This window comes from Hamadaea sp. NPDC051192, assembly GCF_040682475.1.
Taxonomy (GTDB): Bacteria; Actinomycetota; Actinomycetes; order Mycobacteriales; family Micromonosporaceae; genus Hamadaea; species Hamadaea flava.
Map to the genome: position 1 here is coordinate 1 of NZ_JBFBAZ010000055.1, position 50,998 is coordinate 50,998.

44 protein-coding genes and 1 tRNA gene are annotated in these 50,998 nt (G+C 69.3%); 23 read left to right on the plus strand and 22 right to left on the minus strand.

Annotation, left to right across the window (positions count from 1 at the left end; all coding sequences use genetic code 11):
* Positions 1 to 51: 51 nt before the first annotated feature.
* From hutH to AB0M47_RS22925, 6 genes are all read right to left on the minus strand, one after another.
* Complete coding sequence (gene hutH, locus AB0M47_RS22900; RefSeq protein WP_363417144.1) at positions 52 to 1,587, minus strand: histidine ammonia-lyase; 1,536 nt, start codon at positions 1,585 to 1,587, stop codon at positions 52 to 54.
* On the minus strand, positions 1,584 to 2,726 hold the full coding sequence (gene hutI / locus AB0M47_RS22905) for an imidazolonepropionase (protein WP_363417147.1): 1,143 nt from the start codon (positions 2,724 to 2,726) through the stop codon (positions 1,584 to 1,586). The genes hutH and hutI overlap by 4 nt, the downstream gene beginning before the upstream one ends.
* A complete protein-coding gene (locus AB0M47_RS22910; RefSeq protein WP_363417267.1) occupies positions 2,711 to 4,012 on the minus strand; it encodes a formimidoylglutamate deiminase in 1,302 nt (433 codons plus the stop codon). Before AB0M47_RS22910 ends, hutI begins: the two co-directional genes overlap by 16 nt.
* Complete coding sequence (locus AB0M47_RS22915; RefSeq protein WP_363417150.1) at positions 4,009 to 5,190, minus strand: allantoate amidohydrolase; 1,182 nt, start codon at positions 5,188 to 5,190, stop codon at positions 4,009 to 4,011. Before AB0M47_RS22915 ends, AB0M47_RS22910 begins: the two co-directional genes overlap by 4 nt.
* Positions 5,190 to 6,884: a urocanate hydratase gene (hutU, locus tag AB0M47_RS22920; RefSeq protein ID WP_363417153.1), complete on the minus strand. Its 1,695-nt coding sequence runs from the start codon at positions 6,882 to 6,884 to the stop codon at positions 5,190 to 5,192. Before hutU ends, AB0M47_RS22915 begins: the two co-directional genes overlap by 1 nt.
* Before the next feature lie 113 nt (positions 6,885 to 6,997).
* Positions 6,998 to 7,819, minus strand: a complete 822-nt coding sequence (locus AB0M47_RS22925) for a MurR/RpiR family transcriptional regulator (RefSeq protein WP_363417156.1) — start codon at positions 7,817 to 7,819, stop codon at positions 6,998 to 7,000.
* 98 nt (positions 7,820 to 7,917) lie between these two features.
* On the opposite strand from AB0M47_RS22925, the gene AB0M47_RS22930 reads away from it, so the two are divergent.
* Positions 7,918 to 8,172, plus strand: a complete 255-nt coding sequence (locus AB0M47_RS22930) for a DUF1508 domain-containing protein (protein ID WP_363417159.1) — start codon at positions 7,918 to 7,920, stop codon at positions 8,170 to 8,172.
* A 25-nt stretch (positions 8,173 to 8,197) separates the two neighbouring features.
* Complete coding sequence (locus AB0M47_RS22935) at positions 8,198 to 8,572, plus strand: hotdog fold thioesterase (protein WP_363417270.1); 375 nt, start codon at positions 8,198 to 8,200, stop codon at positions 8,570 to 8,572.
* A gap of 27 nt (positions 8,573 to 8,599) precedes the next feature.
* On the opposite strand, the gene AB0M47_RS22940 is transcribed toward AB0M47_RS22935, so the two are convergent.
* Positions 8,600 to 9,355 (minus strand): hypothetical protein, encoded by a 756-nt coding sequence (locus AB0M47_RS22940; RefSeq protein ID WP_363417162.1) that lies wholly within the window; start codon positions 9,353 to 9,355, stop codon positions 8,600 to 8,602.
* 80 nt (positions 9,356 to 9,435) lie between these two features.
* Between AB0M47_RS22940 and AB0M47_RS22945 the strand changes: the two genes are divergently transcribed.
* Positions 9,436 to 9,996, plus strand: coding sequence for a GNAT family N-acetyltransferase (locus AB0M47_RS22945; protein ID WP_363417165.1), 561 nt, complete (start codon positions 9,436 to 9,438; stop codon positions 9,994 to 9,996).
* Here AB0M47_RS22945 and AB0M47_RS22950 read toward each other — a convergent pair.
* On the minus strand, positions 9,993 to 10,424 hold the full coding sequence (locus AB0M47_RS22950) for a MarR family transcriptional regulator (protein ID WP_363417168.1): 432 nt from the start codon (positions 10,422 to 10,424) through the stop codon (positions 9,993 to 9,995). The genes AB0M47_RS22945 and AB0M47_RS22950 overlap by 4 nt on opposite strands.
* 113 nt (positions 10,425 to 10,537) lie before the next feature.
* On the opposite strand from AB0M47_RS22950, the gene AB0M47_RS22955 reads away from it, so the two are divergent.
* A complete protein-coding gene (locus tag AB0M47_RS22955; protein ID WP_363417171.1) occupies positions 10,538 to 11,611 on the plus strand; it encodes an FAD-dependent oxidoreductase in 1,074 nt (357 codons plus the stop codon).
* A gap of 85 nt (positions 11,612 to 11,696) precedes the next feature.
* Here AB0M47_RS22955 and AB0M47_RS22960 read toward each other — a convergent pair whose 3' ends face one another.
* The gene (locus tag AB0M47_RS22960; protein WP_363417174.1) at positions 11,697 to 12,437 is read right to left on the minus strand and encodes a class I SAM-dependent methyltransferase; all 741 of its coding nucleotides are present in this window, start codon (positions 12,435 to 12,437) and stop codon (positions 11,697 to 11,699) included.
* Between the two features lie 22 nt (positions 12,438 to 12,459).
* Positions 12,460 to 13,422 (minus strand): YafY family protein, encoded by a 963-nt coding sequence (locus AB0M47_RS22965; protein ID WP_363417177.1) that lies wholly within the window; start codon positions 13,420 to 13,422, stop codon positions 12,460 to 12,462.
* 62 nt (positions 13,423 to 13,484) lie between these two features.
* On the opposite strand from AB0M47_RS22965, the gene AB0M47_RS22970 reads away from it, so the two are divergent.
* The 5 genes from AB0M47_RS22970 (at position 13,485) to AB0M47_RS22990 (ending at position 18,143) form a co-directional block, all read left to right on the plus strand.
* Positions 13,485 to 14,018, plus strand: coding sequence for a DinB family protein (locus AB0M47_RS22970; RefSeq protein ID WP_363417180.1), 534 nt, complete (start codon positions 13,485 to 13,487; stop codon positions 14,016 to 14,018).
* Positions 14,019 to 14,022: 4 nt separating this feature from the next.
* Positions 14,023 to 14,454 carry a VOC family protein gene (locus AB0M47_RS22975; RefSeq protein ID WP_363417183.1) on the plus strand — a complete coding sequence of 144 codons (432 nt, stop codon included), beginning with the start codon at positions 14,023 to 14,025 and terminating at the stop codon, positions 14,452 to 14,454.
* A 75-nt stretch (positions 14,455 to 14,529) separates the two neighbouring features.
* Complete coding sequence (locus tag AB0M47_RS22980; protein ID WP_363417186.1) at positions 14,530 to 15,720, plus strand: FAD-dependent oxidoreductase; 1,191 nt, start codon at positions 14,530 to 14,532, stop codon at positions 15,718 to 15,720.
* Positions 15,717 to 16,616: an RNA polymerase sigma factor SigJ gene (sigJ, locus tag AB0M47_RS22985; protein ID WP_363417189.1), complete on the plus strand. Its 900-nt coding sequence runs from the start codon at positions 15,717 to 15,719 to the stop codon at positions 16,614 to 16,616. The genes AB0M47_RS22980 and sigJ overlap by 4 nt, the downstream gene beginning before the upstream one ends.
* A 36-nt stretch (positions 16,617 to 16,652) precedes the next feature.
* Positions 16,653 to 18,143 (plus strand): FAD-dependent monooxygenase, encoded by a 1,491-nt coding sequence (locus AB0M47_RS22990; RefSeq protein ID WP_363417191.1) that lies wholly within the window; start codon positions 16,653 to 16,655, stop codon positions 18,141 to 18,143.
* A 207-nt stretch (positions 18,144 to 18,350) separates the two neighbouring features.
* Here AB0M47_RS22990 and AB0M47_RS22995 read toward each other — a convergent pair whose 3' ends face one another.
* Positions 18,351 to 18,845 (minus strand): cupin domain-containing protein, encoded by a 495-nt coding sequence (locus tag AB0M47_RS22995; RefSeq protein WP_363417194.1) that lies wholly within the window; start codon positions 18,843 to 18,845, stop codon positions 18,351 to 18,353.
* A gap of 121 nt (positions 18,846 to 18,966) precedes the next feature.
* Between AB0M47_RS22995 and AB0M47_RS23000 the strand changes: the two genes are divergently transcribed.
* On the plus strand, positions 18,967 to 20,121 hold the full coding sequence (locus AB0M47_RS23000) for a helix-turn-helix transcriptional regulator (RefSeq protein ID WP_363417197.1): 1,155 nt from the start codon (positions 18,967 to 18,969) through the stop codon (positions 20,119 to 20,121).
* 8 nt (positions 20,122 to 20,129) lie between these two features.
* On the opposite strand, the gene AB0M47_RS23005 is transcribed toward AB0M47_RS23000, so the two are convergent.
* Positions 20,130 to 23,285: an InlB B-repeat-containing protein gene (locus AB0M47_RS23005; protein ID WP_363417200.1), complete on the minus strand. Its 3,156-nt coding sequence runs from the start codon at positions 23,283 to 23,285 to the stop codon at positions 20,130 to 20,132.
* A 553-nt stretch (positions 23,286 to 23,838) separates the two neighbouring features.
* Between AB0M47_RS23005 and AB0M47_RS23010 the strand changes: the two genes are divergently transcribed.
* The gene (locus tag AB0M47_RS23010; RefSeq protein ID WP_363417203.1) at positions 23,839 to 25,149 is read left to right on the plus strand and encodes a hypothetical protein; all 1,311 of its coding nucleotides are present in this window, start codon (positions 23,839 to 23,841) and stop codon (positions 25,147 to 25,149) included.
* Here the strand turns inward: AB0M47_RS23010 and AB0M47_RS23015 are convergent.
* Positions 25,100 to 26,131 (minus strand): hypothetical protein, encoded by a 1,032-nt coding sequence (locus AB0M47_RS23015; RefSeq protein WP_363417205.1) that lies wholly within the window; start codon positions 26,129 to 26,131, stop codon positions 25,100 to 25,102. The two genes, AB0M47_RS23010 and AB0M47_RS23015, sit on opposite strands and share 50 nt — an antisense overlap.
* Before the next feature lie 59 nt (positions 26,132 to 26,190).
* On the opposite strand from AB0M47_RS23015, the gene AB0M47_RS23020 reads away from it, so the two are divergent.
* Both AB0M47_RS23020 and AB0M47_RS23025 read left to right on the plus strand, forming a co-directional pair.
* Positions 26,191 to 27,480: a hypothetical protein gene (locus tag AB0M47_RS23020; RefSeq protein WP_363417208.1), complete on the plus strand. Its 1,290-nt coding sequence runs from the start codon at positions 26,191 to 26,193 to the stop codon at positions 27,478 to 27,480.
* 1 nt (position 27,481) lies between these two features.
* Positions 27,482 to 28,576: a UDP-galactopyranose mutase gene (locus AB0M47_RS23025; RefSeq protein ID WP_363417211.1), complete on the plus strand. Its 1,095-nt coding sequence runs from the start codon at positions 27,482 to 27,484 to the stop codon at positions 28,574 to 28,576.
* On the opposite strand, the gene AB0M47_RS23030 is transcribed toward AB0M47_RS23025, so the two are convergent.
* Positions 28,539 to 29,216, minus strand: a complete 678-nt coding sequence (locus AB0M47_RS23030; RefSeq protein WP_363417214.1) for a hypothetical protein — start codon at positions 29,214 to 29,216, stop codon at positions 28,539 to 28,541. The genes AB0M47_RS23025 and AB0M47_RS23030 overlap by 38 nt on opposite strands.
* Complete coding sequence (locus AB0M47_RS23035) at positions 29,216 to 30,997, minus strand: carbamoyltransferase C-terminal domain-containing protein (protein WP_363417217.1); 1,782 nt, start codon at positions 30,995 to 30,997, stop codon at positions 29,216 to 29,218. The genes AB0M47_RS23030 and AB0M47_RS23035 overlap by 1 nt, the downstream gene beginning before the upstream one ends.
* A 239-nt stretch (positions 30,998 to 31,236) precedes the next feature.
* Between AB0M47_RS23035 and AB0M47_RS23040 the strand changes: the two genes are divergently transcribed.
* Genes AB0M47_RS23040 through AB0M47_RS23050 form a run of 3 tightly spaced genes read left to right on the plus strand, consistent with a single transcriptional unit; the run spans position 31,237 to position 34,690 of the window.
* Positions 31,237 to 32,223, plus strand: a complete 987-nt coding sequence (locus tag AB0M47_RS23040) for a glycosyltransferase family 2 protein (RefSeq protein WP_363417220.1) — start codon at positions 31,237 to 31,239, stop codon at positions 32,221 to 32,223.
* Entirely contained in the window at positions 32,220 to 33,413 is a 1,194-nt protein-coding gene (locus tag AB0M47_RS23045) for an ATP-grasp domain-containing protein (RefSeq protein WP_363417223.1), read from the plus strand. The genes AB0M47_RS23040 and AB0M47_RS23045 overlap by 4 nt, the downstream gene beginning before the upstream one ends.
* Positions 33,410 to 34,690: a hypothetical protein gene (locus AB0M47_RS23050; protein WP_363417226.1), complete on the plus strand. Its 1,281-nt coding sequence runs from the start codon at positions 33,410 to 33,412 to the stop codon at positions 34,688 to 34,690. Before AB0M47_RS23045 ends, AB0M47_RS23050 begins: the two co-directional genes overlap by 4 nt.
* Before the next feature lie 14 nt (positions 34,691 to 34,704).
* Here AB0M47_RS23050 and AB0M47_RS23055 read toward each other — a convergent pair whose 3' ends face one another.
* Positions 34,705 to 37,935, minus strand: coding sequence for an ATP-binding protein (locus AB0M47_RS23055; RefSeq protein WP_363417229.1), 3,231 nt, complete (start codon positions 37,933 to 37,935; stop codon positions 34,705 to 34,707).
* On the minus strand, positions 37,932 to 38,624 hold the full coding sequence (locus AB0M47_RS23060) for a hypothetical protein (RefSeq protein ID WP_363417232.1): 693 nt from the start codon (positions 38,622 to 38,624) through the stop codon (positions 37,932 to 37,934). Before AB0M47_RS23060 ends, AB0M47_RS23055 begins: the two co-directional genes overlap by 4 nt.
* Positions 38,625 to 39,127: 503 nt before the next feature.
* Between AB0M47_RS23060 and AB0M47_RS23065 the strand changes: the two genes are divergently transcribed.
* From AB0M47_RS23065 to AB0M47_RS23075, 3 genes are read left to right on the plus strand one after another with little or no spacing between them, the layout of a single operon-like run.
* Entirely contained in the window at positions 39,128 to 39,793 is a 666-nt protein-coding gene (locus AB0M47_RS23065; protein ID WP_363417235.1) for an Abi family protein, read from the plus strand.
* Between the two features lie 13 nt (positions 39,794 to 39,806).
* Positions 39,807 to 41,081 (plus strand): DUF3696 domain-containing protein, encoded by a 1,275-nt coding sequence (locus AB0M47_RS23070; RefSeq protein ID WP_363417238.1) that lies wholly within the window; start codon positions 39,807 to 39,809, stop codon positions 41,079 to 41,081.
* Positions 41,071 to 41,997, plus strand: coding sequence for a hypothetical protein (locus AB0M47_RS23075; RefSeq protein WP_363417241.1), 927 nt, complete (start codon positions 41,071 to 41,073; stop codon positions 41,995 to 41,997). The genes AB0M47_RS23070 and AB0M47_RS23075 overlap by 11 nt, the downstream gene beginning before the upstream one ends.
* A gap of 19 nt (positions 41,998 to 42,016) precedes the next feature.
* On the opposite strand, the gene AB0M47_RS23080 is transcribed toward AB0M47_RS23075, so the two are convergent.
* Complete coding sequence (locus AB0M47_RS23080) at positions 42,017 to 42,568, minus strand: histidine phosphatase family protein (RefSeq protein ID WP_363417244.1); 552 nt, start codon at positions 42,566 to 42,568, stop codon at positions 42,017 to 42,019.
* 61 nt (positions 42,569 to 42,629) lie between these two features.
* Between AB0M47_RS23080 and AB0M47_RS23085 the strand changes: the two genes are divergently transcribed.
* Positions 42,630 to 43,031 carry a cupin domain-containing protein gene (locus AB0M47_RS23085; RefSeq protein ID WP_363417247.1) on the plus strand — a complete coding sequence of 134 codons (402 nt, stop codon included), beginning with the start codon at positions 42,630 to 42,632 and terminating at the stop codon, positions 43,029 to 43,031.
* Positions 43,032 to 43,036: 5 nt separating this feature from the next.
* Here AB0M47_RS23085 and AB0M47_RS23090 read toward each other — a convergent pair whose 3' ends face one another.
* A complete protein-coding gene (locus tag AB0M47_RS23090) occupies positions 43,037 to 45,049 on the minus strand; it encodes an EAL domain-containing protein (RefSeq protein ID WP_363417250.1) in 2,013 nt (670 codons plus the stop codon).
* A gap of 161 nt (positions 45,050 to 45,210) precedes the next feature.
* Here AB0M47_RS23090 and AB0M47_RS23095 point away from each other — a divergent pair, with 161 nt between their 5' ends.
* Positions 45,211 to 46,383, plus strand: a complete 1,173-nt coding sequence (locus tag AB0M47_RS23095) for a branched-chain amino acid ABC transporter substrate-binding protein (RefSeq protein ID WP_363417253.1) — start codon at positions 45,211 to 45,213, stop codon at positions 46,381 to 46,383.
* Positions 46,384 to 46,407: 24 nt separating this feature from the next.
* On the opposite strand, the gene AB0M47_RS23100 is transcribed toward AB0M47_RS23095, so the two are convergent.
* The 3 genes from AB0M47_RS23100 to AB0M47_RS23110 form a co-directional block, all read right to left on the minus strand.
* Positions 46,408 to 47,943, minus strand: a complete 1,536-nt coding sequence (locus tag AB0M47_RS23100) for an AMP-binding protein (protein WP_363417255.1) — start codon at positions 47,941 to 47,943, stop codon at positions 46,408 to 46,410.
* An 81-nt stretch (positions 47,944 to 48,024) separates the two neighbouring features.
* Positions 48,025 to 48,109: transfer RNA gene (locus AB0M47_RS23105), tRNA-Leu, on the minus strand.
* 163 nt (positions 48,110 to 48,272) lie between these two features.
* Positions 48,273 to 48,767 carry a MarR family transcriptional regulator gene (locus AB0M47_RS23110; protein ID WP_363417258.1) on the minus strand — a complete coding sequence of 165 codons (495 nt, stop codon included), beginning with the start codon at positions 48,765 to 48,767 and terminating at the stop codon, positions 48,273 to 48,275.
* 73 nt (positions 48,768 to 48,840) lie between these two features.
* On the opposite strand from AB0M47_RS23110, the gene AB0M47_RS23115 reads away from it, so the two are divergent.
* On the plus strand, positions 48,841 to 50,106 hold the full coding sequence (locus tag AB0M47_RS23115) for an MFS transporter (RefSeq protein WP_363417261.1): 1,266 nt from the start codon (positions 48,841 to 48,843) through the stop codon (positions 50,104 to 50,106).
* Positions 50,103 to 50,998: EamA family transporter (locus tag AB0M47_RS23120; protein ID WP_363417264.1), on the plus strand; the 896-nt coding region annotated here is incomplete at its 3' end. The genes AB0M47_RS23115 and AB0M47_RS23120, both read left to right, overlap by 4 nt.

A 50,998-nucleotide genomic window follows, 5' to 3' on the forward strand; every position in this document is an offset into this window, starting at 1 on the left:
GTTGGGGGGGGGGGGGGGGGAGGGGAGGGGAGGCGGGGAGGCGGGGAGGGGTTAGGCGAGGGGGCCTAGGTCGGCTTCGATGGTTTCGAGCAGGACGCGGCCCGAGATCGTCGCGCGGGCGGCGTCGAGTACCGGGGCGAGGAACACGTCCGGCCCGGGAGTGCCGGCGAAGGCGGTGACGGCGGCCAGTGCGGCCCGGCCGGCGGGCGACGGGGTCAACGGCGTACGCAATTGCAATCCCCGGCAGGCGGCCAGCAGTTCGACGGCCAGCAGCGACGTGAGGTTGTCGAGCACGGTACGCAGCTTCTTCGCGGCGGCCCAGCCCATCGAGACGTGGTCTTCCTGCATTCCGCTGGTGGGGATGGAGTCGACCGAGGCCGGGGCGGCGAGGCGACGGTTGTCGGCGACGATGCCGGCCGCGGTGTACTGCGCGATCATCAGGCCCGAGTTGACGCCCGGGTCCGGGGTGAGGAACGCGGGCAGTTCGCGGGACCGCGTCACGTCGAGCAGCCGGTCGACCCGGCGCTCGGAGATCGAGCCGACCTCGGCGGCCGCGATGGCGAGGAAGTCGGCGGCGAAGCCGAGCGGTGCGCCGTGGAAGTTGCCGGTGGACTCGACCCGGCCGTCCGGCAGGACGACGGGGTTGTCGGCCACGCTGATCAGCTCCCGGGCGGCCACCGTACGCGCGAACTCCAAGGTGTCGCGGGCGGCTCCGGCGACCTGCGGCGCACAGCGCATCGAGTACGCGTCCTGCACCGCGTGGACCAGGTCGTCGCGGTGCGAGTCCATGATCTCGGAGCCCTGGAGGAGCCGGTGGATGTTGGCGGCGCTGATCCCCTGGCCGGGATGCGGCCGGATCTCGTGGATCGAGGGGTGGAAGGGCCGGTCGGTGCCGAGCATCGCCTCGATGGACAGGGCGGCCGTCACGTCGGCCATGGTGAGCAGGTGCCCGAGGTCGTCGCAGGCCATCAGCAGCATGCCCAGCATGCCGTCGGTGCCGTTGATGAGGGCCAGGCCCTCCTTCGAGGACAGTTCGATCGGGGCGAGCCCGGCGGCGTGGAGCGCGTCGGCTCCGGTGATCCGCGTACCGTCCTTGCCGAGCACCCAGCCCTCGCCGAGCAGCACGAGCGCGCAGTGCGCCAGCGGGGCAAGGTCGCCGGAGGCGCCCAGCGACCCGTGTTCGGGCACCCACGGGGTGATGTCGTGGTTCAGGAGGTTCACCAGCGCGTCGGCCACCAGTGGGCGTACGCCGGACCGGCCGAGCGCCAGCGACCGCACCCGCAGCAGCATCATCGCGCGGACGACCTCTCGCGGCATGGGCGCACCGATGCCGGCCGCGTGCGAGCGGATGAGGGCGTGCTGAAGTTCAGCCCGGCGTTCGGGGGCGATGAAGGTGTTGGCGAGCGCGCCGAAGCCCGTCGAGACGCCGTAGACCGGGCGGCCGTCGCGCTCGATGTCGTCCACGATGGACCGGCTGGCCGCCATCGCCTCCACGGCGGCCGGGCTGACCACGACCTGGGCGGTGCCCCGGGCGACGGCCAGAACGCCGGCGGCGCTGACGCCGTCCGGTTCGACAGTGACGATCATCGAACCCACACTCCTTTGTGCAGTACTTCTTTTACGAGGGGCACACCCGGCCGGTAGGCCAGGTGCACGGAACTCGGCGCGTCGAGCACCATGAGGTCGGCGTACGCGCCGATGCCGAGGTGGCCGACGTCCGATCGGCGCAGCGCACGGGCTCCGCCCGCGGTCGCCGCCCAGATCGCCTCGGCCGGGGTCATCCGCATGTCGCGGACGGCCAGGGCGATGCAGAACGGCATGGACGAGGTGTAGGAGGAACCCGGGTTGCAGTCGGTCGCCAGGGCCACCGTGGCCCCGGCGTCCAGCAGTCGCCGCGCGTCCGGGTAGGGCGATCGGGTGCTGAACTCTGCGCCCGGCAGCAGCGTGGCGACCGTCTGGGAGTCGGCCAGGGCCGCCACGTCACCCGCCGAGAGATGGGTGCAGTGGTCGGCGCTGGCCGCGCCCAGTTCGACCGCCAGGCGTACGCCGTCGCCCTCGGTGAGCTGGTTGGCATGGATGCGCGGCAGCAGTCCCTCGGCCATGCCGGCGGCGAGCACCGTCCGGGCCTCGTCGACGTCGAACGCGCCCCGTTCGCAGAAGACGTCCACCCACTTCGCGTGGGGCGCGCAGGCGCGCAGCATCGGGCCGGTGACCAGTTCCACGTAGGAGTCGCGCGGCACGTCCGGCGGGACGACGTGCGCGCCCAGGAACGTCGTCTCGGTGGTGAACTCCGAGGCCAGCCGCAGCGACCGGGCTTCGTCGGGCACGTTGAGCCCGTACCCGCTCTTGATCTCGACCGTGGTGGTGCCCTGCCGCCGCATCTCGTCGACCAGGCGCGCGACGTTGGATCGCAGGTCCGCGTCGGACGCGGCTCGGGTGGCGGCCATCGTCGTGCGGATGCCGCCGCCGGTGTAGGGCTCGCCCGCCATCCGCGCGGCGAACTCGGCCGCCCGGTCGCCGGCGAAGACCAGGTGCGCATGGCTGTCCACGAAGCCCGGCAGCACGGCCGCGCCCTGCGCGTCGAAGATCTCGTCGGCGGCGTGCGGGCTGGTGGCCGGGCCGATCCACTCGACGCGGTCGGTCACGATCATCGCGGCGTCGGTCCGGGTGCCCTCGTCGGAGTGCGTGGTCAGCTCGCCGATGTTGGTGATCAGAAGAGAGCGCACACGGCCTCCTGAAGTTCCCGGGCCACGTCGATCGAGACGTGCCGGCCGTCGGCCACGATCACGCGACCGTCGGCGACGACGTGGGTGATGTCGGCCGCGCCGGCCGCCATGAGCACCCCGGCCGGATCGATCCCGGCCGTACGCACGGTGGCGAGGCTGATCGTGACCAGGTCGGCTCGTGCGCCGACGGCCAGCCGCCCGGCGGACGGCCAGCCCAGCGAGGCGTGCCCGGTCGTGGTCGCCGCGCTGAGCAGCTCCTCCTGGGTGAAGTGGCCGCGTGCCTGGGCGGAGAGGCGTTCGTGCAACTCGACGGCGCGGGTCTCTTCCAGCAGGTCGATGACGGCGTGCGAGTCGCTGCCCAGGGTCAGGCGCACGCCGGAGTCGGCCAGGGCTCGGGCGGGGCCGATGCCGTCGCCCAGATCCCGTTCGGTCGTCGGGCAGAAGCAGGCGAACGTGTCGGCCATCAGGTCGATGTCGCCCCTGGTCAGGTGGGTCGCGTGCACGGAGGTGAAGGTCTCCTCCAGCACGCCGTGGCGGTCGAGCAGCTCGGTCGGCGTACAGCCGTAGGCGGCCCGGCAGGCGGCCCCCTCGTCCACCTGCTCGGCGACGTGCGCGTGCACCGGCAGGCCGCTGGTCAGCTCGGTGAACTCGGACATCACCGTGGCGGGCACCGCGCGTACCGAGTGCAGGGCCGCGCCGACCATCGAGTGCGGCTGGGCGGCCAGCGCGTCGAACCGGTCCCACCAGGCGTCGAGCGAGCCGTCGCCGAAGCGCAGCTGCGGCCCGGCGAGCGGCTTGCCGTCTACAGAGGACTGGAGGTACAACGTGTCCAGCAAGGTGATCCGGACGCCCGCGTCGGCGGCTGCGGCGACAAGCGCCTCACCCATGGCGTTCGGGTCCGCGTAAGGCGTCCCGCCCGGCTGGTGGTGCAGGTAGTGGAACTCGCCCACGCAGGTCACGCCCGCGAGCGCCATCTCCGCGTACACGGCGCGCGCCAGCCGGTGGTAGCTGTCCGGGTCCAGCCGGTCCGCGACCTGATACATCTGCTCGCGCCACGTCCAGAAACTGCCTTTGCCCATGTGGGTACGCCCACGCAGCGCCCGATGAAACGCATGTGAATGGGCATTGGCGAACCCGGGTATCGTCAGGCCCGCCAATTTGGGGACATGGTCCTCCGTCCACCCGGTCGGCTCGGCGCGGACGATCTTGCCGTTCTCGATCGCGATCAGGACGTCGGCCTGAATCCCGTCGGGCAGCCAGGCGTACTCGCAGAGGTAGTGACTCATCGGCATGACAGCTCCTCCAGCACATCCGCGAGCGCGCGTACGCCCGCCGCGCAGTCGGCGTCGGCGGCGAATTCGGCGGGGGAGTGGGAGACGCCGGTGGGATTGCGGACGAACAGCATCGCCGTCGGCAGGTACGCGCTGAGCACCCCGGCGTCGTGCCCGGCGCCCGTCGGCAACACCGGCGCGTCCTGCAGGAGAGCCCCGATCCGGTCGCGCAACGCGACGTCGAACTGCGTTTCGCCGCTGACCGATTCGGCGGTCAGGCTCACTCGCGTACCATCGCGGGCTGCTCGTTCGGACGCTCGGGACGAGACCGCCGCGACGAGATCGTCCACGGCGGACGTCGTGGCCGCCCGCGCGTCGAGCCAGGCGCTGACGCGGGCCGGGATCGCGTTGGTGGCGTTGGGTTCGACGGCGACCCGGCCGATCGTGGCGTGACAGCCGCGCAGCCGGGCCTCCTTGTTCGCCGCGAGCACGGTGTACGCGAACGTCAGCATCGGGTCGTGCCGGTCGGCCATGAGGGTGGTGCCGGCGTGGTTGGCCTCGCCCGTGAAGTCCAGCCGCCAGCGCCCGTGCGGCCAGATGGCGCTGGCGACGCCGACGGCGCGCTCGGAATCCACAAGGGAGCGTCCCTGTTCGACGTGCAGTTCGACGAAGCAGCCGAATCGGGCCAGCAGATCGGGCCGGTGGCCCTTGGGCGTCGCGCCCATCGCCTCGGCGAGCGTCACCCCGTCGCGGTCCCGCAGCGCGGCCGCGGCCTCGGCGTCCACCGCGCCGGTGAGGAGCCGGGAACCCAGGCAGGCCAGGCCGAACCGGGAGCCCTCCTCCTCGGCGAAGACACCGATCGCGATGGGCTTGACCGGGGTGACCCCGCGCGCCCGCAGTTCGTCGACCGCGAGCAGCGCGCTGACCACCCCCAGCGGCCCGTCGTACGCCCCACCGTGCGGCACGGAGTCGAAGTGACTCCCGGTCAAGACGGCGTCGTCACCGGCGCCCCACCAGGCGAAGAGGTTTCCGTTGCCGTCCTCCTCGAGGATCAGATCACGCTGGGCGGCCTGATCCTTGAACCAGTCCCGGAGGTGCTGCTCCGGCTGGGTGAACGCGTACCGGAGGTAGCCCAGGGTCTCGGGGTCGCGCCCGATCGGCGCGATCTCGTCCCAGAGGTCCCGGAAACCCATCACTGCTCCCGCATCGGGCTGTGCTCATGATCCCGATGCGAACGCATCGGGATGTGAACGCCGCGCTCCTCGGCAACGGTCTCGGCCAAGTCGTAGCCGGCGTCGACGTGCCGGATGACGCCCATCCCCGGGTCGTTGGACAGGACCCGCTCGATCTTCTGCCCCGCCAGCGCGGTGCCGTCGGCGACGCAGACCTGCCCGGCGTGGATGGACCGGCCGATGCCGACGCCCCCGCCGTGGTGGATGCTCACCCAGGACGCGCCGCTGGCCGTATTGACCAGCGCGTTCAGCAGCGGCCAGTCGGCGATCGCGTCCGAGCCGTCCAACATGGACTCGGTCTCCCGGTAGGGCGAGGCGACGCTGCCGCAGTCCAGGTGGTCGCGGCCGATCACGACGGGCGCCTTGAGGGTGCCGTCGGCGACCATCTCGTTGAACCGGACGCCGGCCTGATCTCGTTCGCCGTAGCCGAGCCAGCAGATCCGGGCGGGCAGTCCCTGGAACGCGACTCGTTCCCCGGCCATGGTGATCCAGCGGCGCAGCGAGTCGTTCTCCGGGAACAGATCCAGCACCGCCCGGTCGGTCGCGGCGATGTCGGCCGGGTCGCCGGACAGCGCCGCCCAGCGGAACGGGCCCTTGCCCTCGCAGAACAGCGGCCGGATGTACGCCGGCACGAACCCGGGAAAGGCGAAGGCGTTCTTGAACCCGCCCAGCTGTGCCTCACCGCGGATGGAGTTGCCGTAGTCGAACACCTCGGCACCGGCGTCCTGGAAACCGACCATCGCCTCGACGTGCTTGGCCATGCTCTGGCGGGCCCGGTCGGTGAACTCCTCCGGCTTCTTGGCCGCGTAGTCCGGCCCGTCGGCGAGGTCGATCCCCTCCGGCAGGTACGCCAGTGGGTCGTGCGCGCTGGTCTGGTCGGTCACGATGTCGATCTCGACGCCCCGGCGCAGCAGCTCGGGGAAGACGGTGGCGGCGTTGCCGACGACGCCGACGCTGAGCGCCCGCTTCTCCCGCTTGGCCTTCGTGACCCGCTCGATCGCGTCGTCCAGATCGTCGGCGACCTCGTCGAGGTAGCGGGTCTCCACTCTCCGTCGGAGGCGATGGGGGTCGACGTCGACGATCAGGCAAGCGCCGCCGTTCATCGTCACGGCGAGCGGCTGCGCGCCGCCCATACCGCCGCACCCGGCGGTCAGCGTCAACGTGCCGCTGAGGCTGCCGTTGAACCGTTTCTCCGCGACGGCGGCGAACGTCTCGTAGGTGCCCTGGAGGATGCCCTGGGTGCCGATGTAGATCCACGAACCGGCGGTCATCTGGCCGTACATGGTCAGGCCGAGCTTCTCCAGCCGGCGGAACTCCGGCCAGGTCGCCCAGTCGCCGACGAGGTTCGAGTTGGCCAGCAGTACGCGCGGCGCCCACTCGTGCGTACGGAACACGCCGACGGGACGGCCCGACTGGACGAGCATCGTCTCGTCGTCCTTGAGCGTGTCGAGCGTACGCACCAAGGCGTGGAAGCTCGGCCAGTCTCGCGCGGCCTTGCCGGTGCCGCCATAGACGACCAGGTCAGCTGGGTTCTCCGCGACCTCGGGGTCGAGGTTGTTCATCAGCATCCGCTTGGCGGCCTCCTGGCCCCACCCCAACGCGGTCCGCTGCGCCCCCCGCGCCGCCCGGACAGTCGGCACGTTCTGCGTCGTCACTGCCTCACTCCTCCCTCTCCCCGTTCCCTCTCCCACTGCCCTCCCCGTTGATCATGGAGTTATCTGTGGTCTCGACGGCGTGTCGAGGGGGTGAACTCCATGATCAACGGGCCTCATTCCACGAAGACGCCGCGCCGGGCGGCGGTGGTCTCGAACTCCTCCAGCCGTCGCTGGGTCTGCGCCGGGTCGGCGTCGGTCATCGCCTGCAACACCACCATCGTCAACACCATCGGGGCCGTGTGCAGGTCGAACACCAGATCCGAGCCGACTGCGGCCGGCAACGTGAGGTCGGCGACCTCGCCGACCGGGCTCAGTTTCGAGTCGGTGATCACGACGGTGGTCAGCCCGAGGTCGCGCGCGAATCGCAGCGCTTCCACCGATTCCCGGGGATACCTCGGCAGCACCACCGCGAGGAGCGCGGTCGCGCCCGCCTCCTTGGCCTGCTCCAGCCGGTCGGCGAGCAGGCTGCCGCCCTCGGTGAGCGCCCGGACGTCGGGGTGGATCTTGGCGGCGAAGTACCCGAAGTAGCTCGCGATCGGAGCGGCGGCTCGCAGGCCGAGAACCGGGAGCGGGCGGGAGCCCGTCAGCACCTGCGCCGCCTGGGTGATGGGCGACGGGTCCAGCAACTGGTCGGCCAGCCGGGTCAGGTTCGCGATCTCACCGCGTACGGCGAGCTGGAGGTCGTTGGCGGCCGGTTCGACGGCGTCGGCGGAGTCCGCGGTCAGCTCCCGCAGCCGGCGTCGCAGCGCCGGGTAGCCGTCGTAGCCGAGCGCCATCGCGAACCGCGTCACCGACGGCTGGCTCACCTGGGCCAGCTCGGCCACCTCGGAGGCGGTCAGGTGCGCCGCGTGCGCGCCCTGGTCGACGAGGGACCGGGCGATGCGGCGCTGGGTCGGCGTCAGGCGTACGCCGTGCACGAGATCCGCAACATTCACGGCCGGACTGTATGCATATTTTCATTCAGCCCGCAAGCATGGCTGCGGGTTTTGCGAAATTTGCTCCGCTTTGGTGGCCGGGTCCCTAGTCTTCGGTCATGGCGAAATTCGAGATCTTCAAGGACGTACGCGGCGAATACCGCTGGCGGTTGCGCTCGGCCAACGGCCAGATCTTCGCGATCGGCGGCGAGGGGTTCAAACAGAAGTCGGGCGCGGAGAACGGCATCGCGGCGGTCAAGCGGGACGCCGTGGCGGCCGAGGTCATGGATCTCAGTGACAGCCCGCTGACCACTGCCGTCAGCTCGAAGATGGAGCCGGGGATGGCGAAGAAGAAGCTCCCGCCGTCCCTGTAGTCTCCCCGGCGTGGCAGACCTCAGCATGGCGGGCACCTTGGGCGAGCGGATGGGCATCCAGCTTCTCGAGGCGTCCCCGCAGCGGATCGTGGCGACCATGCCGGTCGACGGCAACACCCAGCCCTTCGGGCTGCTGCACGGCGGGGCGTCGTGCGTACTGGCCGAGACGCTGGGGTCGATCGGAGCCACCTTGCACGCGCACGAGGTCGGCCAGGCGTACGCGGTCGGCGTCGACATCAACGCCACGCACCACAAGGCGGCGCGGGACGGGACCGTGACCGGGGTCGCGACGCCGCTGCGGCTGGGCAGGAACGTCGCGACCTACGAGATCGTCATCAGCGACGAGTCTGGCGACCGCGTCTGCACCGCCCGGCTGACCTGCATGCTCCGCGACCGCTGATCGGTCGCGGCCGAGAAAGCCGGGACGCTAGGAAACGCCGGCCGCGCTGATCGCGTGGGCCTTGCCGAGGTTCCCGCTCACGACGGTGAAGACGAACGTCGGTCCGGCGCCGGCCGGCAACTGCTCGATGCGGACGGTCGAACCGCTGACCGACGTCGTGTAGCCGCTCGGCACGGTCTTGCCCTTGAGCGCGCTGGTCACCGAGGACGATCCCAGCCGGGCCATGCGCTGCTGGTTGCCGTTCTGCCAGGCGGACAGGAACGCGCCCACGTACGCGCCCGCGTCCGACGGGTACGTCGTGCGCGACAGCAACGCCTGGGTCGCCGCGGTCGGATGCCCGAGCTGGGTGTTCACGAGGGAGACCAGGACCTCGTCGCCGTGGGCGTTGCGGAAGACGCACTCACTCGTCTCGCCGCTGGCCGTGCAGTCGATGTAGGTCCAGTCCGCGTTCGGATAGCCGTTGTCCTTGATCTGCTGCACCGTCGCCTGGTTGGCCAGCAGGTCCAGGCGGCTGCTGTTCTTGTTGCCCCACGCCGACAGCAGCGCTTGTGCGTACCCCTTGGCTGTGGTGGGGATGGTGAACGTCGAACCGCCGGTCTTCGACGAGCCTGGGGTGGGGGTGGTGGTCGTCGCGCCGGAGGGTGACTCGGTCGCGGACGGCGAGTCCGACGGGCCGACCGTGGTCGTGACCGACGGGGCCTGGCTGGACGGCGTGCCGCCGGAGCAACCGGCGAGGGCGAGTGCGGCGAGCACGGCGGCGAGGCGGAGGGGGAGGCCCGTCATGGCGGTCAGGATAAGAGCCAGGTCGACGTTGTTGATCGATCCGTCCGAAACCTGTCAGACCCGTACGCGATGATGGCCGGGTGAAGGTGGTCGACGTCGACGCCGCCCGCTGGGCCGACCTCGCGACACTGTTCGGCGCGAACGGCGCTTACTCGGGCTGTTGGTGCATGTGGTGGCGGCTGTCGGGCAAGGAGTTCAGCGCGAACGGCAATGCCGGAAATCGTGCGGCGCTGACCGCGCTGGCCGAGGCGAACGAACCGCTGGGCCTGCTCGCCTACGCCGGCGGTGAGCCGGTGGGCTGGGCGAGCCTGGCGCCCCGGCGCGAGTTCCCGCGCCTGCTGCGCTCGCCGGTGCTCAAGCTGGAGGAGCCGGCCGACGACTCGGTCTGGTCGGTGCCCTGCTTCTTCATCGCCCGGAATCGCCGTGGGACCGGAGTCGCCGGCGCGCTCCTGCAGGCCGCCGTCGCACACGCGCGGAAGCATGGGGCGGGATCCCTGGAGGGCTACCCGACGCAGGTCGACGGGCGCGCCCCCAACGCCGAACTGTTCACGGGGACGCCGTCGTTGTTCGAGAAGGCCGGCTTCACCGTCCACAAGCGACCGGTGACCGGCCGTCGCCTGGTGGTCCGCCGCGTGCTCTAGTCCACCGCCTGCCAGTAGGCCATGGCGGCCGGCCCGATCGCCGAGCGCATCTGCTGCCGGATCTTCGGCGGCAGCCCTTCGAGCTGGTCGGCGAGCAGTTTGGTGAGCGCGTCGTGGAACTCGCTCGCGGCTTGGCGGCCGGCCGGGGTGAGGTCGACCTTGACGACACGCCGGTCGCAGCTGTCCGGCGTACGCCGCACGTAGCCGCGCCGCTCGACCCGGTCGACCAGGCCGGTCAGGGTGGACTTCTCGATGTGCAGGTGGTCGGTGAGCCCGGCCATGCCGAGCGGCTCGTCGATCAGGGCGCACATCAGCAGCGCCTGTTGCGCGGTCAGGTCGTGAGCGCGGCTGACGTCGGTGAAGACGTGCTGCACGGCCAACGACAGCCGGATCAGCGCGCCCGCGAAGTCCTCATTATCACCGCTCACGGCGCAAGTCTATCCGCATGTAGTTCGCATCACCAACTATTGGAGTGGTTCGCATTGCCAACTAATCTCGTTCGTACTACAAACAGTTTGTAGTACGAACCAGGAGGTTCCCCATGCGCCAGACCGTGGCCGTCGTCGGCGGTGGATACGGCGGCATCGAGGTCGCGCGGGCGCTCGACGAGGTCGCCGACGTCGTGCTCATCGAGCCCCGCGAAGACTTCCATCACAACGCGGCCGCCCTGCGTGCCGCCGTACGCCCCGACTTCGCCCACCAGACCTTCATTCCCTACGACAAACTGCTGGTGCACGGCCGGATCGAGCGCGACGCCGCTCAGCAGATCGCGCCGGGCCAGGTGACTCTCGCGTCCGGGCGGACGATCGCCGCCGACTACGTCGTGCTCGCCACCGGCGCCCGGCATCCGTTCCCCGGCAAGCCCGCCGAGCTGGACACGGCGCCGGCGATCGCGTCCTACGTGGAGGTGCAGACCCGGATCGCGGCGGCCGACCGGATCGTGCTCGCGGGCGCCGGCCCGATCGGCCTCGAACTGGCCGGCGAGATCAAGGCCGAGTGGCCCGGCAAGGAGGTCATCCTGGTCGACCCCGCGCCGGCCATCCTGCCCGAGCGGTCCGCCGAACTGCGTACCGAGATCGAGCGTCAGCTCGCGGACCTGGGGGTCACTCTCGTCCTCGGGGCGGCGCTGCCCGCGTCGTTCAAGGTCGCGCCCGGCGACGTCGCGCCGTTCACGGTCGAGCTGACCGACGGCCGGTCGCTGTCCGCGGACCTCTGGCTCCGGTGCTACGGAGCCGACCCCGTCTCGGACTATCTCGCCGGTTCGCTCCAGACCGCGCGTCTTTCCAACGGACGGGTACGCGTAGAGGACAGCCTGCGTGTGCATGGTCATGACCGGGTCTACGCCGTCGGCGACATCACCGACATCGAGGAGCCCAAGCAGGCCGTCGCCGCGATGGCCCACGCGGCCGTCGTCGCCGCGAACATCAAGGCCGACCTCGGCCTCGGTGAGCCCACGGTCTACGAGCCGCCGGGCAGCAGCATCCTGATCCCGCTCGGCCCGTCGGGCGGGGCGGGCGAGCACCCCGGCATGGGAGTGCTCGGATCGGAGCCGACTGCGCAGTACAAGGGGGCTGATCTGCTGCTCGGCCACTACGCCCAGGTGTTCAACCGCTGACGCGGGCTCACTTGAACGGCCGACTTGTTGATCTTGGCGAGCTCTGGTCGCCCCGGCGACCTTTGCTCGCCAAGATCAACCAGCGCTAGGCGGCGGGCCGCCCTAGCGTCAGGTACGCGAACCCGAAAGCCCCCCGATACCCGTGCAGCCACCGGCGGCGGTGGTCCTCGGTCCCCGCGCGTACGTTCGCCGCGCCCGGGTGATCCGGATGGCGCAGCAGCCATTCCTCCCCGTCGGCGAGGTAGCGCGACTCGAAGTCGTCGAGTTCGTCGGGCGACGCCGTCTCGGTGAACAGCGGGAGGTAGCCGGTAGCGACCGCCAGGTCGACCAGCCCGGCCAGATCGGGCAGGTCGAAGAAGTCCGCCCAGACGAGTTCGGGCTTCTTCGGGGTGACCGTCGGATCCCACAGCCCGTCGCCGTAGAACAACCGCCCACCGGGGCGTACGTGCTGCATCAGGGTGGTCAGCGCGGCCGCGTTGCCACCGAAGGCGTGGCTGGCGCCGACGCAGATCACCAGGTCGGCCTGCTGCCCGACGGAAACCCCGGGCGTGTTGATGAACGTGACACGCTCGTCCAAGCCGCGCTGCGCCGCCGCCGCGCTGCCCCGGGCGAGCAACTCCTCGTCGGTGTCGACACCCATCCCGACGGCCCGCGGCGTCCGGTCGAGCACCCGCAGCATCAGTTCGCCCCAGCCGCATCCGATGTCGAGCACGTCCGCCGGGCGCGCGTACGCCAGCCGTGCCGCGATGGCGTCCGCGTGCGCCTCCGAGAGTGGGGCGTTGAAGGACATGTACTGGTAGCGGCCAGGCCCGTCAAGATCATTCATCGTCGGCGACGGTAACACGCGCCTAGCTGGGACTGGATCTTTCGTGCGCGGTCGCGAGTCGTCCCGCGAGGACGGCGAGTTCGTCGATCAGCTCCGGCGGTTCGAGCACCGTGAAATCGTGCCCGAGCAGCACGAGGTGCACCGCGATCATCGTGGGGGAGTCCGCCCCCGTCATCAACAGACAACTCGTCGAGTCGACCGCTTCGACGACTCCGGTGCCGGCTGGGACTCGCTCGGCGACCGCGTTCGCCGGGGCATGGACGCGTACGCGGGCCTGGTAGCGGTAGGGAGCCGTGGACACCGCGTCGGCGACGAACGCGGCCGCGTCCGGCGGATCGAGCGGGCGGAACCGGATCCCGGTGGTCTTCGGCTGGTCGATGCGATCGGCCCGGAACGTACGCCACGCGTCCCGGTCCACGTCGCGGGCGACGAGATACCACCGCCGGCCGGTGTGCACGAGCCGATGCGGTTCGACCGTACGCGTCGTGAGGGACCCGTCCCGGTCCCGATAGCCGAAGGTCAACCGGTGCAGAGACTGGCACGCCTCGGCGATCAGCGTCAACGCGCCCGGATCGACCGTGGGCGGCGAGCCGGTCAGCGCGACCGTGGTCGACCGCAGCGCCGCGGCCCGCTGCCGCAGCCGGGCCGGCAGGATGCGCTCGATCTTGGCCAGCGCCCGCGTCGAGGTGTCGGCGATCCCGGTGACGGTGTGGCTGGTCGCCGTGCTCAGGCTGAGCACCACCGCCACCGCCTCGTCGTCCTCCAGCAGCAACGGCGGCAACGTCGACCCGGCCGTCAGGCGATAGCCGCCCGCGACCCCGGGCGTCGCCACCACCGGATAGCCCAGGTCACGCAGCTTGGTCATGTCCCGCCGCAGGGTGCGTACGGTGACGTCGAGGCGCTCGGCCAGCTCCGTTCCGGTCCAGGCCGGACGACTGGGCAGGATCGTCAGCAGGCGCAGCAGACGGGCGGAGGTTTCCAGCACCCGACCAGCGTCGCACACATCGCGGACCGAACCTGTCCGCAATTGGTTCTACCGTGGGCGGCATGACCACCCAGTGGACGAACGAGCTGGTCGAACAACTGGACTGGCATTGGCAGAACCACGTCCGGCCACGCCTGAACGGCCTGACCGATGACGAGTACCTCTGGCAACCGGTCCCCGGCTGCTGGACGCTGCGGCCCGAGCCCACCACCGGCCGGCTCGCGATCGACTGGGCGTACCCCGAGCCCAGTCCGCCACCGGTCACCACGATCGCCTGGCGGACCGCCCACCTCATCGTCGGCATCTTCGGCGCCCGGACGGCGTCCCACTTCGGCGGGCCGCCGACCGACTACGACCACCACCCGTTCGCCGAGACCGCCGCCGACGCCGTCCAGCAACTCGACGACACGTACGCGGCGTGGGCGACCGGCGTACGCGGCCTCGACGAGGCAGGCTTGGCCAAGCCGTGCGGCCCGGCCGAAGGCCCCTACGCGGCACTCCCGATGGCCGCGCTGGTGCTGCACATCAATCGGGAAGCGATCCATCACGCGGCCGAAATCCTTCTGCTGCGCGACCTCTATCGGAATCGAGGCTGACCTCATGGCGTACAACTTCCAAGTAGTAGTGGACAGCGCGGACCCGCACCAGCAGGCGGACTGGTGGGCCGAGACGCTGGGCTGGGAGGTCGAGCCGTCCGACGAGGCCTTCATCCGCAAGATGGTGGCCGAGGGGTACGCGACCGAGAGCGATACGCGCGACTACAACGGCACCCTGGTCTGGGCCGCTGGCCAGGCGATCCGGCACCCGGAGGGCCTGGAGCGCGCACCGCGCGTGCTGTTCCAGACGGTGCCGGAGGCCAAGACCGTGAAGAACCGCCTGCACCTGGACGTACGCGTCGGCGAGCAGAACCACGCGGAGGTCGTGGCGCAGCTGATCGAACGCGGAGCGACGAAACTGTGGGACGGGCGGCAGGGGCCGTCGACGTGGGTGACGATGGCGGACCCGGAGGGCAATGAGTTCTGCGTCGCCTGATCCGCAGTCTTTGCCGCTTGCAGTGATCCAGATCATGCCGCGTCACATCTGGCGGCCCGGTGGTGTCCCGGGGGCATGACTGAAAACCTGGCTTCTAAGAAGGTCGTCGTCATCGGTGGCGGTTACGCTGGGACGCTCGCGGCGAACCGGCTGCGGTCGCGCGACGACACCGACGTCACGCTGGTCAACCCGCGGCCGAAGTTCGTCGAGCGCATCCGGTTGCATCAGCTCGCAGCCGGCACTGGTGACCCCACCATCGACTACGGCACCCTGCTCGGCGACGGCATCCAGCTGGTCGTCGACAGTGCCGAGCACATCGACGCCGCTACCCGCCGGGTACGGCTGGCCTCCGGCGCCGCGCTGGACTACGACTACCTCGTCTACGCGGTCGGGAGCACCGGCGCGACGCCGGCTTCGGTGCCCGGAGCGGCGGAGTACGCGTTCGACGTCGCCGAGTTCGAGCCCGCCCAGCGGCTGCGCGCCGAGCTCGCCAGGCTGTCCCCGGACGCGCCGATCACCGTGGTCGGCGGCGGGCTCACCGGTATCGAGACGGCCGCCGAACTGGCCGAGCAGGGACGCAAGGTCACGCTGGTGTGCGGCCGGACCCTCGCGCCCTATCTGAGCGAGCCGGGACGCCGGTACGTCGCCAGGTGGCTGACCCGGCACGATGTCGCCGTCATCGAAGGCGACACCGTCGCCGGGGTCCGATCCCAGGCGGTCGTGCTCTCCGGCGGCACGGAGCAGCCGAGCGCGCTGACGATCTGGACGGCCGGCTTCGCCGTCCCCGGACTGGCCGCCGCGAGCGGGCTGCGTACCGATGGGCTGGGTCGGCTGCTCACCGACGAGACGCTGACCAGCGTCGACGACGATCGCATCGTCGCGGCCGGGGACTGCGCCGCACCCTCGGGACGGCCGCTGCGGATGAGCGGGTACGCAGCGGGGCCGCTCGGCGCACGGGCCGCCGACACGGTGTTGAGCCGCATCGCGGGGACCGAGCCGGCCGTGATCGACCTGGGGTTCACCGGCGCGTGCGTGAGCCTGGGGCGTCGCGCCGGTATCCGGCAACTGGGCCGCAAGGACGACACCATGGTGGATCTCTATGTCAGTGGTCGCCTCGGCGCGCTGATCAAGGAAGTAACCTGCAGATTCGTGGTGTCGAAGCGGATCCGGCTGGAGGCGCGCAAGCCGGGCACGATGACCTGGCCCAAGACCGGCCCCCGCGCCGTGGAGCCGGTCGCGATCCGATCCGGCGTGGCATCCTCATGAGCGGCGACGAGCACGCTGAACGGTTCGTCCTACTGCGACCGCTGCTGTTCACGATCGTCTACGAGATCCTCGGCTCGGCCACCGAATCCGACGACGTATTGCAGGACAGCTACCTGCGATGGTCCCAAGTGGATCTCGCTACTGTGCGGGACACCAAGTCCTATCTGGCGAAGCTGGTGACCCGGCAGGCGCTCAACGCACTCCGCGCGAACTCCCGCCGCCGGGAGGATTACGTCGGACCGTGGCTCCCCGAGCCGATTCTGATCGACGAGCACGACGCGTCGTCCGACACGGTACTCGCCGAATCGGTGTCGATGGCGATGCTCGTGCTGCTGGAGACGCTGACCCCGGATGAACGGGCAGTGTTCGTGTTGCGGGAGGTGTTCGGCTTCGAGCACCACGACGTCGCCGCGGCGGTGGGCAGGTCGGTCGTGTCGGTGCGGCAGATGGCCCATCGCGCCCGAGAGCACGTCCAGGCGCGGCGTAAGCGGTTCGGGCCGGTCGACACCGCGACGACCGCGAAGATCACCGAGCAGTTCCTGACCGCAGCCGGCACCGGCGACCTGGAAGGCCTGCTCGCGCTGCTGGCCCCGGACGCCGTCTGGACGGCCGACAGCGGCGGCAAGACCACTGCGTCACGCGTACCCGTGGTGGGTGCGGACAAGGTCGCCGCCGCCGTGCTGGCTATCTTCCATCGGCGCAAGCGGCCCTCGGATCTGCGGATCGAGACCGTCAGCTGCAACGGTGCTCCCGCGATCGCCGCGTACGTCGAGGGCCGCCTCGAAGGCGTCTTCCTGCTCGCGGTCGCCGACGGGAAGATCACCGACTTCTTCGCGATCCGCAACCCGGACAAGCTCGTCGCGATGTCCGAGGCGCACCGGATCAGCCGTCGCTGACCCGCAGCGCACTCCCGATCCCTTAGGACGGCAACGATGATCAACGAAACGACCGAAGCCGATACTCAAGTGGTGATCGCCGGTGCCGGGCCGACGGGGCTGATGCTCGCTTTCGAGCTGCGCCTCGCCGGAGTCGAGGTACTCGTGCTCGAGCGCCTCCCCGAAGCCCGAACGGTGGAATCGCGAGCGGGCGGCCTGCATGTCCGGACCATGGAAACGCTCGACCAGCGGGGCATCCTCGAGCCCTTCCTCGAAGGCGGACGTCGGCGGCCGGGCGTACATTTCGCCGGCATTCCCCTCGACCTGTCCGCTGTCGCGACGCGGCACCCGTTCCTTCTGGTGATCACGCAGTCTGAAGTGGAGCGAATCCTCGCGGAGCATGCCGCGCAGAGTGGAGCCCAGATTCGGCGCGGCGCGGAGCTGGCGTCGTTCACCCAGGATGATTCGGGCGTCACGGTGGAGCTCACGGACGGGTCGCGCGTCCGTGCGGACTACCTCGTCGGCTGCGACGGCGGCCGAAGCACCGTACGCCGCGTCGCGCACATCGGCTTCCCGGGAACCCCGGCGACGATGACCGCGATGCTCGGCGACGTCCACCTCGCTGACCCGCCCGCGCACGACATCTTCCAGGAACGGCGTGCGCAGGGCAGCTTCTCGGTACTTTCCTCCGGTTCCGGTTGGCACCGGGTGATCACCAACGAGTTCGACCACGTCGCCGACCGCGGCGAACCGGTGACTTTAGAGGGTCTCCGCGCGGTCATGCGCAAGATCGCCGGTACGGATTACGGGATGCACACGCCGCGTTGGCTTTCCCGGCACGGCGATGCCGCGCGGCAGGCTGACCGTTACCGCGACGGCCGGGTGCTCCTTGCGGGCGACGCGGCGCACATTCACTTCCCGGCCGGCGGCCAAGGCCTGAACACCGGTGTGCAGGACGCGGTCAACCTCGGCTGGAAGCTCGCCGCCGTGGTCCACGGCCAAGCCCCGCACACGCTGCTCGACACCTACCATTCCGAACGCCACCCGGTCGCCGCCCGCGTACTGCAGAACACCCGCGCCCAAACCGCACTCTGGCGGGTGGACGAGCAAACCTCCGCGTTGCGCGCCATGTTCACCGACTTGATGGGCGTCGACGACGTGCGGCAGCGCCTCGCCGGCGAGATCACGGCCACCGACATCAAGTACCCGACAGACGGTGCGCACGACCTCCTCGGTCGGCGGATGCCCGACCTCGACCTCGAGGACGGCCGCGTCTACGGGCTGCTGCACCGCGCCCGTGCGATCCTGCTCGCCCTCGTCGATCTGCCGGGACTTGAGGCGGCCGTCGCCGGCTGGGCCGACCGGGCCGACCTCGTCCGGGCCAGTCCGGTCGAGCGATCAGGCCAGGGCGTTGACGCCGTCCTCCTCCGCCCGGACGGTCATGTCGCCTGGGTGGCACCTGCTGGTGAGCCGCCGGACCTCGGCTTACTCCGAGCCGCCCTCACGAAATGGCTCGGCCCGGCCGGCCCTCGTGATGTCGAAGCCTGACACCGCCTCTTCTGGACCGGAGTGCAACGAGTTCTGCGTCGCCTGAGTCGCGGCGGCTCGCCAGGGAGCTGATGGCGAGCCGCCGCTGGCGGGTCAGTCGATCGGGTTGACCGGCGAGGTCTGCGGGTCGCCGGGGTCGCCGGCCGGGATCAGACCCGTGATCACCTGCACCGCCTCCGCCCGTGCGTACTGGCCGGTCGTGCCGCCTCAGAAGACCAGGCCGTGTCGGGCGATGACGGGGAACGTCGCCTCCAGGTCGATGTCGCAGTGGAACTCGGCGGCCATCTCGGCCAGGTGCTGCGGGTCCGGTGGCCCCGTCAGCGAGCCGAAGGATTTGAACAGATCCTCCAGTCCTCCGGGCGAGATGATCTCCAACACGGTGGCCGGCTCGTCACCCGCGTTCCAGAACGTGTGCCACTGACCGCGCGGCTTGAAGATCAGGTCTCCCGGACCGCCGATCACCTCCTCGCCGTCGAGGACGGCCCCGATGCTCCCGGCGAGCACGAACGAGTATTCGTCCTCGTCGTGGTGCCGGTGCATGGGGGCGGCAAGTGCTTTCGGCTCGAAGAGATGCTGCAGGAGGGTGAAACGGCCCTCGGTCTCCCCGCCGTCGATCATGAATCGGTTCGTCACGTGCCCCACGCTCGGCATGACCTGCCCCTGCTGAGCGCCCAGCACCAGGGTCCGCAGCTGTCCGGTCATCACGTCCTCCGATCACCATCGTGTTGATGTTCCAACCACCCACGCTAGGCACGGCCGGAGCGAACCGATATTCCAGATTTCTGGTATTCGTGGCCCTCCCACCAGGTCTTACAGTCGAAGGATGAGGTCGGGGGCAGAGCGCGGCGTCGACAAGATCGCCAGGCTGGCGCGACAGCCGGTGGACGTCGTACGCCTGTGGCAGGAGTGCACGGCCGTGATCGGTGACTACGTCCCGTACTACCAGGCTCCGTGCTGGTACACCCTTGATCCGGCGTCCCTGCTCATCACCAGTCACTACCACGACGGGCTGCCGGAGTTCCCGAGCGAATGGCTCGCCAGCGAGTATTACGAGGACGGCGCCAACCGGCTTGCCGACGTGGTCCGGTCGGAGTCGGGCATCAGCACGCTCCATGACGTGACGGCCGGCCACCCCTCGGACGATCCCCGCTGGCATCGCAACATGATCCTGGGTGGCGATCAGGAGATCGTGGTACGCCTTCGATCAAGGTCGGGTCAGGTCTGGGGAGCGCTGGCGCTGTACCGGGAACCCGGTCGTGCGCTGTTCGACACCGCCGAGAAGAGCTTCCTGAGTGCGGTGTCGCCGCACCTGGCCGAGGGGGCTCGGCGGGCGTTGCTGGTCGGCGAGGCCGCCGATCCCGAAGGCGTCGACGCACCCGGATTGCTGATCCTCAACGACAAGTGGGAAGTCGAGTCGGCTACCCCGGGTGTCGAGCGGTGGATCAGCGAACTGCCGGACGGCGACTGGTCACACCAGAAGTTGCCCTCCTCGGTGCTCGCCGTCGCCGGTCGCGCGCTCAGGAGCGCCAATCTGCCCGGCGACGCCGGTGAGGTCGCGGTGGCCCGGGTCCTGACGCGGCGCGGCACCTGGGTGGTGCTGCACGGCGCGAGTCTCGTCTCGGGCGTCGAGCGGCGGGTCGCGATCATCGTCGAGGCAGGTCATCCAGCGCGCATCCATCCGCTGCTCATGTCCGCGTACGGGTTGACCGAGCGCGAGCAGGAGGTGACCAGCATGGTCCTGCAAGGCGATGCCACCGCCGACATCGCCGCCGAGCTGCACGTCTCGCCCCACACCGTCCAGCAGCACCTCAAGAGCATCTTCGGCAAGACGGGCGTACGCAGTCGGCGGGATCTCGTCGGCAAGGTCTTCTTCGCCTATTACGAGCCTCGTCTGCGGGACAACGAACGACGTACGCGAGTAGACCTGCCGATGCGCGGCGGACCGGTCGACTCCGGTTCACTCGATCAATCGCCGTGAGTGTGGCGTCAGCACCGCCGCGACCGGCGGGCGGCCCAGACGGCGGCTACGCCCATGAGCAGCATCGCGAAGCCGAGCAGGACCAGTCCGGCGAAGCCGCCGACCGGGAGCCCGGTGAGGCCGGTGTCCGGTAGGGGGCCCGGCGCGGGACCGGCTGCCCATAGCGCGTACAGGATGAGGTCGCCCTGGATCGTGCCGACGGTCAGGCGGGCGTACGCCGGGTCCGGCTCGGTCGCCACCGGGTTGAGGGACCAGCCGAGGAAGGCGGTACCCGGGCCGGTGAACGTGAGGTCGGACGCGCCCGGGTAGGTGATCTTCGCGCCGACGACGGCGTCCCAGCTCACCTGTCGCCGGGCGCCCGCGTTCTCGGCGAAGGTCACCGTGCGGGTGCCGGTCGTGTCGGCGTACGCGGCGATCATGGTCACCGCGGTGCCGGGGATCGGGATGGTCTGACCGGCCTGGTAGAGCCCGTCGACGGAGCCGGCTTCGGTCCGTCGGCCAGCCCGGGGCTGGTCGCTCGCTCGCCAGCCGACGAAGACCTCCGGGCCGCGGCGCAGTGCCGATCCGTCGGCGACGATGGCGCTGGCACCGGCGTTGTAGCGCAGCGGGTCGATCGGGACGGTGCCGGCGGTGTCGCCGTCGCCGTCGTAGGTGATCGGGAACGGCGACCCGGTGGGTTGCTTCCAGCGTGCGTACAGATCCAGGTCGCCGGCGACCGGTGCGTCGAAGTCGTACGGCACGAAGAACCCGGCGCTGGTGCGCTGGTACCACCCGAGGAACGTCGACCCGTCCGGGCGGGGCGGCAGCGGCGTCGGCTGGGTGGCCAGCGCCTGATCCTGCACGGTCTGGGTGAGGTCGGCGATCGGCTCGGCGTCGCCGGGATCGGCGAAGAACCGCACCGTATGCGGATTCACGAGCCACTTCGCGAAGAGCACGAGATTGCTCGGCGGCATCTGGGCGGTCGCGAAGTCGAACGACTCGGCGAAGGCCGAATCGGTGTACCAGCCCAGAAACACGTCGTCGCCCCGGGTCGGGTCCGGCGGCTGCGTACCGGCGAGCGAAGCCTCGTACCGGATCCCGGTCACGGGTGCGATGGCGGTGCCGCCGCCGGTGTCGAAATGCAGGTCGTACGCATTGCGGCGGTAGAAGTTGAACCGGTGGGTGAGGTTGGTGTTTCCGCTGTCGTTGAGCTGGTAGAAGCGCTCCAACGTCGTGTTGTACTGCGAATAGTTGCCGATGTTGCCGGGAGAGTCGCCGTACCCGACGTAGGACGTGAAGCCGTCGATGACCCCGGCGACCTGACGATCGCCGGTCTGCGCCCAGAGCCACCGGGCGTGGGCGTCCGCGAAGACCTGGGCGCCGGCCGGAATGTCGACCAGCACGGTGCTGGCGTTGTTCTCGTACAGCCGGGTGACTTTCAGCGGTGAGATCGGCGCGCCGTCCTCGTCGTACACGGTCTCCCCAGCCGGGGTCGACTGGTCGAGCATCTCCGTATACGGGTGCAACTGCGTGCGGTGCTGCGAACTGGACAGTGCCCACCGGGCCGTCATCCTGGTGGTCCGGGCGGTGAGGTTCACGCCGCCGGAGTCCGCGCCCGCCCCCGTCTGCGAGGCTTGGAAGACGACCACATTGATGGACTGCGGACCCCACCCGCGGAGTACGCAGTCCATCAGCCCGGTTCCGGCGTTGACCGCCTTCACAAGCGAGACGGTGCCGTCGTCGGAGAGCGTCACCGGTGACACGTCGAGCGCGTGGACGTCGAGGCCGATCTTGACGCGTACGGAGAAGGTGCCGAGCTTGCGGCCGTCGGCCGGCTGTGGAGACGGCGTCTGGTAGACCAGCTCGTCGCCGACGGTCATGGACACGTCGTACCCGGCGGGCGCGGTGGCGGTGGTGCACCGGAAGTTCGTGCCCGTCGCGCCCGGCGTGGTGAGCGGAAAGTCCAAGCGCCACAGCGCGCGCGTGAAGTACACGTTGACGACCGTCGAGCCGTCGCCCTGCACCACGACGTTCTGGTCGCTGCGGGTCAGGTCGACGAAGACCAGCGGATCCGGCTGCACCCCGGCCGGGTCCACCTGCGCGCCGATGAGGGCGACGACCGCCGCCGGCACGGTGGTCTTGTCGGTCGGCCCGTCGACTGCCGAACCGGCCGTCGCCTGCTCGGTGTCGGCGATCAGGAAGTGGAAGTTCGCGCGGTCGGCGAGCTGTGCCGAACTCAGTGCGCCGACGCCGGGACCCCAGTCGGGTGGCGCGCCACCGCCGTCGGTCCACACCGGCGCCGGGTAGTCGTCCGGCACCACATTGGGGCGCTCTAGCCAGTAGCTCACGTGGTAGTCGACGGGCCCGCCCTGCCAACCGGCGTACAAGGTGGTGTCGGTGGTGATCGGGAAGGTCGGCGGGACGGTCGCGGCGCGGTCGGCGTACCAGTCGGTGAACTGATAGCCGATCCGCGTGGGAACCGGCACGGCGGCGAGATCGGCCTGGGTGAACTCGGTCTTGGGCGCGACGACGGCGACCGGTTCGACCAGGGAGCCGTCGGTGCGGAAGGTGACCGCGAAGCCGCGTGCGATGAGCGGCCGGAGCGTGAGGTTGCCGGTCACAGGCGCGTCGAAGTCGTAGGGCGCTTGCGTGGGATCGTCGGCTCGATACCACTTCCCGGTGAACACCAGACTCGAACCGAGGTCCGGCACGTCCGGGGAGACGCTCCCAAGTGGATCCCCCCGGGTGACCTCGACGGTGCTGAGCACCGAGTCGGCCCCGGCCGCGCCGGGTGGCTGTGGCGCGAGGAACTGAACCACCCAGGTGTCGGCGAAGCGTGCGGTCACCGTGAGGTCGCCGGTCACCACCGTCGACTCGAACTCGAACGGCACACCGTCCACGAACCAGCCCGCGAAGACGCCGTCGGCCGCCGCTGGCGCGGGCTGGCGCGGGCAGAGCCCGCCGTCCGGCACCTGCACCCGCGCGAGCACCTTCCCGGCCGACACGAAGGTCACCGTGTCGACCCCCCAGACGCCCGGGGTGTCCGCGTCACCGACCGGGGCCGGTGCTGCGGAAGCCGGGATGCCTGCGGCCAGCCCCGGCACCAGCGACAAGAGAACGACGAGGACCGTGAGGAAAAGGGGACACCAGCGAGTACGCCGTGCGCCGCCCAGCTGCCAGCCCATCCGATCCCGTCCTTCCGGCGTACGCTGCTCAACTCGCGTAGCCTATGGGGCATATAGGGATTTTTCGGACAAGCAATGCGCGTTTGGCGCGGGTATCTCAGATCTAGTGAGGCGAGCGGCGGGCCAAACGTTCGCCTTCGGCATGCCACCAGGCCGGTGGCGAAGGTCCGACGATCCTCGACATCGGCTGATCAGGATGAAGGCCGAGCGTACGCAAAGCTTCTGCCCGCACTTCGATGCGATACCAGCCGTGCCATCGGCCGTCCGAACCCGGGCCGCAGGCCAGGCCGATGAGAATGTCGTTGTTTCCGAAGGGCATCCAGTCGATGCCGCGATCACGCAGTCAGGCGCGGACGAACTCCATCGGGCGCGCGTTGCCCGGCAGGTTCTCGTAGGACGCGAGGGTGATCCACTCCTCGGCAGGCTGACTCATGCGGCAATGATGCCAGCCTGAGTCAGTTCGTCAACCGCATAGCCGTCGTCTGGCGGCTATTGGTCGGTGGGCCGGGAGCCTCTACCGTAGGCGCGTGCCGTATTTCGATGGAGCAATGCGATGAGCAGCGGTCTCGCGGTGGCCGTACGCGAACTGCGGCACCTGCCGCCGGTATGGCGGGCGCCCCGGCGGGATCCGGCGGTCACCCGGCGGCTGGCCCTCGACGGGATCAACGAGATGCTGGCCTACTGCCGGGCGAACGTCGCGTACTTCGCAGCCTATCCGGCCGCGCTGACCAGCCTGGACGAGCTGGCCGACCTGCCGACGCTGACGAAACGGCAGGTGCTCGACGCCGGGGTGGAGGCGTTCTACGCGCCGGTCGGGGAGTACCGGACCGACGTCACGAGCGGGACGACCGGTACGCGGCTGAGCATCCGTCACGACGTCAGCGCGTACGGGTATCACGGGGCGACCGTGTTGCGCCGGTTCCTGCGCTCGGGCTACCGGCCGTGGTGGCGGATCGCCCACATCAAGCCGTTTCCCCGCCCGGTTCGGTGGTTCCAGCGGCTCGGGTTGTTCCCGCGAACGGTCGTCGGCGCGGGGCAGGCCGAGGCCGAGATCGCTCGCCAGGTGCTGGCCGTGCGGCCCAACCTCATCATGGGCTACCCGGTCGTGCTGCGGGCGATCCTGCGCAACCTCGACGACGACCAGCTGGCCCGGCTGCGCCGGTCGCTGCGGATGGTGATGACCGACTCCGAGCTGCTGACCGACGAGGTGGCTCAGGTGCTGACCGACCGGTTCGGCGTACCGGTGTTCGACGAGTATTCGGCGTACGAGGTGCTGACGGTGTCCACCGGCTGCGCGGCCGGCGCCATGCACGTGGACGAGGATCGGGTGTGGCTGGAGATCCTCGGCGACGACGGGCGGCCCGCGCCGGACGGGACCGTCGGGACGGTGGTGGTGACGCACTTCCGGGAGCGGGCCATGCCGTTGCCGCGCTACCAGCTCGGTGATCGCGCGATGATCCTGCCGGGCGAATGCTCGTGTGGCAACCGTTTCCGCCGGATGAAGCTGGCCGATGGGCGTACCAACGCGTTCATCACGCTGCCCGGCGGTCGCCGGGTCTACAGCGGGGTGTTCCTCTCGCTGGCGATGTACGCCCCCGGCGTGGCCGAGTGCATGATCCGTCAGGACGCGGCCGGGGTCATCACCGTGCACCTGGTGCCGGAGGAGCCGACCGACGCCGGGTACGCCGCTGCGATGCGCTCCTTCGAGGCGAAGTTCGCCGAACTGGTCGGGGCGTCGGTGGAGCTGCGGTTCGCGCGTACGGATCGGATCGAGCTGACTGCCGGCGGCAAGGGCCGGTTCGTCGAGTCGGAGTTCAGCCCGGCTGCTCCGGAGCCGGCCGACGTCGCGGAAACGCGGGGATGAGCACCTGCCACTGACGCGTCGTCTCGTGCCCGAGACGCTGTTTCTCGGCGAGGCTGCCCTGGCCGCTGAGGAAACCGCGGCGCCCGGTCTCGATGCACCAGCGGGACAACTCGGCGTTGCTGTGGAACCACAGGTCCTTGCGACCGCCGTCGGCCAGGTCGAGGCTGCCCCAGGCGCTGGAGACCGGTAGGTCGGGATGGTCGAGGATGGTGTGCACGGCCAGCAGCCGCCCGGCCAGGTCCCGATAGGTCCGCAGGTGTACGCCCGGCGTGCCGACCTGGGCGGCCGCCACCGCCTCGGACAGGTAGCGTTTGCGCAGCCAGCGCCGGGTGTGATGCCGGTCGACCACCAGGTTGACCAGGCGACGCAGGTCCGTCGCGGTGACCGGAATGCTCAGTTCTCCGTCCATCGTGGATTCGACGACGAGATCGGTGTCACGGCCGAGCCGGTTGTACACCGGGCGCAGCGGACCCCGGCGGCGGCCGAGGGAGTGGGCGTATGCGTCGAAGTCGGCGAACCGGTTGGCGAAGTGCGCCATCGGCACGCCTTCCCGGACGACGGCCGGACGACGCAGCACCGCCGGGAGGGTCTCGGCGACGATCTGCCGGAGCAGTACGCCGTGAATTCCGCGTACGTCGGTCAGGACGGCGTCGACGGCGTCGCCGAACGCCTCGGGTCGTTCGGTGACGATGCCCGGAAAGCAGCTGGTCGTCAAGCTGTCGATGTCCAGGATCCCGGCGACCGGTTGCCGTCCGCGGCCGAATCGTGGGCCGATGAAGCGCCCGGTCACGAGCCCGGCGACGTCAGGTCCATCGTGGAGCGTCGCGATGAGCGCGGTCTGCCGGCCGCCGGCCGCTGCCGCGCGTACCAGCGGCCAGGCCCAGGCGACGCCGAGCCGGTTCTTGTCGGCGAAGTCGGCCCAGCCGTCGGGTTCGACATCACGCTGTGGATCGTGGCGGCGCACTGTGAGACCCTGATGCACAGCCATATCTTTGCATGTGTGGCTCGAACCCCGTGTATGGCTCGAACCCAGGGACAATGATGACCCGCCTGCCCCACCGTATTCCGATTCTGCCCGTTCTGGCCAATGTGGCGACCGCTCGTGCGCGCGACCGTGCCCGGCCCGAGCGGATCGCCGAGCTTCAAGCCCGTCTGCTGACCCAGCTGGTACGCCATGCGGCGGCCACCGTCCCGCACTACCGGGAGGTCTACGACCCGGCGGTGGTGGCGGAATTCCAGGGACCGCAGGATCTGTCGAGGCTGCCGTTGCTGGACCGGGCGACCGTCAACGCCCTCGGCCCCTCGGGCGGCCTGCTCGCGGCCGGGCACACGGCGGAGTCGACCCGGATGGCGAGCACGAGCGGGTCGACGGGGCATCCGGCGACGTTCTACTACTCGGAGCAGGACCTCGGCTACCTGCGGGCCACCTTCCTCTGGGACCTGCTCGCCTGCGGGATGCGCCCGTGGGACCGGGTCGGCTACTTCCGCGTGTACGGCTTCCGCAAGCATCGGCTGGAACGGCTCGGCCTGGCGGGCAACGTCCACGTGGACACCAGCAAGTCCATCGCGGAGCAGGCGGACGCGGTGCTGGCCGGCCGGCCGACGATCCTGTGGGGCTTCCCGTCGATGATCGCGGCGGTCGGCGCGGAGCTGCGCCGCCGGGGCATCCGTTACCCGCACGCCCGGGTGATCGTCTTCGCCGGTGAGTCGACGCTGATCGGCGGGCGGACGGAAGCACTGGAGTACTTCGGGGCCACGGCCCACGAGACGTATGCGTCGGTGGAGGCGTACACGATCGCCCGGACCTGCTCGCGGGGCAACATGCACCTGCGTTCGGGCGACGTCGTGGTGGAGGTGATCCGGGACGACGGCTCGGTGACGCTGGCCGACGGGGTGGGCGAGATCGTGGTCACGCGGCTGCACGCCGAGGCGAATCCGCTGATCCGCTATCGGCTCGGCGACCGGGTCGAGATCACCCCGAACGACTGCGACTGCGGCACGTCGCACATGCCCATCCTGCGGTCGGTGCTGGGCCGGGTCGAGGACCGCATCGAGACCAAGGACGGCGTACTGCGCAACGGCAACTTCATCGCCTCGCTGATCTATCCGCTGAGCCGCGAAGGGCGGCTGCTGCGTATCCAGATGGTCCAGGAACGGCCCGGCGAGCTGCGGCTGCTCGCGGTCGCCACCGACGGCGCGGAGGCAGAGGTGGAGCGGCAGTTGCGGGCGGCGATCGCGCCGGCGGCGAGCCAGTTCGACCTCGACGTGGCGATGGTGGACACGATCGCGCCGGAGCCCAACGGCAAGATCCGCCTCGTGAAGCGGCTCTGACATGACCATTCGCGTGATCGGCGCCGGCCTGGCCGGGGCGACTGTCGCACATCTGCTGCACCAGGCCGGGCGGCGCGTCGAGGTGCTGGAGGGCGACCCGACGTGGGGCGGCCAACTGCGTACGGCCAGTGCGGGCGGCATCCTCTACGAACCGGCCGGGGCGCACATCTTCCACACCTCCGACACGGCGGTGTGGCAATTGGTGACCGGCCTCGTCGAGATGCTGCCGTATCGGCATGCGGTGCGTACCGAGGCGTTCGACCGGGTGCTGAGCTGGCCGCCGCAGCTGTCGGAGCTACGAGAACTGCCGCAGTGGGCGGCCGTGGAACGCGAACTCGCGAGCCGTCCGGCGGTGCCTCGGGCGGACAACTTCGAGTCGTGGTGCGTCGGGCTCATGGGCGAGACGCTCTATCACGAGTTCATCGAGGGCTACACCCGCAAGCAATGGGGTGAGGACCCGAAGAACCTGACGGCGGCGTGGGCGCCCAAACGCATCGAACTCCGCGAGGACGGCTATCGCGACCTGTTCCGCGACCCGCATCAAGGCTGGCCGAGCGGCGGCTATCCCAAGCTTCTGGACGCCTTGCTGCGTGCGGTGCCGGTGGTCATGGGCCGGCGGGTGACGATCGACGACTGGGAGGACGTCTGCGCCGGGGCCGACGCGATCGTGGTCACCTGCGCGCTCGACGAGTTCTTCGCCTCGCACCTCGGCGCGCTGCCGTGGCGCGGCGTACGGCTGGTCAACCACTATCTGCCCGGCGTGGACCACGTGCTGCCGTGCGGCGTGCTCAACACGCCGAGCCCGCTCAAACCGCATACCCGCGCCATCGAGACGAAGTGGATGAGCGGCCAGACCGAGCCCGGAACCGTGGTCAGCTACGAGTATCCGGGCGCGCCCGCCCGCCACTACCCGATCGACGACGTGGCGGGGGCGAACCGGGCGCTGGCCCGGCGTTACCTCGACGAGTTGGCGGCGCTGCCCGGCCCGCCCCGGTTCGTCGCGGGCCGGCTGGCCACCTACACCTACATCGACATGGATCAGGTGATCCGGCAGGGGATCAATACTGCTCGGCGGGTACTGGAGGCGCTGGGGTGACGGCCGGCGCGGCTGCGTCGAACCGATCGACCCAGCGGCCCAACGGTGCGACGAGCACGACGATCGCGAGCACCAGGTGCACGGCGCAGAACACGATCGCCACGGTCGCGCTCGGCGGCCCGCCCACGAACACCGCGATGTGCGACGCCCACTTCAGGCGCTCCGGTCGCGGCCCGTCCCAGTCCGCCGTGAAGTAGTAGGTCAGGTCGTTCAAGCCCGAGATCAGGACCAGGATGCCCGCCAGTCCCGCGCGCAACGTGCGGCCTGCGGTCGCGCCGCCCAGGCGGTACGCGAACAGCACCGCCAGTACGGTGAACGCGTTCACGAAGATCGTCCACTGGTACAGCTCTGGGAACGCGGCGTCCTGGTTCGGTGATTCGGCGTACCCGAAGATGTTATGGACGTTGAGCGTGTCCACGACGCCCATGTAGCCCAGGAGCAGCGCCCCGACGAGGGCCAGGCTGAGCCCGGGGTGCTGGGGGAAGAACGCGATGGCGACCACCGCGCAGAGCAGAGGTGCTGTTTTGAACAGCACCTCGCCCACGTTGTCGATGGTGCGGTCGGCCGGCAGCACCACCATGATCGCGTAAGCCAGCGCGGCGCCGGCCACCGCGGGCACGAGCCAGAACCAGCGCCGCATCATTTCTGCGTCCAGAAGGGACCGAGCGCGAGCGCGTCCATGTCGGTACGCAGGTAGCACGAGACGGCCTCGGCCGGCGTGCAGACGATCGGCTCCTCGTTGTCGTTGAAGGACGTGTTCACGACCATCGGTACGCCGGTCAGCTCGTCGAAGCGCGTGATCATCCGGTAGTAGAGGGGATTGTCCTCGGCCGAGACGGTCTGCACCCGCGCGGTGCCGTCGGCGTGGGTGATCGCCGGGACGCGGTCGCGCTGGTGCTCCAGGACGTCGAAGACGAGCAGCATGACCGGGGACGGATAGCCCGACGCGAAGTACTCGCCGGCCCGTTCGACGAGGCAGGACGGGGCGAACGGGCGGAACGGCTCGCGGTGCTTGACCTTCTCGTTCAGCCGGTCCTTGGTGTCCTTGCCCCGCGGGTCGGCCAGGATCGAGCGGTTGCCCAGGGCACGGGGGCCGCATTCCATGCGGTCCTGGAACCAGCCGACGATCTTCCCGTCGGCCAGACCCCGGGCGGTCGCCACGGCGATGTCGTCGGTGCGCTCGTACGCCAGCCCGGCGTCGGCGAGCGCCTTCTCCATCTCCGCCTCGGAATAGCTCGGGCCGAGGAAGATGTAGTTGCCGGTCGGCCGGGGAGCGCCCTGCGTGACGGCCACCTGGACGGCCGCGCCGAGCGCCGAGCCGTCGTCGGCGGCGGCGGGCTGGGCGAAGAACTCCTCGAAGGGCGTCTCCAGGAAGATGCGCCCGTTCATGACGCTGTTGAGGGCGACGCCACCGGCCGTGACCAGGTTCGTCTCCCCGGTGTGCTGCTGAAGCCAGCGGGCGACGTGCAGCCCCGCCTCCTCCAGCGTCGCCTGGAGCCCGTACGCGATGTCGGCGTAGTGCTGCGGGACGGCGTCACGCGTACGCGGCCGGGGCGGGCCGAACCGTTCGAGGAACTTCGGCGCCATCTGGTGCTTGCCCGTGGCGTGGTGGCGGAACCAGCTCAGGTCCAGCTCGTACCGGCCGTCGGGCAGCAGGCGCACCAGTTCCTTCATCGCCTCGACCTGGGTCGGCTCGCCGTACGCGGCCAGCCCCATGACCTTGCCCTCGTCCCGGGTCGGGTGGAAGCCGAGGTAGCTGGTGACGCAGGCGTACAGGGCGCCCAGGGAGTGCGGGAACTTGACCCGGCGTACGTCGCGGATGCGGTCGCCCTCGCCGACGGCCAGGTAGGTCGACGTCCCGTCGCTGCCGATGCCGTCCCACGTGATGATCGCCGACCGGTCGAACGGCGACAACAGGTACGCGCTGGCGGCGTGGGACAGGTGGTGGTCCACGAGGTGCACCTGGAACTTGACCGCGCCGGTGTAGCCGACCGCGTCGCAGACGACCTGCTTCATCGTCAGCGACCGCTTCAGGTGCAGCAGGAGCGCGCCGCCGACGTTGTAGTCGTCCGAGTGCTGCTGAATGCCGCCTGACCGCATGGTCGCGGTGAGCCCGCTGGCCCGCCCGTCATAGGTGCCGGCGTCGTTGCGGAACACGGCGAGGGTGGCCGGCAGGTGCCGGACGAAGTGACCCAGCGCGTGCTGGACCTCCTTGCGGGCCTGCCAGAAGTACGCCACATGATCCACGTCGCCGAGGGTGATGCCCTCCATCGACAGGCACTCCTGGATGGCCTTCGCCGGGAAGGTGCCGTCGTGCTTGACGCGGGATATCCGTTCCTCCTCGACAAAGGCCACGATGCGACCGTCGCGGACGAGCGCCGCCGCCGAGTCGTGGTGCTGGTTGATGCCGAGAACGTACATGGCGGCGTACCCCGATCTTCGTCGATAGGTCGATTGAGTGTGCCAAGCCGCCGCGAGATCGACAACCCTCCGATTTGACGCATTGGTATGTACGACTAGAAGGCGACGCCTTGTTGCCAAAGCGCTGGAGGCCGTGGCAAGGTGTCGACACAGGCCGATTCGTCGACTTAGACATCCACATGGCGCGATGCTGTAGTCGACCGGGATGGCGCGACGCGGCGCCAGAAGGGTGGCCCGCTGTGCGGGGACGAGATCGACCGGAAGACTTCGCCGTGACCGTCGTGGTGCCCTGCCTCAACGAGGCCGACAACGTGGACGCCGTCTATCAGGAGATCGTCGAGGAGCTGTCCGGGTACGCCGGCCTGGAGGTCCTGTTCGTCGACGACGGCAGCACCGACGCCACGCTCGACCGGTTCCGGACCCTCGCCGAACGCGATCCAGCGGTGTCCTACCTGTCCTTCACCCGCAACTACGGCCTGGAAGCGGCCTTCTCCGCCGGTTATCGGTACGCCCGCCACCCCTGGTTGCTGCACCTGGACGCGGATCTGCAGTTCCCGCCGGCGGAGGCGCACAAGCTGATCGCCAAGGCGATGGAGGGCTACGACGCGGTCTTCGGCATCCGCGTCGACCGCCAGGATCGGCTGCTCCGGCGGCTCGCCAGCGGCCTGCACGAGGTCATCTCGCGGCGGCTGCTGCGCATCGACATCCCGTCCGGCGGCACGAGCTTCCGGCTGGTCCGCACCGAACTGGCTCGCCGGGTCGTCGACCTGCGGCTGGGTACGCCCTACTTCATGGCCGCCCTGCCCCGGCTGACCCGCAACTGGACGACGACGCCGACCGCCCATCGCGCCCGCCGCGGCGGCGAACCCAAGGTGACCGTACGCGGACTGGCCCGGCACGCCGTCGAGCTGTTCATGTCGTACTCGGTCCGGCCGATCACCTTCGCGGGCGTACTCGCCCTGTTCACCAGCCTCTGCGCGCTGATCGGGGCGATGCTGGCGGTGCTCAGCCACCCGTCGGCCGCCGTCCTGACCGGGATAGCGCTGTCCGGCGGGCTGCTGAGCCTGGCGGTCATCGCGCGCTACCTCGTGCACATCGCCCGAGGCCATCCCGGCACGCCGCAGTTCCTCATCGAGGAGGCGAACATCCCGGTCCGCGACGAGGACCGCCTGTACGCCGCCGCCCCGCTGACCGGCCAGGTCTCGATCATGGAGCACGTCTCATGACCACCCTCGCCGTGCTCGGCGGCGCCGACGGAGCGATCACCACTCTCGTCACCGCGCGCAGATTAGGCCTGACCACCGTCTGTGTCGACGCCCGGACCGACGCCCCCGCCGTCGGGTACGCCGACGAGTTCCTCAACGTCAGCACGCGCGACGTCGACGAGCTGGCGAGGCAGCTGGGCCGCCGGGCCGACCTGGCCGGAGTCGTGTCCCCGGCCAGCGACGTCAACCTGCCCGCGCAGTATCGGCTGGCCGAGCGCCTCGGACTGCCGAGCGGACTGTCCCCGCAGGCCTTGCGGGCCTCGGTCGACAAGGGCTACTTCCGCGACGTCTGCGACGGCCTCGGCCTGCCCGGACCGCGCTTCGCCCAAGGCTCCGCAGCCGCCGTACGCGCAGCGGCGCGGGATCTCCGGTTCCCGGTCATCGTCAAGCCGACGGACTCCAGCGGCGGTCGCGGCATCAGCCTGTGCACCGCACCGTCCGATCTCGACGAGGCGATCAGCGCGGCGGTCGCGTACTCGGCGTCGTCGGTCGTCATCATCGAGGAGTTCCTGGAAGGCGATCACTACGCCGTCGAGGCGGTCGTCGCCGACGGCCGGGTCGTCCTGTTCGGACTGGGCGCGCGCAGGTTGACCGAACCGCCGCACTTCGTGACCATGGAGCACACCATGCCGGGCGGCGATCCCGCGCTGGTCGCGCGCTGCCGGGCGATCGTCGAGCAGATCGTCGCCACTCTCGGCTACGCCTGGGGTTCACTCAACGCCGACCTGCTCATCGACGCCGACGGGCAGATCGTCGTCATCGAGATGGGCGCCCGCCTGGGCGGCAACGGTTCCGCCGAACTGCTCGGCCTCATCCACGGCGTCGACGTCACCGCCGCGTACGTGACCGCCGCCGTCGGGCAGCGACCCGACCTGACCGCGACTGCGAACGGCTGCGCCGCGATGCGGGTTCTGCGAACCGCCGAGGCAGGCAAGCTCGTCGCTGTGCACGGGCTCACCGAGGTACGCGCGCTGCCCGGCGTCGTCGACCTCATCCTGGCGGCCCAGCCCGGCGACCACGTCGAACCGTACGCCCGCGCCGGAGCCAAACTCGGCTATCTGCTCGCCCGTGCCGACGATCAGCCCAGCCTGGAGCGCGTCCTCGCCGACGTGGACGCCCTCCTGCGTATCGAGGTCGAGCCGGTGGCGTGACAGCCGTGCTGCCGCGGCCACGCATCGTCGCCGCACTGCTCGCCGGACGCGGGGCCTACCGGATCGCCACGTACGCCGGTGGCCTCGCCCTGCTCAACCTCTGGGGACCGGACGACTTCGCGGCGTACGCCACCGCCGTCGGAGCGCTGGCCTGGCTGACCCAACTCGTGTCCAGCGGACCGGAGAAGGCGGCCCTGAACCTGGTCCCGCTGCGCGGCGGAGCCGGCCTCGCGCAGTTCTTCCGAACCCTCGTCGTGAGCGCGCTCTGCCTTTCTCTCCTCGCCGGCCTCTTGTCCGGTGCCGGCCGCTACGGGGCCGCCGGGGTGGTCGCGGTCGGCGTCGGGAGCGCGACCGTGCTGGTCGCGCTCTACCGGCTCAGCGGGCAGCCGCTCGCCGACAGCCTCGGCTTCTTCGGCCTCGCCGCGACCTACGCGCTCGCCGTCGTCGCCGCGTATCTCGGGGCTGGTCCGCACGACGTCCTGCTTTTGCTCGGTGCCGGAACCCTCGCGGTCAACGCGGTCCTGCTCGCCCGGCTCCGCCTGCCGGCCGCCCCGCCGTCGACTGCGTCCGACGCTGCCGCTCCACCCGCAGCGGCCGGAGCGCAGGCTTCCACGCCGCCAGATGCTGCGGTCTCCGGGGCTGAGGCGCAGGCTTCCGCGTCGCCGGAGGTTTCCCGGGCTGCGGCTCTCCGGGCGGTCGCCGTCCTCGGCACCGCCGACATCCTGGGCGTCCTCGGCGTCTCGGTGCTCTACCTCGCGTTCGCCGCCGCCGACCGGCCCGCGGAGACGAGCCTCTTCTACCTGCTGGTGGTCGTCTCGGCGGCGGTGTCGACCGGCTGGGGCTACCTGCTCCGCCTGGCCCAGCCCACCGTCGCGCTCCGCATCGAGCGCGCCGGCGAATCCGCCGCCTGGTCCGCGACCCGCCGCAGTCTGATCTGGACGATCGGCCTCGGCCTTCCCGCCGCGATCACGGTGGGCGTCCTGGGCCGTTCGGCGGTTTGGGCCTACGTCGCACTCACCATCGAGATCCTGTTGTACGCCGGGAACGCCGTCTCCGCCCTACTCCTGGAAGCCAGCGGCGCCCGAGGCCGGCGCTGGTCGGCCGCCGCCTCGATCGGTCAGCTCGCCGCGGTCGCCGGCACCGGCTGGCTCCTGGTCCCGCCGGCCGGAGCCACCGGCGGCATCGCCGCCCTCATCGCCGGCGAGCTGGCCCGGGCACTGCTCATGCTGGCCCTGACCCGGCGATCCGGAGAACCCGCGACCCTTCCAGCGGCGTGATCGAACCCGGCGGTTCAGGGCTTCGGTGCCGCCTTCGCGCGTTCGAGCACCTCCTCGGAGGTCAGCGGTCCGCTCGGGTGATGGCTCAGGCACATCGGCACCGAGACCTGCTGGCAGGGCACTCCTTCGCCCATCGCATAGAAATGCCCCGTACGCAGCAGCCCGACATCGCTTACGCGCCCGCCTTTCGCCTGAGCCAACTCCTTCGCCGCGCTGATCTGGACCGGGCTGTTGAGGAACCCGTAGAAGTGGGTGGCCGCGTTGCCCACGATGCGGTTGTGGAGTCCACGTGGGGCCTGCGTCGCGAAGATGAGGCCCAGCCCGTACTTGCGTGCCTGGCTCGCCAAAGCCAAGCTGCTCTCGGTGCACGCGGTCACCGCGCCGGCGGGAGCGAAGATCTGCGCTTCATCCATGACGAACAGCCCGCCGAGCGGGCGATCGTTGGCGGGGTTGCGTTTGATCCAGCTGAACAGGGCCATCTGCAGCTGATTGACGAAACTCTGCCGCTGTTCGTCACTGGGCAGGCCGATCAGGCTGATGAGCGAGATCCGAGCACGCTTGCCCTTCGCCGGAGTCAGCAGGGCGGCCGGGTCCAGGGACACCCCTGATCCACCGAACAACGGATCGTTGATCTTCGCGGCGGTGAGTGTCTGCGCCATCTCGTACGCGAGCTCCCGCGCCTTCCCCAAGGTCGTGACACCGTCGGGAAGGTCGCTGAGGATGTCCACGAGCCCGTCGAGGCGGTTCCCGCCGGTTTTGGCGAAGTGGGCGAGCGCCTCCCGCAGGACCGCGCGTCCCCGGTCCATCTTGGCGGTGTTGCCGCCCATCCGTGCCCGTGGGGCCAACGCGGAGACCGCGCTGTCGAGCGCGAGCCCGAACTCATCCGGGTCGTCGATGATCGCCCCGAAATCCGGCAGCGGCTGAAGGCTCAGCGGTCGCCCGGCTTCGCGGCGCGGGGTCCAGACCACCACGTCCGTGGTGTCGAGATACCTGCGTGCGCGTTCCTCGTCGTCGGGTGCCCAGCCCTCCGGCGGGCGTGGCCATGGATCGCCGAGCCGGGCCAGGTCGTTGTTGGGGTCCAAGGCGATCGTCGACACGCCCTGCAGGGCGCATTCCTCGATGAGCCGACGGATCAGGACGGTCTTGCCCGACCCCGACCCGGCGAAGATGGCGACGTGCTTGCGAAGGTCGCGAAGGTTGACCGCGACCTGCTGCCCGCCGTCGACTGCCGAGCCGATCGCAATCGCCGCGTCGTCGTCGACGGTCACGGGCACATCGCTCGTCGCCCGGCGCGCCGGTTCAACGGGGTACGCGTCCGGAGCCGACTCAGGGCCGGTTGCCGACGCGGAGTCGTCACTGGGGCCGGGCTGCTCGGGCGACCGAGGAAGACCGATACCGGAATCCGGCGGCGAGCCGAAGATCTCCGTGAAGATGCCGGTTCGGCTGGCGGGCCGGCGATCGGCCAGCCATTGGTCGAAGCCCGGCTCGTCCTCCTCCAGCATCTTCCCGAGGGCATGGAACGTCTTGAGATCGTCCTCGGCGATCTTCGTCAGCATGCCGCCGTCGGTCTCGAATCGCTCGCGCCGCTTGCGGCACACCGGTCCGTTGGGCCAAGGCACGTTTCGCAGGAGGACCGCCCGTCGTTGGGGCACCTGCGGATCGAGTGCCGCCGACAGCGTCAGCCGCGCCAATCGGGGGAGGACGGCGGCGTGATGCTTCTTCGCGAGGCCACGGAAGGACCAGACGCCGAAGTCCTCGGCCTCCTCGTCGAACGATTCGCGGAGGGTTGCGTGGGTCGCCGTGTTGGCCCCACCGTCGACGGCGACGGTGAACCTACGTTGTTCGCTCTCGCTCTTCTCGCGGATCCAGGCCTGCAGTCCGGCGCCCAGCAACTGGGGCATCTCTCGGTCTTCCAAATCCGCCTCGAGAGCTCGTTCGACCGACGCGTGTTTGCGATGAGTGGCGAACTGCTGATCGAAGTAGGTCAGGCGCTGGAAATCGACCCTAGCTGCATCGACAGCGATTGGCCCGGTCGAGCGCTTGAGAGCCTGCTCGAAGTCGGCCAGTGGGATGACGCGGCCAAGCCGGACGCATTCTCGAACGTGCGCGTCGATTCGTTGCAGTAGCTGCCTCGGGGTGTAGTCCGGGGCCGACGCGAACGCGGACGGCAGCACCGGCCACGTGGGATGTGGCGGCTGGAAGCCCACAACTTCGAACTTGCGCTTGAAGTGCTTGGTCACGAGTTCACTGCCGAGCTCAGCCGACGGAATGCGGCTCAGCCGTGGTTCGCGGTGGAATCGGTCGGCGATCGACCCGAGGGTGTTCTTGCAGATCAAGTCCCAGGTCGTGTGAAGACAAGAGACGAGGAGGACCGTCCGGCGCAGCTTTTCGCGCGCTTCCATGAGTCCTTGGCCGACATCCTCCAGCAGCTGAGTCACCTCGGCGGGCTCGCCTTCGTCGCCGTCGACGTGATTTTGCACTGAAGCTCGTCGCACTTGCGCCATGGTGGCGTCGACCTGATCCAGTGCGAAAACCGTCGGTCCGCTCAGCGCCACCAACAGCGAGATCTCTTCGACGACGTCCCGGGGAGGCTTGGGCTTGGAGGGCAGACGCCAGCGGGTGCGCTCTTCGGCATCAGTGTCCTCGACGCTGCACCGCAGATGGCCCTCACCCAGATCCTGTAGGTCGTTGTCCCAAGCGTTTCGCAAGATCAGGGCCCGGAGCGTCTGATGGCAGCGTCGCCCCAGATCCGGGTGTGCATAGCGAAACTTGCGGATGAAGTCGTCCAGGTCGTCGCGGGTCAACGGCCGGCGTCCCAGGATCTGGTCGCGAACGTCGCTGGACACCAGTGCCTGATCGCAGAGACCGTCGAGGAGCTTGGCCAGCTGGTTTGGATGCCCGACGGTCGGCCGCGCGAGACCGTCGATGAAGGCCTGGATCAGGCAGTCCCAGAAGTCGCCTTGGGGGACCCCGAGCAGGAAGAAGTAGCCGCCTTCTGCTTGGACCTGGCGCCGGATGGAACTGAGGAGATGGGTCTTTCCGACCCCGGGTCGGCCCTCAAGAACGATGCCCAGCGGGTTCGCCGCCGGGCTGAGCTTGGCCCTGGCGAAGGCGGCTAGGATTCCGTCGGCCGCCTGCCGGTTGAGGCCGGCGACGTGCACGTCCGGCCCGGTCCAGACGTCCTCCTGCATGGGGGCCCATTCGAACCGAAGCTGTTGCAGCGCTCGCAACTCATGCGCGTTCATCGGTGCCCCGTCGTGATGAAATGCATGTCTTCACCGCCGATGCTCAAGGCTGCCGAACGGATTTCGGGAGTGAGCGCCTTGCGGTTCGGATCCGGTTCGAGCTGGATCGAACGCCGCCGGTCCAGCAACTTCAACGCCTTGTCGAGATCTGCACGGTCGACATGGGACAGCGCGCCCCGTAGCCGAACAAGGCTCACGAGATCGCCATGTTGACGGCTGAGGCTGTCGTACGCCGCCATGATCTCGGCCTCCACGCCGTCCGCCTGCTGAACCGGCACGGCCGGCCGGGGTTCGCCGGCATCCTCGGGATGAAACACCCGCTCCTCGTCGAGACCGTAGTCGCGGATGACGCGATCCAGGAGCTTGCCGATCGCGTACAGCAGGCGGACATCGGCGATGGAGCCCTTCGCGTCCGCCGGAGCCGGCTCGGCGAGGAGGGCCCGTGCGTGGCGGCGGCCCTCCGGCGTCAGCTGATGGAAGTTGGTGCCGCGCTTCGTCGTGACCTCGCCTTTGGCGTTCTTGACTACGACCGTTACCAGACCCGCCGCACCGAGGGCGTCGCGGCCGGCCTTCGCGACCCGCACCCGGAACCGCTCGTACAGCATGGGGTCCGTGATCTCTTTCTCCGGCATCAGGAGCAATGCGATGAGGGCGAGGCGAATGGACGGTTTCAGCTCAGCGTTCGGCATGGAATGTCTTCTCTCGGCGAAGGGGAGGAACGGTGCTGATTCGACGAAGTCGCCCGTGTGACGTTACGGGCTGTGGACCGTCTGGGAACTGGCCGCGCGTACGCCGAAAAATCGCCGACCGTCCTTTGGCGACGTAGGCGACTTGGTGGAACGCGACCGAGTCGAATAGCCATGGGCTGTTGATCGATCCGGTATGGATCGACTAAATCGTCGAATGCCAAGGGGGTGATCTCCTTGCGTCTATCGGCAAAGCCCTTCAACGTACAGCAGATGCACGGTGCTGAATTGTCAGATCTTGAACAGTCGACGACTGGCACTTGTGGACAGCGAGCGTCTCGTCGACGGTTGACGCGACCGACCGTGAAGGTGCAGATTGAGGATCCTCGCGACGGTGACCGTCGGCGGGCAGGGACGCAAAGAGGCCCCGGGGACATAACCACGAGGGTCATCGGTCGCTCCGGGGCTTTGAGCCGAACCATACACCTACGCCGGGGAAGGGTGCAATGACGATCAACGACGGCTGGTACGAGTCATACCTGGGCAGCGACCGTCTCGCTCGGTTCCTGGCCGGGGTACGCCAAGATCGGGGGCGGGTCGGCGCGCTCGTCGACTGGGATCGGGAAATGCGCGGGGAATTGCAGAAGATGCTCGGCGAATGGGAGATTGCCCTACGCAATGCCTATGACCGGGCCATCAGCAGTTGGTGGACCGGCGAACAGCATTGGCTGAAGGATCCGGCCAGTCCGGTTAACCGTGAGATCATGCATCGGGGGGAAGACCTCAACAAAATCTCTCGCAACTCCATTAGGAAGGCGGTGCTGCGCACCAAGCCCGGTGATCCGATCGGGCGGGTCATCGCCAATCTGTCGCTGGACTTCTGGCGCTATCTGTCGGTCACCGCCCGGGAGAAGACGCTGTGGGTGCCGGCCTTGCATCGGGCTTTTCCGAAAGGCAGCGACCGGGCGCAGATCGACCGGCAGATCGACAGCCTGTATCGGCTCCGTAATCGCGTCGCCCATCACGAGCCGATCTTTCATAAGCCGATCGTTCCGTTGACCACCAGCCTCGTCCACAATTGCGAGCTGGTGCGCCCGGAACTGGCGGACACGATCGTGGGTCGGGGAACCGTCAAGCAATTGTGGGGCGACCGCCCGATCGAACTGCGATGAACGGATTCCTCTCGTGCTGAAGAGCGTTCGCTTCGCCAATTATCGATGCTTCCGGGATCGGCAGGGTCTGGACATCCGGCCGGTGACCGTCGTGCTGGGCAAGAACAACTCCGGGAAGAGCGCGTTCACTCGAGCCGCCATCGTCCTGCAAACCGGGTTTCCCGGCGGCGGGGGCGAGACTGCGGCCACGCCGTTGGACCTCGAACGGCTCGGTGACACCATGCCGGTCTTCACCGATCTGGTGCACCGGCACGACGAGCGGGGCACCATCGAGGTGGGGCTGGCTTTCGACGACAATCGCGTGCAGTCGATCGAGGCGCACGTCCGGAATCTGGACGACGCGTGTCTCCAGGTGGTCTCGTATCTGCGCCTCAGCATGAGCCACGGCACGTGGACGCTCACCTGGACCGGATCCTCGGACGTCTATGAGCAAGTCTGGGTCGCGAACGGCGGGGGTCGACGGTCGATCACCGGGCCGATCTCGTTCCAGGGCCTCGTGCCACGGTATCTACCTCGCGAGATCCTCGACCGCGACGATGGATTCGACCTCGCCCGGCACTGCGCTGAGGCGTACGGGCGGATCCGCTACATGTCCCCGTTTCGTGAGGCCCTGCGGCGCGAGCACTACCTACCCGTCGGCGTACCCCGGAGTGTCGGTGATCGGGGTCAGCACTTCGCCGCGGTCCTGGCGCACGACCAGGTCCGGGGCAACGGCGAGATCCGCCGGCGGGTCAACGAGATGATGCGAGAGGTCCTCCCGGACTGGACCCTGGACGAGGTCCCGGACGGCCGGCTCTTCACCACCGTTCTGCGATCCAGGCGCGACGGCGAACTCGTGGTCAATGTCGCGGACGCCGGATCCGGTGTCGTCCAGCTCTTGCCGATCTTGGTACAGCAAGCGCTCGACAGCGTCACCGGCAGACCTGAGCGGACCCTGTACATCGTCGAGGAACCCGAATTGCACCTGCATCCCGCCGCGCACGCTCAGCTGGCGGACCAGTACCTGAACGCGGCGAGGCTGACGGGCAACCGGTTCCTCATCGAGACGCACAGTGAGGCGCTGCTCCTTCGGCTGCGCCGGAGAATCGCCGAGGGCACGAGTACGCCCGACGACGTGGGGATCTACTTCGTCCACCACGACGGGCGCGCGTCGACCGCGCAGCAGATCGTCATCGATGAGCTGGGGCAGCTGAGTTTCTGGCCGGACGGCATCTTCACCGAGGACTTCGAGGAAGTTCGCGCCCTCGCGGCCGCGCAGATGCGGAGGTCGGGCCTCAATGTTGCTTGAGCTGGACGCCGAGGTCTTCGCAAGTCACGAAGATCCGAATCAACGACTGATCTTCACCTTGATCGGGTTCATGGTGGACGGCCGTCACCGGTGGTTCCCGCGTCCGGAGGTGGCCAAGATCGCCGAGGTCTACCTGGAGAAGCACTTCCCGACGATGACGATCTGGCACGAGTACCTGCGGAACGCGTCCACGGCCTCGGCTTGGCAGACGCCCAGCTCGCGGCCGGTAGTGCAGGTCACCGTCGGCTCCCTTGAACCGGTGACGAAGGACCTCGGCAGGCCCGCGATCGTCCTCGTGGAGAACGGGCGAAACGACGGCAGCTTCCTCAAGGCCGTATTCGCTGCGTACGACCCGTCGCTCGCCGAGGCGGAGCGCTTGGAGTGGCTCCACATCGATCACTCAGGCGGGACGGGTGATCAACGATATCTTGCCGATGAGCACGCGAGGCGGTTCACCGAGATCTGCCGAGTCATCGTCGTCAAGGACAATGACGAGGGCGTCACAGGGACTGCCTTCGAAGACGAGTCCGCGGACTGGCCGCCACGGAAGCCGCGCGTACACATGTGGCACCGGCTGGAAGTCGAGAACTACCTGCCGGACAAGGTCCTGATGGAGTCGACCCATCCGGACGCGCTCACCATGATCAGCCATCTTCGGACGATGGACAGTGAGCAGCAGCGCCTCATGGACATGAAAGGCGGCCTGAACAAGGCGACCAAGGCGGCCCAGAAGGAGGCGTTCAAGAGCCTCAGCCCGGACCACCGCCGGGCCTGGCGTACCGGCTTCGCCAAGCAGTTCCCCAGTCCGCTCGTCCCGGAATCCATCACCCTGACCGTCGACGACTTCGCTCGGCTGGGCCCGGATGTCCACTATGAGCTGACGGAACTCCTGGCGAGAATCCGCAACCTGACCTAGGCAAGTACGTGCGTCTCGGTCAGAAGTGATCCACGGCGGCGACCTGCAGGACCCGTGATCCCTCCAGCGTCGTGATCGCACACGACGGCACGCCCTGCTCCAGCAACACTCGCGGGACCTGGTCGTCGCCGAGGAGCGTACGCAGCATGTCGGTCGTCACGCCGCCATGGCTCACCGCGACCACCGGACCCGGCATGTCCGCAACGGACTGCACGAACGCGATCAGCCGGGCGGCCGCCCGATGCGACGAATCACCGGTGGGCGGCGCGAAATCGCGTACGCGAGTCGCCCGATCCCAGTCCGCCAGGAATGCCGCGAGCGGCTGCCGGCCGTCCCAGTTCATCCGTTCCGCCAGCCGCCGATCCTCGACCACCTCGACACCGACGGCGTCAGCGATCGGCCGAGCGGTCTGCAGCGCACGCCGCAACGGGCTGCTGAACACCGCGCGTACGCCGTGCCCGCTGAGCATCTCAGCAGTACGCGACGCCTGTTCGCGGCCCAATTCGGTCAGCTCTGGATCGCCCGGCTCAGATTGCTTCTCGGCATGCTGGACGAGATACACGACAGCCACCCTGGCAGCCTTTCGCACCAGGAGCGCCGTTGCGACCGAATTCTGTTGGTACCTTTCGTGAATGTCGTTGGACGTGCACGCCACCAGCCTGGCCGGCCGGGTACTGGCCCCAGCCGGATCCAACACCGTCCTCGCCGAGCGGACCGCCGAGGCGGCCGCCGGCCCCGAGCCCCTCTACCAAGCCCCGCTGCACAAACACGAGGACGACGAGGCCTGGTACGTCCTGGCGGGCGTACTGCGTATTCGAGTCGACGACGACGAGATCGAAGTCCCTGCCGGGGGAGCGGCCGTCGTTCCGGGCGGTACCCCGCACACCTACTGGAATCCGGGCTCCGAGCCCGCGCGGTACCTGCTCGTCATGGGCGCCCGCACCTACCAGCTGATCCAGGCGATCCACGCGCCCGACCGCGGCGACCTCCGCGACCTGTTCACGAGGTACGGCGCCGAGCTGCTGGACTACTGAGCCCGTCAGGCGACGGCGTCGGGCGTCAACGGGCGACTCGGTTCGGCGATCATGCGGGCCCGCTCCTCGGCCACAGCACAGGCGGTCTCGAGGTTGTCGACCGGCACCGGCCGGGCGATTCCGAACCCCTGCGCCTGGTCGCATCCGTAGTCGCGGAGGACGGCCAACGTACGCAGATCCTCCACGCCCTCGGCGGTGACGAAGAGACCCAGGTTGTGCGCCAGATCGATCGCGCTGCGTACCAGCACGGCGTTGCCGGGATCGGTCGCCACGCGACTGGTGAGTGTCTGATCGACCTTGAGTTCGTCGGCGTTCAGTTGCCGGAGTTGGTGGAGCGAGCTGAAGCCGGTGCCGAAGTCGTCGATCGAGACCTGTACGCCGTCCCCCTGGACTTGGCGCAGCATGGCGAGCGCCTTGTCGGGGTCGGTCATCATGCTGCTCTCGGTGACCTCCAGCCGCAGCAGTGACGGCCGGAGCCCGGATTCGGCCAGCGCAGATCGCACCTGGTGCGCGAACTCCTCGTCGAGCAGGCACTTGGGCGAGACGTTCACGGCGACTGTCACCGGGTTGTGCTCCTGCCAGGCCGCGGCGTCCCGGACGGCCAGCCGGAGCAGGTGGTAGGTGAGCGGTATCTCCAGGCGTCCGGACTCCGATATCGCGAGGAACGCCCCGGGCAGCAGCAGGCCGAGCCGAGGGTGCCGCCAGCGGACCAGAGCTTCGACCGCGGTGACCGAGGCGGTCGCGAGGCACACCTGAGGCTGGTAATACAAGACGAGTTGGTCGTCGGGGTCACCGCCGTCCAGCAGGGCGCGCAGCTCTCCGAAGAGCGCCATCCGCTCGGGCCGTTCGGCGTCGAGCTGCGCGTCGTAGACGGCCACCGTCGAGCCGTCAGCCTTCGCTCGGTACATCGCCGCGTCGGCGCGACGTAGCAACGTCTCGGCGGTGGATGACTCGTCCGCGATGGCGAGGCCGATGCTGCCGCTCACCGCGGCCGGGCCGGCGGTCAGCCGGAAGTCCTGTCGCAGCGCGTCACCCACCTGCCGGGCGATGCCGGTTGCGACTGCGACGTCGGCGACCGCGGGGAGGAGCACGGCGAACTCGTCCCCGCCGAGACGGGAGACGGTGTCGCCGGCCCGGAGCAGTACCTGCAGGCGTCGACTGATCGCGGTGAGCAGCTCGTCGCCGGCGTGATGGCCGAGCGTGTCGTTCACGGACTTGAATTCGTTCAGGTCCACGATCATGACGGCGGGCTGCGTGTCCCGCCGGTCGTGCAGCGCCGCTTCGAGCCGGCGCTGGAACAGCGCACGATTCGGCAGCCCGGTGAGCGGATCATGGAGGGCCAGGTGCTCGCTGGCGTCGGCCTCGACGACGAGCCGCCGTTGGTAGCCCAGCACGACCCGCCAGATGATGGCCACCAAGCCGAGCCCGATCGCGAATCCGGCCACCATCGTGATCAGGATCCGGGACTGGATGTGCTGCAGCTCGGAAGTGATGCGCTGGGCATCGCTGTGGTAGCCGTTCGCCACGTCGTCGATGTCGCGCTGCAGCGTGTAGTAGAGGGGCTGGACTTCCAGGCGATCGAATTGCCGGGATGCCGGATCCTGATTGGCGACCTGGTTGATCAGTCGATCGGCGGAGTCGCGGAACGTGGCCTGTTCTTGACTCAACCGCGTGGCGTCGGCGGCGGCCGGCGGGAACCCCGACACCGCTGCCTTCTGCAGAACGGCCGCGGTTGCGTTGACCGATTTCAGGTAGCGGGTGCGAGCGGCGTTGGAGGGCTCCAGCTGGTAACTGCGAATCTGGGCGGCCTCCAGCGCCACTGCCGCGCGGGCGTCGCTGAACAGTGCGTCGAACGTCTGCGCCTGGCTCTGCCGAGCGGTCGCCTTGCTCGTCTGCAGACTGCCCCACAGGGTGAACCCGACCAGAGCCACCAGGACCATGGCCAGTGCGCCGGTGGTGAGCAGGCTTCGTGACCGACGGGCGCGGGCGTCCGTGCGAGAGCCATCGGTTGCCCGCACGACGCGATCTACGGCCGCATCAGATTTACGTCTATCTCTTGTCATTCGCGCCGCGTTCTCCTCTTGCAGCAGCTATGACCTGCGAAAACTTGCCTATGCGAAGGTTCGGGATCCGCGTCAAGGTGTGCAACACTACAGGACTGCTGGCGAAAGGTGAAAGCATGCTTAGCGGACGAATCAGGCGCAGGATGCTGGCGGTCGCCGTCGTCCTCACCCTGGGCGTCACCGCTTGCGGCAGCGGTGGCCGAAGCAGTACGCCGACCACGTCGCCGGACGTCATCAAGCTCGGCGCGCTCATGCCGATGACCGGCGACAACGCGCCGTCGGCGGCGAACATCATTCCCGCTCTCACCATGGCGGCCGACCAGATCAACGCCGCGGGCGGCGTACTCGGGCGGCGGGTCGAGATCGTGACCGCGGACGACGCGTGTGATCCGGAGACGGCCGTGAACCAGGCCAACGAAATGATCAAAAAGGACATCACCGTGTCCGTCGGCGGCTACTGCAGCAGCGCGACCGTGCCGACCCTCAGGATCTTCCACAACGCCGGCATCCCGATGGTCATCCCGGCGGCCAACTCCACGGACCTGATCTCCCCGCGGTACGACAACGTCTTCCTCCTGTCGGGGACGACGACGATCGAGGCGCAACGCGCGGTCGAGTGGATGCCCCACCTCGACGGGCACAAGGTCGTCCTGGTCCATGACGGGACCAGCTTCTCGGAATCGGTCGCACAGGGCACTCGGGCGGCGGCCCGAAAGCCCGGCAGCGAGATCGAGGTGATCAGCGAGGCGCAGATCAGCCAGGGCGCCGACCACTACGACGCGGTCGCCGCGCGGATCAAGGCGGCGCACGGCGACCTGGTCTTCTTCACCGGCTACTACGCCGAGGCGGGCAAGCTGATACGCGACCTGCGCGCGGCGGGCTACCAGGGGAAGGTCATGCTCTCCGACGGCGGCGTCAATCCGGCGGTGTTCCGTGGGGTCGACGCGGCGGCGTTCAACGGCACGTACGGCGTGGCCCTGCCGATGCCGGAGTTCCTGCCCGACCTTGCCGCCTGGGCGGCGAAGTATCGCGCACTCGCCGGGCACGACGCGGGGCCGTTCACCCTTCAGGCGTACGACGCGGTGCAGCTCGCCGTCAGCGCGATCAAGCGGGCCGGCAGCCTCGATCGATCCGCGATCCGCACGGCGCTGGCCGAGACGCAGCCCGGCGACGTCGATCTGCTCACCGGCTCGGCCGGCTTCAACCCGGACGGTACGCAGAAGAACGTGCGGTTCATGCTTCTCCGACTCCAGGACGGCACCTTCGTCCAGGACCCGTTGTCCCGCTGACCGGCACCGGCCCGACTATTCGGCTCAGTGATCAGGGCGCTCAGTGATCAAGGCTGGGAGTTGGGCACGCACCAGTTTGCCCACGGTGCTCCGCGGAAGATGGTCGACGAAGATGATGGACGAGGGCGCCTGGTGGGACGCGAGGCGTCGGCGGCCGAAGGCGAGGAGTTCCTCCTCGGTCGCCGTCGACCCGGCCGCCGGTACGACGACGGCGACCACCGTCTGGCGGCCGTCTCCGCTGACCACCTGCGTGACACCGGCGTCGGCGATCGACGGATGGCCGAGAAGCACCCGTTCCACTTCTGCCGGATAGACCGGCTCGCCGGCGGCGAAGAACTGATCGGCGATTCGGTCGACGATCCAGACATAGCCCTGCTCATCGACGCGCGCCGCGTCGCCGGTACGCAGCCAGCCCGTCGGAGTGATGGTCTCGCGGGTGGCCTCAGGTCGATTCCAGTACCCGGCCATCACGTTCGGACCGCGTACAAGTAGCTCTCCGATCTCGCCCGCACCGACCACAGTCCCGTCGGTAGCCACGATCTGGATGTCGACGAGAAGGGGTGGTTTCCCGGCCGACCCGATCTTGGTGAGCGAACTGGCCGGATCGAGCAGGAGCGCAAGCGGTGCCGCCTCGGACAGCCCGTAGCCCTGCAACAGGGTCACCCCGCGATCCAAGTACTGCCTGATGAGGCGTTCGGGCACGGGAGCGCCGCCGGTGAGCATGAAGCGAACGCTGGACAAGTCGACCAATGGCCAGGCCGTTGCCCGGGTCAGCGCGTCGAGGAGGTCGGGATTGCCGAAGCCCACGGTCACCTGGTGACGCTGCATCGCCAGCAGGATCGCCTCGGGACCCGTGCCTTCCGGAACGACCACCGTGCCGCCCAGGAAGAGGACGGGCAGGACGTTCATGCCGGTACCGCCGACGCGGAAGAACGGAGCGATCGCCACCGTCACGTCGTCGCCGCGAAGATCCGCGCAGGTGAGCAGGTTGACCACGTTCCACGTCACGTTCGCGTGGGTGAGCGCGATCGCCTTGGGCGATCCGGTCGTGCCGGAGGTATGCGGAAGCAGGCAGATGTCGTCCATCTCGACCGGCACGTCCACGGGAGCGTCGGGCGACTCGGCCACCAGCGTCTCGAAGTCGAGCGCCGTGTCGGCGGAGCCCGCCAAGGCGATCCGATGGCGGACCGAAGCCGGCGTCGATACGGCATCGGTCGCGTCATGCTGAATCAGAACCGTCGGAGCCGTCTCGTCGAGGGCTGCGCGGACCTGACTCGCCGCGAACTGGTGATTGACCGGGGCCAGCGCCGCGCCCACCAGTCCACAAGAGAACAGCGACTCGAGGTACGCCGGATGATTCGGTCCGATCCACCCGACCCGATCGCCCCGTTCCACGCCCAGGCGCAGCAGACCGTTGGCCAGTCGTCGAACCCGATCGGCCAACTCAGCGTAGGTCAGCGACCGGCCGTTCCCGACTAATGCGAGGCGATCCGGCGACACCCTCGCGCGGCGCTCGATCCACGAACCGACCCCGACGTTGGCGGCAGGTGTAGCGGCCATGGCCCAGCGTATCCACGGCCGGAACCGGCCCGAGCCAAAACACCGATGCCTGCCTGCCGGCAGTTCGAGCAAGGGAACTTGTGGTGCGGAAGGGGGGACTCGAACCCCCACGCCCGAAGGCACCGGTACCTAAAACCGGGGCGTCTGCCAATTCCGCCACTCCCGCGCAACCCCCGCAGTGTAGACGTTCGCCGACCCGGGGTCATCGCGCCGCCCGCGCCGTCCCCCATCGGTGCGTTGATCATGGAGTTTGCCCCCTCGACACGCCGCCGAGACCACAGTTAACTCCATGATCAACGCGGAGGGAGGGGGAGTGAGCGAAGCGAGCGTCACGAGCGGGAAGCGGCGAGCAGATCGCGAAGCAGATCCGCGAGCTGCTGACGCGCGGAAGGAGCGAGGTGCGAAAGCACCGAGCGCTGAACTTCGAGCCCGGCGGCGACAGCGTCGTCGATGAGGGCACGCCCGCGATCGGTGAGCTGGGCGCGGAGCGACCGGCGATCGGTCGGGTCCGGCGTACGCGTGATCAGTCCGGCCTTCTCGAGTTTGTCGAGCCGCCCGGTCATCCCCCCGGTGGTGAGCATGAGGGTGTCGGAGAGCTGCTTGGGGGACAGGTCGTAGGGTGCGCCGGCTCGTCGCAGGGTCGCCAGCACATCGAATTCGCCGCGGCCGATGCCGAACCGGTTGTACGCCTTCTCCATCTGGTCGCCCATGGTCCCGGCGATCCGGTAGATCCGGCCGAAGACCTCCATCGGGAGCAGGTCGTCGAGGTCGCTGCGTTCGGTGCGCCACTGCTCGATGATCGCGTCCACGCCGTCCTGTCGCATGCCTCAGGCTAGCACGAAGCTAGCACGGAAGATACTAGCTTGACAGTAACTAGCTTAGTGCTAAGTTACTTACATGCTAAATGAGTCGAGCGCGTCCAACGGGCAAGCGCTGAGCAAGCGGGCCGAGCGCGGGTTGATCGCCGGGATGCTGGTCGACGCCATCGGATCGGGGATGTACGTCCCGTTCAGCCTGATCTTCTTCCAGCGGGTGACCGGCCTGTCTCTGGCTGCGATCGGCGCGGTGCTGACCGTCACCGGGTTCGTGGGGATGGCCGCACTGCCGCTGGCGGGCACACTCGTCGACCGGTTCGGTGCCCACCGCACCCGCCAGGCCGTCTACCTGCTACGCGGGCTCGGCTTCCTCGCGTACCCGTTGGGAACCAGCCTCGGCGCCTTCGCCGCCATCGCGACCGTGAGCGCCGCGGGGGAGCGCGCCTTTCCCGCGATCCAGCAGGCGCTGATCGGCGAGGTCGCGACGGGCGAGCAGCGTGACCGGCTGATGGCGCTGACGCGCAGCGTGCGCAACGGTGGTCTGGGGGCGGGCGGCCTGCTCGCGGCCGCGGTGATCGCGCTCGCGGGCGACACCGGATTCGTGATCGCCGCGTGGCTCAACGGCGCGAGCTTCTTCCTCGCCGCGCTCCTCGCGGTGGGGATCAAGACCGTCAAAGCTCCAGTTGTACGCGAGAAGGCAAGCTATCGAGCAGTGCTCCGCGACGGTCCGTTCGCCGCGTTGACGGGTGCGAACTTCCTGATCGCCTTGGGGTACGCGGCGCTGACGATGCTGCTGCCGTCCTATGTGGTCAGTGAGTTCGGGCTGTCGGCCTCGGTCGCCGGACCGCTGTTCGCGGTGAACACGGCGCTGTGCGCGTTCGCCGGAGTGCCGGTCGGCCGGTTCACCCGCCGGTACGCCCGCCGCACGCGGGTCGCGGCCGTCGGCTCGCTGCTGTTCGCCGGCGCCTTCATCGGGTACGCCCTGCTCGGCTCGATGCCCCGGCAGGTGCTGATGGTCAGCCTGATCCTGTTGCTGGTGCTGTACACGGCCGGTGAACTGGTGCACAGCCCGAGCGCTGGGGCGCTCTCGGTGAGCGCCGCGCCGGAGAGCGCACGGGGTCGTTACCTGGCGACCTACCAGCTGTCGTGGGCGCTGTCGTCGACCGTCGCGCCGGGATTGTTCACCGCGTTGCTGGCGATCGACGGGCGGCTGCCGTGGTTGGCGCTGGCGGTCAGCTCGGCCGCCGGGGCGGCGATCCTGATCGGACTGGAACGCCGGCTGCCCGCCGACGCCGTCTACACCCGTCCGGTCGTGTCGACGCCGCGTGAACTGGCGGTGGCCCGATGAGACTGCTGCTGACCGCGCTCGCCCCGCTCGCCTGGGGCTCCACGTACGCCGTCACGACCCAACTGCTCCCGGCCGACCGGCCGCTGCTGGCCGGATTGCTGCGGGCGCTGCCGGCAGGGCTGCTTCTACTGCTGCTCACCCGGAAACTGCCCAGCGGAAGTTGGTGGGGCAAGGCCTTCGTACTCGGAGTGCTCAACATCGGGGCGTTCTTCCCGCTGCTGTTCCTGGCGGCGTACCGGTTGCCGGGCGGTGTCGCCGCGGTGCTCGGCTCGGTGCAGCCGCTGATCGTCATCGGGCTTTCCGCTGTCCTCCTCGGACAACGTCCGGTGGTACGCGCAGTCGCCGCCGGGATGGTCGGCGTACTCGGAGTGGCGTTGGTGGTGCTGCGCCCGGGTGCCTCGTTCGACGCCGTCGGACTCGCCGCGGGACTGGTCGGGGCGGCCGCGATGGCTGCGGGAACAGTGTTGTCCAAGCGATGGGGCCGGCCCGACGGCGTCAACGCCCTGACGACGACGGCGTGGCAGCTCACCGCGGGCGGACTCGTGATCTTCCCGTTGGCGCTGCTCATCGAGGGCGCTCCGCCAGCCCTGTCGCTGACCAACATCGCCGGGTACGCCTACCTCGCGACGGTGAACACCGCAGTGGCGTACTGGCTCTGGTTCCGGGGGTTGGCATCGCTGCCGGCGAGTTCGGCCGGGTTCCTCGGGCTGCTCAGCCCGGTCGCCGCGATGATCATCGGGTGGGCTGCGCTGGGACAGGCACTGACGCCGGTCCAGGTCGTCGGGGCGATCGTCGCCCTCGGCGCCACCGTCGCGGGTGCGCTCCTCGCCGCCCGCTCCGCTCCCGCCCGCTCCGCTCCCGCCCGCTCCGCTCCCGCCCGCTCGGCGGGCGC

Coding starts and splice junctions, on each gene's coding strand:
- AB0M47_RS22930 (WP_363417159.1), top strand. CDS start 7,918: ATGGCGAAATTCGAGATCTTCAAGGACGTACGCGGCGAATACCGCTGG.
- AB0M47_RS22970 (WP_363417180.1), top strand. CDS start 13,485: ATGACCACCCAGTGGACGAACGAGCTGGTCGAACAACTGGACTGGCAT.
- AB0M47_RS22980 (WP_363417186.1), top strand. CDS start 14,530: ATGACTGAAAACCTGGCTTCTAAGAAGGTCGTCGTCATCGGTGGCGGT.
- AB0M47_RS22960 (WP_363417174.1), bottom strand. CDS start 12,437: ATGAATGATCTTGACGGGCCTGGCCGCTACCAGTACATGTCCTTCAAC.
- AB0M47_RS23055 (WP_363417229.1), bottom strand. CDS start 37,935: ATGAACGCGCATGAGTTGCGAGCGCTGCAACAGCTTCGGTTCGAATGG.
- AB0M47_RS23065 (WP_363417235.1), top strand. CDS start 39,128: ATGACGATCAACGACGGCTGGTACGAGTCATACCTGGGCAGCGACCGT.
- AB0M47_RS23115 (WP_363417261.1), top strand. CDS start 48,841: ATGCTAAATGAGTCGAGCGCGTCCAACGGGCAAGCGCTGAGCAAGCGG.
- AB0M47_RS23075 (WP_363417241.1), top strand. CDS start 41,071: ATGTTGCTTGAGCTGGACGCCGAGGTCTTCGCAAGTCACGAAGATCCG.
- AB0M47_RS22955 (WP_363417171.1), top strand. CDS start 10,538: ATGCGCCAGACCGTGGCCGTCGTCGGCGGTGGATACGGCGGCATCGAG.
- AB0M47_RS23060 (WP_363417232.1), bottom strand. CDS start 38,624: ATGCCGAACGCTGAGCTGAAACCGTCCATTCGCCTCGCCCTCATCGCA.
- AB0M47_RS23020 (WP_363417208.1), top strand. CDS start 26,191: ATGACCCGCCTGCCCCACCGTATTCCGATTCTGCCCGTTCTGGCCAAT.
- sigJ (WP_363417189.1), top strand. CDS start 15,717: ATGAGCGGCGACGAGCACGCTGAACGGTTCGTCCTACTGCGACCGCTG.
- AB0M47_RS23025 (WP_363417211.1), top strand. CDS start 27,482: ATGACCATTCGCGTGATCGGCGCCGGCCTGGCCGGGGCGACTGTCGCA.
- AB0M47_RS22935 (WP_363417270.1), top strand. CDS start 8,198: ATGGCGGGCACCTTGGGCGAGCGGATGGGCATCCAGCTTCTCGAGGCG.
- AB0M47_RS23045 (WP_363417223.1), top strand. CDS start 32,220: ATGACCACCCTCGCCGTGCTCGGCGGCGCCGACGGAGCGATCACCACT.
- AB0M47_RS22910 (WP_363417267.1), bottom strand. CDS start 4,012: ATGAGTCACTACCTCTGCGAGTACGCCTGGCTGCCCGACGGGATTCAG.
- AB0M47_RS23035 (WP_363417217.1), bottom strand. CDS start 30,997: ATGTACGTTCTCGGCATCAACCAGCACCACGACTCGGCGGCGGCGCTC.
- AB0M47_RS23085 (WP_363417247.1), top strand. CDS start 42,630: ATGTCGTTGGACGTGCACGCCACCAGCCTGGCCGGCCGGGTACTGGCC.
- AB0M47_RS22990 (WP_363417191.1), top strand. CDS start 16,653: ATGATCAACGAAACGACCGAAGCCGATACTCAAGTGGTGATCGCCGGT.
- AB0M47_RS22915 (WP_363417150.1), bottom strand. CDS start 5,190: ATGGGTTTCCGGGACCTCTGGGACGAGATCGCGCCGATCGGGCGCGAC.
- hutH (WP_363417144.1), bottom strand. CDS start 1,587: ATGATCGTCACTGTCGAACCGGACGGCGTCAGCGCCGCCGGCGTTCTG.
- AB0M47_RS22995 (WP_363417194.1), bottom strand. CDS start 18,845: ATGACCGGACAGCTGCGGACCCTGGTGCTGGGCGCTCAGCAGGGGCAG.
- AB0M47_RS23005 (WP_363417200.1), bottom strand. CDS start 23,285: ATGGGCTGGCAGCTGGGCGGCGCACGGCGTACTCGCTGGTGTCCCCTT.
- AB0M47_RS23100 (WP_363417255.1), bottom strand. CDS start 47,943: ATGGCCGCTACACCTGCCGCCAACGTCGGGGTCGGTTCGTGGATCGAG.
- AB0M47_RS22940 (WP_363417162.1), bottom strand. CDS start 9,355: ATGACGGGCCTCCCCCTCCGCCTCGCCGCCGTGCTCGCCGCACTCGCC.
- AB0M47_RS23095 (WP_363417253.1), top strand. CDS start 45,211: ATGCTTAGCGGACGAATCAGGCGCAGGATGCTGGCGGTCGCCGTCGTC.
- AB0M47_RS23110 (WP_363417258.1), bottom strand. CDS start 48,767: ATGCGACAGGACGGCGTGGACGCGATCATCGAGCAGTGGCGCACCGAA.
- AB0M47_RS23000 (WP_363417197.1), top strand. CDS start 18,967: ATGAGGTCGGGGGCAGAGCGCGGCGTCGACAAGATCGCCAGGCTGGCG.
- AB0M47_RS22975 (WP_363417183.1), top strand. CDS start 14,023: ATGGCGTACAACTTCCAAGTAGTAGTGGACAGCGCGGACCCGCACCAG.
- AB0M47_RS23030 (WP_363417214.1), bottom strand. CDS start 29,216: ATGCGGCGCTGGTTCTGGCTCGTGCCCGCGGTGGCCGGCGCCGCGCTG.
- AB0M47_RS23010 (WP_363417203.1), top strand. CDS start 23,839: ATGAGCAGCGGTCTCGCGGTGGCCGTACGCGAACTGCGGCACCTGCCG.